At 69.1% G+C, this 56,529-nt stretch carries 57 protein-coding genes and 1 pseudogene (1 of these 58 only partly in view); 30 read left to right on the top strand and 28 right to left on the bottom strand.

Features of this window, described 5'->3' with window-relative positions; genetic code table 11:
- The 3 genes from A5688_RS04360 to A5688_RS04350 form a co-directional block, all read left to right on the top strand.
- On the top strand, positions 1–381 hold the 3' end of the coding sequence (locus tag A5688_RS04360) for a class I SAM-dependent methyltransferase (RefSeq protein WP_067827424.1). The gene continues 591 nt to the left of window position 1, outside the view; only the last 381 of its 972 coding nucleotides appear in the window; its start codon lies off the left edge, out of view; the stop codon is at positions 379–381.
- Positions 339–1,568: a THUMP-like domain-containing protein gene (locus A5688_RS04355; RefSeq protein WP_082955139.1), complete on the top strand. Its 1,230-nt coding sequence runs from the start codon at positions 339–341 to the stop codon at positions 1,566–1,568. Before A5688_RS04360 ends, A5688_RS04355 begins: the two co-directional genes overlap by 43 nt.
- Positions 1,569–1,638: 70 nt before the next feature.
- The gene (locus A5688_RS04350; RefSeq protein WP_067827416.1) at positions 1,639–2,322 is read left to right on the top strand and encodes an esterase; all 684 of its coding nucleotides are present in this window, start codon (positions 1,639–1,641) and stop codon (positions 2,320–2,322) included.
- Between the two features lie 22 nt (positions 2,323–2,344).
- Here A5688_RS04350 and A5688_RS04345 read toward each other — a convergent pair whose 3' ends face one another.
- Both A5688_RS04345 and A5688_RS04340 read right to left on the bottom strand, forming a co-directional pair.
- Complete coding sequence (locus A5688_RS04345) at positions 2,345–2,734, bottom strand: DUF6264 family protein (RefSeq protein WP_067912103.1); 390 nt, start codon at positions 2,732–2,734, stop codon at positions 2,345–2,347.
- Between the two features lie 18 nt (positions 2,735–2,752).
- A complete protein-coding gene (locus A5688_RS04340; RefSeq protein WP_431602671.1) occupies positions 2,753–4,117 on the bottom strand; it encodes a PQQ-binding-like beta-propeller repeat protein in 1,365 nt (454 codons plus the stop codon).
- 84 nt (positions 4,118–4,201) lie between these two features.
- On the opposite strand from A5688_RS04340, the gene A5688_RS04335 reads away from it, so the two are divergent.
- A complete protein-coding gene (locus tag A5688_RS04335; RefSeq protein WP_064952277.1) occupies positions 4,202–4,939 on the top strand; it encodes an acyltransferase in 738 nt (245 codons plus the stop codon).
- Here A5688_RS04335 and A5688_RS04330 read toward each other — a convergent pair.
- From A5688_RS04330 to A5688_RS04315, 4 genes are all read right to left on the bottom strand, one after another.
- Positions 4,936–5,487: a DUF4333 domain-containing protein gene (locus A5688_RS04330; RefSeq protein ID WP_067827410.1), complete on the bottom strand. Its 552-nt coding sequence runs from the start codon at positions 5,485–5,487 to the stop codon at positions 4,936–4,938. The genes A5688_RS04335 and A5688_RS04330 overlap by 4 nt on opposite strands.
- 262 nt (positions 5,488–5,749) lie before the next feature.
- Entirely contained in the window at positions 5,750–7,078 is a 1,329-nt protein-coding gene (locus A5688_RS04325) for a cryptochrome/photolyase family protein (protein ID WP_067827407.1), read from the bottom strand.
- A 3-nt stretch (positions 7,079–7,081) separates the two neighbouring features.
- On the bottom strand, positions 7,082–7,561 hold the full coding sequence (locus A5688_RS04320) for a TspO/MBR family protein (RefSeq protein WP_067912101.1): 480 nt from the start codon (positions 7,559–7,561) through the stop codon (positions 7,082–7,084).
- A complete protein-coding gene (locus tag A5688_RS04315) occupies positions 7,558–9,666 on the bottom strand; it encodes an MMPL family transporter (RefSeq protein WP_207546596.1) in 2,109 nt (702 codons plus the stop codon). Before A5688_RS04315 ends, A5688_RS04320 begins: the two co-directional genes overlap by 4 nt.
- Positions 9,667–9,811: 145 nt before the next feature.
- On the opposite strand from A5688_RS04315, the gene fni reads away from it, so the two are divergent.
- Together fni and A5688_RS04305 are read left to right on the top strand one after the other, a co-directional pair.
- Positions 9,812–10,852, top strand: a complete 1,041-nt coding sequence (fni, locus tag A5688_RS04310) for a type 2 isopentenyl-diphosphate Delta-isomerase (protein WP_067827399.1) — start codon at positions 9,812–9,814, stop codon at positions 10,850–10,852.
- A gap of 11 nt (positions 10,853–10,863) precedes the next feature.
- On the top strand, positions 10,864–12,114 hold the full coding sequence (locus A5688_RS04305; protein WP_067827396.1) for a glycosyltransferase: 1,251 nt from the start codon (positions 10,864–10,866) through the stop codon (positions 12,112–12,114).
- On the opposite strand, the gene A5688_RS04300 is transcribed toward A5688_RS04305, so the two are convergent.
- From A5688_RS04300 to A5688_RS04285, 4 genes are all read right to left on the bottom strand, one after another.
- Positions 12,111–12,683 (bottom strand): MarR family winged helix-turn-helix transcriptional regulator, encoded by a 573-nt coding sequence (locus A5688_RS04300; RefSeq protein WP_067827393.1) that lies wholly within the window; start codon positions 12,681–12,683, stop codon positions 12,111–12,113. The two genes, A5688_RS04305 and A5688_RS04300, sit on opposite strands and share 4 nt — an antisense overlap.
- A gap of 218 nt (positions 12,684–12,901) precedes the next feature.
- Complete coding sequence (locus A5688_RS04295) at positions 12,902–13,237, bottom strand: DUF3140 domain-containing protein (protein ID WP_067827390.1); 336 nt, start codon at positions 13,235–13,237, stop codon at positions 12,902–12,904.
- Between the two features lie 30 nt (positions 13,238–13,267).
- Positions 13,268–13,483 (bottom strand): DUF2945 domain-containing protein, encoded by a 216-nt coding sequence (locus tag A5688_RS04290; RefSeq protein ID WP_067827387.1) that lies wholly within the window; start codon positions 13,481–13,483, stop codon positions 13,268–13,270.
- Positions 13,480–13,917, bottom strand: a complete 438-nt coding sequence (locus A5688_RS04285; protein WP_067827384.1) for a hypothetical protein — start codon at positions 13,915–13,917, stop codon at positions 13,480–13,482. The genes A5688_RS04290 and A5688_RS04285 overlap by 4 nt, the downstream gene beginning before the upstream one ends.
- A 168-nt stretch (positions 13,918–14,085) precedes the next feature.
- Here A5688_RS04285 and A5688_RS04280 point away from each other — a divergent pair, with 168 nt between their 5' ends.
- Positions 14,086–14,310, top strand: coding sequence for a hypothetical protein (locus tag A5688_RS04280; RefSeq protein ID WP_067827381.1), 225 nt, complete (start codon positions 14,086–14,088; stop codon positions 14,308–14,310).
- On the opposite strand, the gene A5688_RS26660 is transcribed toward A5688_RS04280, so the two are convergent.
- The 9 genes from A5688_RS26660 to A5688_RS04235 are packed head-to-tail and all read right to left on the bottom strand — an operon-like array spanning position 14,245 to position 22,159.
- Positions 14,245–14,634 carry a DUF2784 domain-containing protein gene (locus A5688_RS26660; RefSeq protein ID WP_242660319.1) on the bottom strand — a complete coding sequence of 130 codons (390 nt, stop codon included), beginning with the start codon at positions 14,632–14,634 and terminating at the stop codon, positions 14,245–14,247. The two genes, A5688_RS04280 and A5688_RS26660, sit on opposite strands and share 66 nt — an antisense overlap.
- A 37-nt stretch (positions 14,635–14,671) precedes the next feature.
- Entirely contained in the window at positions 14,672–15,682 is a 1,011-nt protein-coding gene (locus A5688_RS04270; RefSeq protein ID WP_067912088.1) for a DUF5914 domain-containing protein, read from the bottom strand.
- On the bottom strand, positions 15,679–17,205 hold the full coding sequence (locus tag A5688_RS04265) for an FAD-dependent oxidoreductase (RefSeq protein WP_067827372.1): 1,527 nt from the start codon (positions 17,203–17,205) through the stop codon (positions 15,679–15,681). The genes A5688_RS04270 and A5688_RS04265 overlap by 4 nt, the downstream gene beginning before the upstream one ends.
- Entirely contained in the window at positions 17,202–17,921 is a 720-nt protein-coding gene (locus tag A5688_RS04260) for a class I SAM-dependent methyltransferase (RefSeq protein WP_067827367.1), read from the bottom strand. The genes A5688_RS04265 and A5688_RS04260 overlap by 4 nt, the downstream gene beginning before the upstream one ends.
- Entirely contained in the window at positions 17,908–18,219 is a 312-nt protein-coding gene (locus tag A5688_RS04255; RefSeq protein ID WP_067827363.1) for a lycopene cyclase domain-containing protein, read from the bottom strand. Before A5688_RS04255 ends, A5688_RS04260 begins: the two co-directional genes overlap by 14 nt.
- A complete protein-coding gene (locus tag A5688_RS04250) occupies positions 18,216–18,539 on the bottom strand; it encodes a lycopene cyclase domain-containing protein (RefSeq protein ID WP_067912084.1) in 324 nt (107 codons plus the stop codon). Before A5688_RS04250 ends, A5688_RS04255 begins: the two co-directional genes overlap by 4 nt.
- A complete protein-coding gene (locus A5688_RS04245) occupies positions 18,536–19,489 on the bottom strand; it encodes a phytoene/squalene synthase family protein (RefSeq protein ID WP_067827357.1) in 954 nt (317 codons plus the stop codon). Before A5688_RS04245 ends, A5688_RS04250 begins: the two co-directional genes overlap by 4 nt.
- Complete coding sequence (crtI, locus tag A5688_RS04240; RefSeq protein ID WP_067912081.1) at positions 19,486–21,006, bottom strand: phytoene desaturase family protein; 1,521 nt, start codon at positions 21,004–21,006, stop codon at positions 19,486–19,488. The genes A5688_RS04245 and crtI overlap by 4 nt, the downstream gene beginning before the upstream one ends.
- 28 nt (positions 21,007–21,034) lie before the next feature.
- On the bottom strand, positions 21,035–22,159 hold the full coding sequence (locus A5688_RS04235) for a polyprenyl synthetase family protein (protein WP_207546595.1): 1,125 nt from the start codon (positions 22,157–22,159) through the stop codon (positions 21,035–21,037).
- Positions 22,160–22,456: 297 nt separating this feature from the next.
- Between A5688_RS04235 and A5688_RS04230 the strand changes: the two genes are divergently transcribed.
- A complete protein-coding gene (locus tag A5688_RS04230; RefSeq protein WP_082951029.1) occupies positions 22,457–22,942 on the top strand; it encodes a MarR family winged helix-turn-helix transcriptional regulator in 486 nt (161 codons plus the stop codon).
- A 24-nt stretch (positions 22,943–22,966) separates the two neighbouring features.
- On the opposite strand, the gene A5688_RS04225 is transcribed toward A5688_RS04230, so the two are convergent.
- The gene (locus A5688_RS04225; protein WP_067912178.1) at positions 22,967–23,398 is read right to left on the bottom strand and encodes an STAS domain-containing protein; all 432 of its coding nucleotides are present in this window, start codon (positions 23,396–23,398) and stop codon (positions 22,967–22,969) included.
- Positions 23,399–23,808: 410 nt separating this feature from the next.
- Here A5688_RS04225 and A5688_RS04220 point away from each other — a divergent pair, with 410 nt between their 5' ends.
- Positions 23,809–24,537 carry a hypothetical protein gene (locus A5688_RS04220; protein WP_067912078.1) on the top strand — a complete coding sequence of 243 codons (729 nt, stop codon included), beginning with the start codon at positions 23,809–23,811 and terminating at the stop codon, positions 24,535–24,537.
- A 74-nt stretch (positions 24,538–24,611) separates the two neighbouring features.
- The gene (locus tag A5688_RS04215) at positions 24,612–25,295 is read left to right on the top strand and encodes a phosphodiesterase (RefSeq protein WP_067912072.1); all 684 of its coding nucleotides are present in this window, start codon (positions 24,612–24,614) and stop codon (positions 25,293–25,295) included.
- Between the two features lie 15 nt (positions 25,296–25,310).
- Here A5688_RS04215 and A5688_RS04210 read toward each other — a convergent pair whose 3' ends face one another.
- Genes A5688_RS04210 through A5688_RS04195 form a run of 4 tightly spaced genes read right to left on the bottom strand, consistent with a single transcriptional unit; the run spans position 25,311 to position 30,356 of the window.
- The gene (locus A5688_RS04210; RefSeq protein WP_067912070.1) at positions 25,311–26,666 is read right to left on the bottom strand and encodes a TIGR01777 family oxidoreductase; all 1,356 of its coding nucleotides are present in this window, start codon (positions 26,664–26,666) and stop codon (positions 25,311–25,313) included.
- A gap of 21 nt (positions 26,667–26,687) precedes the next feature.
- On the bottom strand, positions 26,688–27,932 hold the full coding sequence (locus A5688_RS04205; protein ID WP_067912068.1) for a glycosyltransferase family 4 protein: 1,245 nt from the start codon (positions 27,930–27,932) through the stop codon (positions 26,688–26,690).
- Between the two features lie 22 nt (positions 27,933–27,954).
- Entirely contained in the window at positions 27,955–29,535 is a 1,581-nt protein-coding gene (locus A5688_RS04200) for a 1,4-alpha-glucan branching protein domain-containing protein (RefSeq protein WP_067912065.1), read from the bottom strand.
- The gene (locus A5688_RS04195; protein ID WP_068268059.1) at positions 29,532–30,356 is read right to left on the bottom strand and encodes a class I SAM-dependent methyltransferase; all 825 of its coding nucleotides are present in this window, start codon (positions 30,354–30,356) and stop codon (positions 29,532–29,534) included. Before A5688_RS04195 ends, A5688_RS04200 begins: the two co-directional genes overlap by 4 nt.
- A gap of 227 nt (positions 30,357–30,583) precedes the next feature.
- On the opposite strand from A5688_RS04195, the gene A5688_RS04190 reads away from it, so the two are divergent.
- Both A5688_RS04190 and A5688_RS04185 read left to right on the top strand, forming a co-directional pair.
- Positions 30,584–31,375: an electron transfer flavoprotein subunit beta/FixA family protein gene (locus A5688_RS04190; RefSeq protein WP_067827329.1), complete on the top strand. Its 792-nt coding sequence runs from the start codon at positions 30,584–30,586 to the stop codon at positions 31,373–31,375.
- A gap of 37 nt (positions 31,376–31,412) precedes the next feature.
- Positions 31,413–32,369: an electron transfer flavoprotein subunit alpha/FixB family protein gene (locus tag A5688_RS04185; protein WP_067827325.1), complete on the top strand. Its 957-nt coding sequence runs from the start codon at positions 31,413–31,415 to the stop codon at positions 32,367–32,369.
- Positions 32,370–32,574: 205 nt separating this feature from the next.
- Here the strand turns inward: A5688_RS04185 and A5688_RS04180 are convergent, their stop codons facing one another.
- Positions 32,575–32,955, bottom strand: a complete 381-nt coding sequence (locus A5688_RS04180; RefSeq protein WP_067827323.1) for an SRPBCC family protein — start codon at positions 32,953–32,955, stop codon at positions 32,575–32,577.
- A 137-nt stretch (positions 32,956–33,092) separates the two neighbouring features.
- Between A5688_RS04180 and A5688_RS04175 the strand changes: the two genes are divergently transcribed.
- The 4 genes from A5688_RS04175 (at position 33,093) to mnmA (ending at position 37,200) form a co-directional block, all read left to right on the top strand.
- Positions 33,093–33,956, top strand: coding sequence for a GNAT family N-acetyltransferase (locus tag A5688_RS04175; protein WP_067912061.1), 864 nt, complete (start codon positions 33,093–33,095; stop codon positions 33,954–33,956).
- Entirely contained in the window at positions 33,953–34,855 is a 903-nt protein-coding gene (locus tag A5688_RS04170; RefSeq protein ID WP_067912057.1) for a lysophospholipid acyltransferase family protein, read from the top strand. Before A5688_RS04175 ends, A5688_RS04170 begins: the two co-directional genes overlap by 4 nt.
- Before the next feature lie 89 nt (positions 34,856–34,944).
- Positions 34,945–36,123 (top strand): cysteine desulfurase family protein, encoded by a 1,179-nt coding sequence (locus A5688_RS04165; RefSeq protein WP_067912055.1) that lies wholly within the window; start codon positions 34,945–34,947, stop codon positions 36,121–36,123.
- Complete coding sequence (gene mnmA, locus A5688_RS04160; RefSeq protein ID WP_067827318.1) at positions 36,124–37,200, top strand: tRNA 2-thiouridine(34) synthase MnmA; 1,077 nt, start codon at positions 36,124–36,126, stop codon at positions 37,198–37,200.
- A gap of 7 nt (positions 37,201–37,207) precedes the next feature.
- Here mnmA and A5688_RS04155 read toward each other — a convergent pair whose 3' ends face one another.
- The gene (locus tag A5688_RS04155) at positions 37,208–37,852 is read right to left on the bottom strand and encodes a sensor domain-containing protein (RefSeq protein ID WP_207546594.1); all 645 of its coding nucleotides are present in this window, start codon (positions 37,850–37,852) and stop codon (positions 37,208–37,210) included.
- A 99-nt stretch (positions 37,853–37,951) separates the two neighbouring features.
- Between A5688_RS04155 and A5688_RS04150 the strand changes: the two genes are divergently transcribed.
- The 9 genes and pseudogenes from A5688_RS04150 to A5688_RS04110 all read left to right on the top strand — a co-directional run bounded on the left by A5688_RS04150 (position 37,952) and on the right by A5688_RS04110 (position 48,726).
- Entirely contained in the window at positions 37,952–38,980 is a 1,029-nt protein-coding gene (locus tag A5688_RS04150; RefSeq protein WP_067827315.1) for a methionine synthase, read from the top strand.
- A 64-nt stretch (positions 38,981–39,044) separates the two neighbouring features.
- On the top strand, positions 39,045–39,527 hold the full coding sequence (locus A5688_RS04145; protein WP_067912052.1) for an SRPBCC family protein: 483 nt from the start codon (positions 39,045–39,047) through the stop codon (positions 39,525–39,527).
- Positions 39,524–39,895, top strand: coding sequence for an ArsR/SmtB family transcription factor (locus A5688_RS04140; protein ID WP_067827310.1), 372 nt, complete (start codon positions 39,524–39,526; stop codon positions 39,893–39,895). The genes A5688_RS04145 and A5688_RS04140 overlap by 4 nt, the downstream gene beginning before the upstream one ends.
- Positions 39,896–39,933: 38 nt before the next feature.
- On the top strand, positions 39,934–42,027 hold the full coding sequence (ligA, locus tag A5688_RS04135; RefSeq protein WP_067827305.1) for an NAD-dependent DNA ligase LigA: 2,094 nt from the start codon (positions 39,934–39,936) through the stop codon (positions 42,025–42,027).
- Positions 42,020–43,141 (top strand): cystathionine gamma-lyase, encoded by a 1,122-nt coding sequence (locus tag A5688_RS04130; protein ID WP_067827302.1) that lies wholly within the window; start codon positions 42,020–42,022, stop codon positions 43,139–43,141. The genes ligA and A5688_RS04130 overlap by 8 nt, the downstream gene beginning before the upstream one ends.
- A gap of 73 nt (positions 43,142–43,214) precedes the next feature.
- On the top strand, positions 43,215–43,811 hold the full coding sequence (locus A5688_RS04125) for a TetR/AcrR family transcriptional regulator (RefSeq protein WP_067827299.1): 597 nt from the start codon (positions 43,215–43,217) through the stop codon (positions 43,809–43,811).
- 182 nt (positions 43,812–43,993) lie between these two features.
- Positions 43,994–44,425 carry an MmpS family transport accessory protein gene (locus A5688_RS04120; protein WP_431602670.1) on the top strand — a complete coding sequence of 144 codons (432 nt, stop codon included), beginning with the start codon at positions 43,994–43,996 and terminating at the stop codon, positions 44,423–44,425.
- Positions 44,422–47,375: pseudogene (locus tag A5688_RS04115) on the top strand (RND family transporter). Before A5688_RS04120 ends, A5688_RS04115 begins: the two are co-directional and overlap by 4 nt.
- Positions 47,376–47,475: 100 nt before the next feature.
- The gene (locus tag A5688_RS04110) at positions 47,476–48,726 is read left to right on the top strand and encodes an HNH endonuclease signature motif containing protein (protein WP_067912049.1); all 1,251 of its coding nucleotides are present in this window, start codon (positions 47,476–47,478) and stop codon (positions 48,724–48,726) included.
- Between the two features lie 209 nt (positions 48,727–48,935).
- On the opposite strand, the gene A5688_RS04105 is transcribed toward A5688_RS04110, so the two are convergent.
- Complete coding sequence (locus A5688_RS04105; protein WP_120312469.1) at positions 48,936–49,592, bottom strand: amino acid-binding protein; 657 nt, start codon at positions 49,590–49,592, stop codon at positions 48,936–48,938.
- Between the two features lie 144 nt (positions 49,593–49,736).
- Here A5688_RS04105 and gatC point away from each other — a divergent pair, with 144 nt between their 5' ends.
- From gatC to gatB, 5 genes are all read left to right on the top strand, one after another.
- Positions 49,737–50,036 (top strand): Asp-tRNA(Asn)/Glu-tRNA(Gln) amidotransferase subunit GatC, encoded by a 300-nt coding sequence (gene gatC, locus A5688_RS04100; RefSeq protein WP_067839213.1) that lies wholly within the window; start codon positions 49,737–49,739, stop codon positions 50,034–50,036.
- Positions 50,033–51,535, top strand: a complete 1,503-nt coding sequence (gatA, locus tag A5688_RS04095) for an Asp-tRNA(Asn)/Glu-tRNA(Gln) amidotransferase subunit GatA (RefSeq protein WP_067912043.1) — start codon at positions 50,033–50,035, stop codon at positions 51,533–51,535. Before gatC ends, gatA begins: the two co-directional genes overlap by 4 nt.
- Positions 51,536–51,573: 38 nt before the next feature.
- Complete coding sequence (locus tag A5688_RS04090) at positions 51,574–52,605, top strand: ATP-dependent 6-phosphofructokinase (RefSeq protein WP_067839206.1); 1,032 nt, start codon at positions 51,574–51,576, stop codon at positions 52,603–52,605.
- 134 nt (positions 52,606–52,739) lie between these two features.
- A complete protein-coding gene (locus tag A5688_RS04085) occupies positions 52,740–53,918 on the top strand; it encodes a MinD/ParA family ATP-binding protein (protein ID WP_242663194.1) in 1,179 nt (392 codons plus the stop codon).
- Between the two features lie 27 nt (positions 53,919–53,945).
- Positions 53,946–55,457: an Asp-tRNA(Asn)/Glu-tRNA(Gln) amidotransferase subunit GatB gene (gatB, locus tag A5688_RS04080; protein ID WP_067912038.1), complete on the top strand. Its 1,512-nt coding sequence runs from the start codon at positions 53,946–53,948 to the stop codon at positions 55,455–55,457.
- A gap of 38 nt (positions 55,458–55,495) precedes the next feature.
- Here gatB and A5688_RS04075 read toward each other — a convergent pair.
- On the bottom strand, positions 55,496–56,529 hold a 1,034-nt coding region (locus A5688_RS04075), incomplete at its 5' end, for a PQQ-dependent sugar dehydrogenase (protein ID WP_242663193.1).

The raw sequence follows: 56,529 nt of genomic DNA, 5'->3' as shown, positions 1-56,529 counted from the left end.
GCCACCAACGTCACCAAGCTGCCCGGCCTGGGTGGCTGGCGGCGCCCGCAGGCCGAGCTCGACGAATCCTCCCGGGCCGCGGCGCTGGAGGCGATCGTCGACCTGCACACCTTCACCCCCGGCGACCTGGAGCGGATGGCCGCCAGCGCCGGCGCCACCGAAGTGCGGACCGTCAGCGAAGAGTTCACCGCCGCGATGTTCGGCTGGCCGGTGCGCACCTTCGAGGCGTCGGTACCGCCCGGACGCCTGGGCTGGGGCTGGGCGAAATTCGCCTTCAACGGCTGGAAGACGCTGAGCTGGGTGGACGCCAACGTGTGGCGCCGGGTGGTCCCGAAGGGCTGGTTCTACAACGTGATGGTGACCGGGGTCAAACCCTCCTGAGCGCTGGGCTGCCATTCAGCACGGACGACGTCGCCTATCTGCGGTCGCGCGCGGGTGCCGCGGCGCTGGCGGCGGTCGCCGAACTCGAACTGACGGACGCCACCCGGATCGCTGACGTCGCCGCCGCGCGTGCCCAATTCGGCGACCGGGCGGCGGTGCTGGTGGAGACGGTCCTGCTGCGTCGCCGCGCCGCCGAAAAACTCGGCGAGCTGGGTGCGTCGGATTGGCTGTTCACCGACGAGGCGCTGCAGCAGGCCACCGCGGCGCCGGTGGCCCTGCACCGGGCCGGCCGGCTGGCCGGTCGGGGCGGCGTCGTGCACGACGCGACCTGCTCGATCGGCACCGAGCTCGCCGCGCTGAGCCGCTGCGGGATCGCGGCGGTGGGCAGCGATATCGATCCGGTGCGCCTCGCGATGGCGCGCCACAACGTGGGGGAGGCGGCGTGGATCTGCCGCGCCGACGCGCTGCACCCGGTCACCCGCGACGCCGTGCTCGTCGTCGACCCGGCCCGGCGCGTGCAGGGCCGGCGCCGGTTGCGCATCGAGGACTACCAGCCCGGCCTGGGCGCGTTGCTCGACACCTACCGCGGCCGGGAATTCGTCGTAAAGTGTGCTCCCGGAGTCGATTTCGATGAGGTGCGGCGCCTGGGCTTCGCCGGGGAGATCGAGGTGACGTCGTATCGCGGTTCGGTCCGGGAAGCGTGCCTGTGGTCGGCTGGACTGGCGCGGCCGGGTGTGGGCCGGCGGGCCACCCTCCTGGATCGCGGTGAGCAGCTCACCGACACCGACGCCGACGACTGCCCGGTGCGGCCGGTCGGGCGGTGGATCGTCGACCCGGACGGGGCCGTGGTCCGGGCCGGGCTGGTGCGCCACTATGGCGCGCTGCACGGGCTGTGGCAGCTCGATCCCGACATCGCCTACCTGTCCGGTGATCGGCTGCCGGCGGCCGACCGCGGATTCGAGGTGCTCGACCAGCTGGTCTTCGACGAACGACGGCTGCGCCAGGCGCTGGCGGCGCTGGACTGCGGGTCGCTGGAGGTCCTGGTGCGCGGGGTGCGGGTGGACCCGGACGCGCTGCGTAGACGGATGCGGCTGCGCGGGAGCCGATCGCTGTCGGTGGTCATCGCCCGCATCGGTGCGCGGAGCGCCAGCCGGGCGATGGCGTTCGTTTGCCGGCCCTCCCGATAGCGCCGGGTACGCTGGCGGCGTCACTTCCCCGGGCCAGAAGCCCTGGCTAGTTTGCGAGGACAATTCCACGATGCGTTATTCGATAGCGGCTGCGCTGCTCACGGCGGCGGTCTTGGCGGGCGCGCCGGCCGCGGCCGAGCCTCCGTCGTGCGCCAGTCTGGGCGGCAGCATCGAGGCCGGCCAGATGTGCCATCTGCACGCCACCGGCCCCAACTACATGCTCGACATGACCTTTCCTGCCGACTACCCGGACGGGCAGGCGCTGACCGACTACATCACCCAGAACCGGGACGGCTTCGTCGCCGTCGCGCAGAGTTCCGGGGGACGCGACCAGCCCTACCAACTCGAGGCCACCACCGAACAGCACGGCGCCGGGCAGCCGCCGCACAACACCCGCAGCGTCGTGCTCAAGTTCTTCCAGGACGTCGGGGGAGCGCACCCGTCGATCTGGTACAAGGCGTTCAACTACAACCTCGGGACCAAGCAGCCCATCACCTTCGACAACCTGTTCCCCCCGGGTCCCGCGCCGCTGGACGCGATCTTCCCGATCGTGCAGCGCGACCTGGAACGCCAAACCCCTTTGGGCGCCGCGATTTTGCCGTCGACGGGACATGACCCGACGCACTACCAGAACTTCGCCATCACCGACGATCAGCTGATCTTCTACTTCGCCCCGGGCGAGATGCTGCCGGCCTTCGGCGGGCCGCTGCAGGCGCAGGTGCCGCGCAACGCCATCCCGCCGCTGGCCATCTAGCGCGTCGCCACCCTCTGACGGCTCAGACCGGCCCGGCCTGTATCTCCATCGCCGCGGCGACGATGACCAGCACCACCTGCGCGACGCATCCGATGAGCGGGATGAAGAAGGCCCGGTTCCGCCGCACCAGGAAATACACGGCGACCACGATGTCGACGACCAACAGGACGGCGCCGCCCCAGGTGCCCAGGTTCATGGCCCGGTCGACCCAGGCGGGATCGCCGCACTTCTGGGAACCGCACGGGTCGGTGCTCATCACGAGCAGGCCCAGCAGCACGAAGCTCGCCGTGTAGAGGCCGCCGTGGATGACCAGCAAGACGGACGTCGCCACGACGTCGGCGGTGCTGGCCCGGGGGCTTGCCGCGGTTTTGGTCATCGCGACGCCGCGCGTCGCTGGCTCGTCGATCGGCACCCCAGAAGTATGTCCCGGTCAGGCCGGCGCAAAACCGTAAACCTGGCCGTCGCTGGTGGCGGCCACCACCCGGCGGTCGGTGCCGACCGACACCCCCAGCGGATAGCCGGTAGCCGCCGGCAGCGGATAGCTGTTCAGCGTGCGGCCGCTGCCCGGGTCGAAGATCAGCAGCGACATGCCGGGGGCGCCGTTCGCCGGTGGCCCGCTGACCACCACGTAGCCGACGCCCGTGCCGGCCAGGCTCGACGTCGAGAGCGGCAGCACGTCGTCGCGGCGCCACACCTGATCGGCGTGATCACCGGCATCCTTGAACGCCGCCAGCCGAGTGTCCGGCCCACCGCCCGCCACGATCAGCCCCTGCGGGGTGACCGCGGGCGGCGTCTGCGCCAAGAAGCCCAGCGGCGCCGACCATTTCACTTTCGCGTCGGTGGCGCGCAGCGCCCACAGTCGTTGGTCGCGGCCGTTGACGTAGACGGTCGAGCCGTCGGCCGACAGCACCGGGCTGGCGATGACACCGGCGCCGACGGCGTCGCTGGTCCATTCGCGGCTCAGCAGCGGCGACTGCCCGGGGTGGTACTTCAGCCCCACCAGGCCCGCGGCAGGAGCGCCGGGCTGCCAGACGCCGAGCACCACCATGCCGTTGCCGGTCGACACGGCGGGCGCGCCCGCGATCGGACAACCCTGGCGGGCAGGGGCGCAATCGGCCAGCCCGCGCGCCGCGTCGGTGGGGTCCACGCCGTCGACCAGATCCAGCGGGCTCCCGGCCACCTGGCCGCGATGGGCGTCGAAGACCAGCACCTGTCCCAGGTGCGTGGCCACCAGCAGCTCGCCCGGAGCGATGAACCGCGGCGTGGTCGGCATGCCGATCACCGGCTGACGCCACCGCGTCCACTGGGTCACCGGAAAGGACAGGAACGCTCCGGGCTGGCCGACGTAGAGGTTGTCGAACCCGTCGAGCAGCGGGCCGGCGAAGCCGCCGCCCTGGGCCAACCGCACACACCAGCGCTGCCGCCCGTTGTTGTTGTTCTCCCACTCCATCAGCGAGCATCCCGCCGAGGTCTGGGCGTTGAGGGCCAGATAGCCGCGCGCGCTGAGCGCCGGCCCGGCGGCCAGGCTTCCCTTGACCGACCGGGTCCACTGCAGCGAGAGCTTGGTGGCCCCGCCGGTGGTGGTGTAGCTGCTGTTGGCGGCGTCGGCGTATTGCGCCGGCCAGCCCTGCGCGGCCGAGGCGTCGACCCACGAGTCGGTGTTGCCGCACGCGCCGAGCACGACCGCGAGCACGACCGCGAGCACAGCCGCCAGCACTGCGGATGACCGACGCCGGAGCCCACTGACGAGTTGTCGGGCAAGCACTTGGATTCCCCAGATCCTTTCCGCGGACATCGGCATGGGCGGCAATCGAGTACAGGTGAGGGTAACCCGTGGCGGTTCGCGGGCTCGCGATTGACCGAGTTAGGCTGTCCGGCCATGACGAGCATGTGGGGTGCACCGGTCCATCGCCGCTGGCGTGGATCGAACCTCCGGGACCCGCGCCAGGCCAAGTTCCTCACGCTGGCCTCGCTGAAATGGGTGCTGCGCAACCGCGCGTACACCCCGTGGTACCTGGTGCGCTACTGGCGGCTGCTGAAGTTCAAGCTGGCCAACCCGCACATCATCACCCGGGGCATGGTGTTTCTCGGCAAGGGCGTGGAGATCCACGCGACGCCCGAGCTCGCGCAGCTCGAGATCGGCCGGTGGGTGCACATCGGCGACAAGAACACCATCCGCGCCCATGAGGGCTCGCTGCGGTTCGGCGACAAGGTGGTGCTGGGTCGCGACAACGTCATCAACGCCTACCTCGACATCGAGCTCGGCGATTCGGTGTTGATGGCCGACTGGTGCTACGTCTGCGATTTCGACCACCGCATGGACAACATCGACCTGCCGATCAAGGACCAGGGCATCGTCAAGTCCCCGGTGCGGATCGGTCCGGACACCTGGGTGGGCGTCAAGGTGTCGGTGCTGCGCGGCACGTCCGTCGGGCGGGGTTGCGTGCTGGGGTCTCACGCGGTGGTCCGCGGGGTGATCCCGGACTATTCGATCGCGGTCGGCGCGCCGGCGAAGGTGGTCAAGAACCGCCAGCTCGCCTGGGAGAGCTCGGCCGCGCAGCGCGCCGAATTGGCGGCGGCGCTGGCCGACATCGAACGCAAGAAGGCCGCCCGCTAGCCTGCCGCCTGCGGCTGCTCGTCGACCTTGAAGTGGAAGTTGACGTCGCCGGCGTCGACGTCCGTCACGGTCACCAGCACGCCGTACTTGTCGGTGCCGTCCGTGAGCTGACACCGCAGCGTCGCTCCCGCAACGCCTTTCAGGTTGTCGGGGCAGGTGACCGCGTCCGGCTTCCTGCCGACCTGCTGGCCGACCTGGGTGCTGATCGCGCTGGCGACCTGGTTCTTGTCGACGGTCTCCACCATGTCGAACTTGACGTCCTTGCCGTCGACGCTGGTCACCGTGACGTTGACGTTGAAGGGCCGGTCTTTGACCTTCATGTCGCAGTTGATCTGCGCCCCGACCTTCGCGGGCAGATCGGTCGGGCAGTTCACCGACTCGGGCTTGTTGCCGGCCGCGTCGGTCATTTTGGCGGTGATTTGGCCGGCGACGTCGCTCTTGCTCACCGAGTGCGACGACCCGACGGAACACGAACAGGCGCCGACGGCCGCGCCGAGTCCGGCTGCGGCGCCCGCGATCAGCAGCGCACGGATGATGGAGTTGGGCATGGTGCCTCCCGAATGGCTTGCCGACGACGAATTGGCTGATATTGGCACGCCGATCGGCTTGGGGAGGACGATTCAGCAAACGCCTGCCGGCGGGAATGGCCGTTGCTGCGGTTCTCGCCCACCAAGGGCCACTCGCGTCACATCAGTAACGTTGCTGCACCATAAGTCGCTTTTCGAATCCGCTAGCGCGGGCGCTAGCGGGCCGGCAAACGCCGCACGTCGGTTCGCCGGGCCGCCGCCGGCGTCGCGGTGGCGAAGCGAATCAGAGGCTCTGATAGCGCCGCAGCGCTTCGGTGCGCTCGGCGGCGTGGTCGACGATCGGCGCGGGGTAGCCATCCGGCCGCTCGCCCTTGCGCAGGTGCACGTCGTCGGCCGAGCGCAGTTCGGGCACCCAGCGCCGGATGTAGTCGCCCGACGGGTCGAATTTCTCGCCCTGCGTGATCGGGTTGAACACCCGGAAATAGGGCGCGGCATCGGTACCGCAGCCCGCACACCACTGCCAGCCATGCTGATTGTTCGCCATGTCGCCGTCCACCAGCTGGTCCAGGAACCATCCGGCCCCCCATTGCCACGGCAGGTGAAGGTCTTTGACCAGAAACGAGGCAACGATCATCCGCACCCGGTTGTGCATGAATCCGGTTTCGCGCAGCTGACGCATCCCGGCGTCGACGAAGGGAAACCCGGTCTCGCCGGCCTTCCACGCCTCGAAGCGGCGTTCGGCTTCGGCACCGGTATCGGTCTGGATGCCGTCGAAATCGCCGTTCCAGTTGCGCCAGGTGCTGGCCGGCCAGTGGTGCAGCACGTCGGCGTAGAAGTCGCGAAAAGCCAACTCCCGCAAGAAGGCTTGCGCACCCCCGCTGCGCAGGTCCAGGTCCGCGACCAGGGTGCGGGGATGGATGGCGCCGAACTTCAGGTGCGCCGACATGCGGCTGGTCCCTTGCAGGTCGGGCCGGTTGCGGTCCTTGCCGTAGCTCGGTAATCCGTTGTCGACGAACGACTTCCATTGTTTGCGCGCCGCCGCTTCGCCGGCGGCCACCTCGAGCTCGGGCCCGGGATCGGGGATCTCGCACTGCTTGATCCGCAGTTGGGCCGGGTCCAGCCAGCGTGCGGACTTGGCGTTCGACTTCGCCGGCCCGCGCCAGCCGGTCTTCTGCCACTGGCGCAGAAACGGGGTGAACACCTTGTAGGGCGAACCATCCGGCTTGGTGACCCGGCCGGGCGAGACCAGATACGGCGACCCCGTCGCCACCAGCGGCACCGAATCCAGTGCCGCGCGCACCCGCTCGTCGCGGCGCTTTCCGAAGGGCGCGAAGTCTTCCGAGATATGCACCGACGACGCGGCGATTTCCTTGGCGATCAGGGGAAGCTGCGTGTGCGGTTGCCCGCGGGTGACCAGCAGCCGGCCGTCAAGGTCGTCGCGCAGCCGCCGCAGCGAGTCACCCAGGTACTGCAGCCGGCGTTGTCCCGACGACTTCTCCAGGCGCGGATCGAGCACGAAGCAGGCGAGCACCTCATCGTTCTCGGCCGCGGCGATGAGCGCCGGATTGTCACGCAACCGCAGATCGCGGCGAAACCACAACAGTGCCGGCATGATCTATCGGTTCAGTCGCCAGATGTGGGTGGACAAGATGGTCGCGAAGCCACACCACACCGGATAGGGCAGCAGGGCCAGGCCGCCGCGCGGGGTGGCCTCGGCCGTGCGCCTGACCAGATCGGCGCTGCTGACGGCGAGGGCCGCGGCACCGATCGCGGACGCGCCGAGTTTGTGGTACCGGAAGAACAGCCAGCTCCATCCGGCGTTCAGCAGCAGGTTCGCCGTCAGCGCCACGGCGTAGTTGCGCGCCTTGTCCCGCTGCCCGGTCTCGCGAAACCGGTCGATGGCCACGGCCGACGTGGCCGCGATGTCACCGTAGAGCGTGGTCCACACCGTGGGGAAGGCGGCGCGGGGCGGCTGGTAGGAGGGCTTGCGAAGCCGCGAGTACCACCTGGACATGGCGCCGCCGCTGGCAATGCTTCCGGCGCCTGCGGCGGCGGTGACGGCAAGGCTGGTCGCGGCCAGGATCGACCTGTTCACGTCGTGCTCCGTTCTGGTTGTTGTTTCCGATCTACTTGTCGATCAACGGCTTCGGGGTGGACGGGGTTGGTGGGCCACCAGATCCGATCGCCGATGAGGGCGAACAGTGCAGGGATGACCAGGGTGCGCACCACGAAGGTGTCGAGCAGGATTCCCAGCCCGACGATGATCCCCAGTTGGGTCAGGACGATCAACGGCAACACCCCGAGCACGCAGAACACCGCGGCCAAAACGATTCCGGCGCTGGTGATTACGCCGCCGGTGGCCGACACCGCGCGCACCATCCCCGCGCGGGCGCCGTGCCGCGCGGCTTCCTCGCGGGCGCGGGTGACCAGAAATATGGTGTAGTCCACGCCGAGGGCCGCCAAGAACAGGAAGGCGAACAACGGGGTGGTGTTGTCCAGCGCCGGGAAGCCGAAGACATGCAGGCTCGCCCAGCCGCCGAGGCCCAGCGCGGCGAGCGCGCCCAGAATCGTTGCGGCCAGCAGTGTCGGCGGCGCCAGCGCCGAGCGCAACAACACGTAGAGGACGATCAGAATGACGGCCAGGATCGCCGGGATCAGCAAGACCCGGTCATGCGTCGCCGCGTCACGAATGTCCAGGGCCTGTGCGTCGGCCCCGCCCACGAGCGCGGCGGGGTCGGCGGCGCGGGTCGAATCCCGAAGCGCGGCAATGACGCTGAACGCCCGCTTGGACGACGGCGGCGCGTCGATCACCACCGACCACTGCGTCAGCCCGGACTCGGACCGGCCGGACTCGGTCACCGAGACGACACCGGGGGTGGCCTTGATCGCCTGCTGCACGGGCGACGCGTGATCGTTGGAACCAACGACCAGCGTCGGATTGGCCAGGCCAGCCGGAAAGTGTTGGGCCACAACGTTGTAGCCGGACACCGAGTCGGCGCGCACCCGGAACTGCTCGGTTTGTGACAAACCGATCCGGGTTCCCAGCAGGCCGGTGCCCAGGGCCGCCAGCACCGCGACCGCGACCGCCGCAACCAGCGCGGGACGCCGGTTCACCCATTCCGCGACGCGGCGCCACGCTCCGGAGTCCAGGGTCTCGTCGTCCCCGGCGTGCGGGATGAACGGCCAGAACAGTCGCCTGCCGCACACGGCCAGCAGCGGGGGCAAGATCACCAGCACCGAAATCGCGGCGACCACAAGTCCGCACGCCGCCAGCGCGCCGAGACTGCGGGTGCTCGGGGTGAACGCGAACAGCAGGGTGAGCAGCGCCAGGACCACGGTGGCGTTGCTGGCGACGATGGCCGGCCCGGCCCTGCGCACTGCCCGACGTAGCGCGGCGCGGTGCGCGGAATGGTGGCGGAGCTCCTGGCGGTACCGGGAGATCAGCAGCAGGGCGTAATTGGTGCCGGCGCCGAAGACCAGCACGCTGGTGATTCCGGAGGTGGCGCCGTCGAAGCTCAGCCCGGTCAGCGATGCCACCGCCGTGCCGACCGCGGCGGCCACTCGATCGGCGAACCCGACCACGAGCAGCGGAACCAGCCACAGCACGGGCGAGCGATACGTGGCGATCAGCAGCAGGGCCACCACCGCCGTCGTCACCGCGAGCAGGGTGATGTTCGCGTTCGTGAACGCGCTGGCGATGTCCGCACCGAACGCCGGGCCACCCGTCACATGCACCTGCAGAGCCGCGGGCAGGCCGTCGGCCGCGGCGGTGCGCAGCGTGGCCACGGCGTGGCCCAGGGCCAGCCCCGACAACCCGGCGCTGATGGGCACCACGCCCAGCGCGGCCTTGCTCTCCTGCGACACCACCAGCGGCGCCGCCGCCGAACCGGCTCCGGGCTGCGCGGCGTCCCGCACCCGGTCGCGAGCGGCCTGGGCGGAAGCGATGTCGGGCGGGCTCAGCACGGCGCCATCGGCGCGGCTGAACACCACGATCAGCGGGGCCTTGTCACCCCCGGGAAACTGCCTGGCCAGCCGCTCGACCTGCGCGGATTGCGAGTCCACTGGGACGGATTGCGGGGACTGGCCCGCGGCCGCGTTGCCGCCGATCAGGGCCATCAGGCCGATCCCCAGCACGGCGGTGACCAGCGCGATCAGCCAAGAACGGCGGCCGGTCACAGCGGCGGCCAAGCGATCCCACACAACAATAACCCTTTCAGTTTGTTAAACATTAATCAACTGAAATGACGCATTGCCAAACTGGCGCGCCGGCGGTACGCACGAGGGGGCACTATGGACAGTATGAACGCTGGGCGGGTGCGGTGTCGGACGGGAGAGGGCACCGGCGATGACCGCTGACCGGGGGGAGATGAAAACCCGCAAACGGCGGCACATCGACGTTTGCCTGAACGAGCCGGTCGGTTATGACGGCGTCACCACCGGGCTGGAGCGCTATGAATTGCCGTACAACGCGCTGACTCAGACGAATCTGGGCGATATCGATTTGTCCACCAGCTTTTTCGGTGCCGGTTTGCGGTCTCCGATACTCATCGGTGCGATGACCGGGGGCGCCGAGTTGTCCGGAACCATCAACCGGAATCTGGCCGCGGCCGCCCAACAGCTGGGTCTGGGCATGATGCTGGGCTCACAGCGGATCATGTTGGACAGTGCGCTGGGGGAGCGCGCCGCGGGCAGCTTCGCGGTGCGCGATGTCGCCCCGGATGTCTTGCTGTTCGGCAACATCGGCCTGGCGCAATTGACGAAGAACGCCGTGCCGGATCTGGCCAGGGCCCTGGACCGGGTGGGCGCGGATGCGCTTGCCGTGCATACCAATCCGCTCCAGGAGGCGATGCAGCACAACGGCGACACCGATTTCTCCGGATCGCTGAGCCGGTTGCGCGAGGCCGCCGACACGATCGATTATCCGGTGCTGCTCAAAGAGGTCGGCCACGGGATCGGTGGCGCGGCGGCCGCGGAGCTTGCCGGCGCGGCAGGCGAATTGCCAGTGGCGGGAATCGATGTCGCGGGTGCCGGGGGAACATCGTGGTCGCGAGTCGAGCAGTTCGTCCGGTACGGCGAACTGCGCTATCCGCACCTGGCCGATTGGGGCATTCCCACCGCCCGCGCGATCGTGGAGGTTCGTGAGGTGCTGCCGACGATCCCGTTGGTGGCCTCCGGTGGCATCCGCACCGGTATGGACGCGGCCAAGGCGCTCGCACTGGGTGCCGATGTGGTGGCGGTGGCGCGGCCGCTGCTGCCCGCGGCGATCGAATCGACTGCCGCCGTTGTTGATTGGCTGCAGCCGTTTATCGACGAGCTTCGGGTCTGCCTGCACGGCTGCGGTGCCGCGAACCTGGCCGGCCTGCGCGGTATCGGCCTCACCGCGTAGGTTCGGGCGACGTGGCTGTCATCCTGGCGTACGGCTCGCCGGCCCTGGGGCATCTGCTGCCGACTGGGGCGTTGCTCGCCGAGCTGGCCCGGCGCGGCCATGACGTTCATCTGCGCACCATGTCGGCCGGTGTCTCGACGATGCGATCGGTCGGTGTGCACGCCGAGCCGGTCGCCCCGGAGATCGAATCCATTTCCGGAAACGATTGGCAGGCGCGAAACGCGCTGGAAGTGTTGAAATTATCGATCGACGTGCTCTGCCGGCGTGCGGTGCTGGAAGTCGACGACTTCCGGCGTGCGGTGGTCGCGGTGCGGCCGGACACGGTCATCGTCGACGCGAACTGCTGGGGTGCCTTGTCGGTCGCGGACGCCGGTGACATCCCGTGGCTGCTCTTTTCGCCGTTCACGCCGTATCTGCGGTCCCGGGGAGTGCCGCCGTTCGGTCCCGGAATGCGTCCGCTGCCGGGCGTGGCCGGTGAGATCCGCGACGCCACGGTGCGACCGATCGTCAGGCACCTGTTCGACCGGCCAATGTTGCCCCGGGTCAACGCCATTCGTGCCGAGCTCGGCGTGCCATCGGTGGCGTCGGTGGACGGCCTCATGCGGCGCGCGCCCCTGGTGCTGGCCGCCGGCGGAGAGCCCTTCGAGTATCCGCATCCCGATTGGGCCGGTGTGGTGTACCACATCGGCGCCTGCGTATTCGAGCCCGCACCGACGGTGACACCGGAGTGGATCGAGGCCATCGATCGCCCGACGGTGCTGGTGAACACCTCCTCGCTCCGGCAGGCCGACGAGTCCCTGGGGCGAACCGCCCTGCGGGCGCTGGCCGACGAGGACGTTCACGTCGTGGCGACGTTCCCGGCCGGCATACCCGCCGGTCTGCCACGACCGGCGAACGCGACCGTCTGCCGATTCGTGCCGCATGCGGCCATCCTCGACAAGGCCAACTGCGCCATCACCCACGGGGGAATGGGCACGACGCTGAAGGCGCTCGATCGCGGCGTGCCGGTCTGTGTGGTGCCTTTCGCGCGCGACCAGGCCGAGGTGGCGCGGCGGGTGGAGGTCGCCCGGTGCGGTACCCGACTGGCCGCCAAGAGGCTCACCCCGGCCCGGTTGCGGGCCAAGGTGCGCGAGGCGATGACGATGGTCGAGGGTGCGCACCGGGTGGCCGCCGGATTCGCCGCAACGGGAGGTGTGGCCCGCGGCGCCGACCTGATCGAGCAGCGGCTACTGGGCTGCGCGGCCGAGCGGCCGGTGCACTAAACGCCGCGTTTTGCCGGACTGCGACGGCCTTTTGCCGTCGCGCGCTTCGGTTCGGTGGCGGGGGGTGTCTTGGGACTCGGTGTGGCGAGTCGGGATTCGAAGCCGGCCATCGCCTCGATCATCGCGGTGAACACCCGATGCGCCGCCGCCAGGTCGCGATCGGGAAGGTGGGCGAGCGCGGTATGCAGCTCAGCGCCAAGGGGAGTGAAAAACGACCGGGCAAGCGCCATCCCCGGTTTCTCGTAGCGGAGCAGGGTCTTACGCCGGTCCTGGGGATCGGGTTCGCGCCGGACGTGGCCGGCGTCGATCATGCGATCGACGAGATAGGTGATCGCCGCCGGTGACACGTCCATGCGCCGTCGCAGCTGCGCCGCGGTCAACGGTTCTCCGGCCGTTTCGGCGACCATGATGTGCAGCAACGCGTGGAAGTCCGTGCCACTGACGGCGTTTTGGCGGGCGAAGTGGCGGCCGATGCGGTCGGACTGCGCCGTGATCGCACGCATGTCGGCCGACATCATTTTCTCGAGTTCGGCTCGGTCTGATCGGTTGTCGGTGGCGCGCTTGGTCACTTTCCCGCATCCTTCGTGGAAGATACGCTGGCCAGCGTATCGGCGACCGCCATCCGCGGCCGGCGAAACGCTCGGGCGTTTCTCCTGTGTAGCCCGTTGCAGGCCAACGCTGAGAGCAAACACGCCCCGCAGCGTTGCCGGTGCAATCGGTGGCCATCAGCCTACGGCACCTGCGACGTAGGACCTCGCCGCGGCTCAGCCGCGCCGAGCGGGCAATATCAGGACTTTGCGGGATCGTGGCCCCAGTTCATCAACGAGTAGCGCCACGGGCTCTCGTCGATCTCGCCGCGCGGACGTTGTGCCAGGTGGCGCCTGGCGTAGCCGACGACCTTTCGCATGTGCGCGTGGTCGGCCTCGGTGAGGTCGGCACGTTTGGCCTTGAGTATTGCGACGATGTGCCGGCCACTGGCGTGGCCCGTGGATTCGTCACCGTCGCGCTTTTGGCCCACGGTCTTCGATTCGTCGGTGTCGAGCCACTTCTCCAGCTCGCGCGCGGTCATGTTGACGGTGTCCTGAAAGCGGTCCCAGGTGGTGGTGTTGTCGTCGTCGGTCATGGTGAGTCCTCGTAGTGCTGTTGGCGCGTGTCATTTCGCGTGACGCAGCGCACCTGGCTTGTGCACCGCGTCGGCGCCCGTCTTGTCGCTGCGCACCTTGTACTGCGGCTCGTCCTCGGATGCCCGCACCGTGCGCCCGGCGGCTTCGGTGGAGGAGGTGATCTTGCCCTCGACGGTGCCCCGCACCGTGGTGCCGTGGCTTTGCCACTCGACCTTGTCGCCCTTCTTGAATTCGTTGTCGCTCATCGCGATTCACCTTTCGCCGGTTTGTCACTGGGTGATGCTGTGTGGGCGGGGTGGCCCGCGGTGCGCCGGCGCTGCTTCATGGCGGTTTCGTGGACGTGGCGGCGACCGCCGGTGAGCCGGTCTCGCACCAGCTGTTCGATTTCTCTGAAACATCGGTAATAGCCGTCGTCGTAATCCTCGACGACCTGGAAGCTCCACCTGCCGGGCAGGACGTTGCGCCCGATCAGCTCTCGGCTGATGTGTTGCGCCAGGTCGGCATGGCCGGTTTCGTGCAGTCGGGTCACCGCCTCGTCGAGCTGCAGGTCGGCGCGACCGGTGAGCTGGTGGAAGGAATATAGGTTTCCGCGGGCGCGCTCGATGGTCTCCAGCGCCTCAGTCACTCGTCCTACCGCCTGCGCAACGCTTTCGGCGTCGGTACCGGCCCCGTCGTTCATCGCTGTCTCCCCCCGTTGGCGTATGGCATTCCCGCGGCAGGCGGACCCGAATCGTCGGTCTTGAGGATTCAGTGATTCATCAATTGAATGGTTAAGCAGCTGGGTGAGCGAGGCCCATGGCCTTGCGTGCCGGTTTGAACGGGCGCGCCCCGGGTATCTGATGTGGCGATGACCTTGATCGAGACGACGCGGCGCGCGCGGCGCGCGGAGCGCAAAGTGCTGCGCCTGCAACGGCGTTTGTGGCTTGCGCAGTTGGCGATGTGGCCCACCGTGATCGTGCTGGCGGTCCTGCTGCTGGCCGGTGTGCTGTGGGCGGTGCGGCGGCGGTCAACCGGCGGTCGGCACGCCGCGACTCCCGCGGCCAACGGCGCGGCGGGCGAATACGCCCCATGAGACAACGGCGGCGGTGAAGGCCACCGTCTGTGCGGCCCCGACGCGGCCGGTGGGCACGAATCGTCCCGTGACGTAGCGGTCGATGAACCCCGACGTCGGTAGCGGATCCATGTTCGCGTGCCGGCGCGCCCAGGACTCCAGTGACGTCAGTGGGCAGCCCAGTTCGAACACCACGACCGCGACGCCCCAGGCAACCGCCGGTACGTGCACCACGATGGTCCTCGGCCAGCGCAACGCGAGGAAACCTCCGCTCGGCACGTACAGCAGGTACGCCAGGTGAGCGCCGACGGTCGCTGCGACGGCAGCCGCGTAGGGCTTCTGCACGGTTGAATTCTTCCACGCGTACCCCCGGTGCCGGGGTTTACCCGCGTGCCGCGCGGACCTGGTACCGGCGCTCGGCATACGCGAGGTCGTCGCGCCAGAGCTTGGTGGCCGCATAGCGCATGAACGGGGTGATCAGTGCCTCGGCCCGCGAGGCGCGCTGGAAACCGGGCCGGTCCGAGTGCGCGATGGTGGCCTCCAGGACGGCGGTGCGCGGCCGGCCGTCGGGGCCCGGACCCATTGGCGTCGCGTGGGTTTCGACGACGCTGCCCGTACCCTCCCCGTCCACGATGCGCATGACGATGGTGCGTGCCTCCGGGCAGCTGAACTCCGCGACGACGGGTACCCCCAGGGGTCCCATCCGGAACGTCACCGCCACCAGGAACCGGTCGACCTGTTCGGTGGGCGTGGTGAGCACGTCGAGCCGGGTGAAGGAGTAGGGGTGAAACCACGCGCCGTGCCACGGATCGAGCCGGTTGGCGATGATGTCGCTCGGTTCGCACACGCCCACCATGCGGGCGACGGCGCTCAGGGTGTCGCCGGTCGGCCGTTGCGGAATCACCGGCCGGTCCAGGGGTTCCTCCGTGCCCACCGCGTCGAGCCGCACCCATGCCAGGACGCCGTCGTCGTGACTGGGCAGTGGGCTCCAGCCGAATTCGCGAGCGTGTCCGACCAGGGTCAGTCCGTGCCAGCGGCAGATCAGCGCACCCCGGTGCACGGTGCCGGTGGCGAGGTCGGCCCCCAGATGGGGACAACTGCGCGGCCCCACGCACAGCCGGCCCTGTTCGTCGCGCCAGGCGACGAGGTCGACGCCGGCGACCCGCGTGCCGAAGGGCCGCCCGCCGGACACCTGACGGCTGGCGGCGAACGCGTACCAGTTCCCGGTGGGTCTGCCTTGGGAGCGTTGCAGCGCCGCCTCGATGATGGCGGGCTGCGCGTCGCGATACGTCGGGCGCTGATCGGCCCACGACATGCGCGGGATCACCTGCAGCGGCCACCCTTTGGTCCGGGCGGCGGACCAGCGCTGTTGAAGCTGTTCGCGGATCTTCATGGTCGGGTGGGTCTTTCGCGGGCGGCGAGCCATCGCAACAGTGGCGACCGGCCCTGGGTGGGTACCGTGGCCAACGGGTGTCCGGCTAAACCCCATCGTTGCAAAAGTTGGTTCGCGGCGCACCAGCCGGTGGTGGCGGCGCGCTCCATGAGCGCCACCGGCAGGTCGATCCGGATGGCGTCACCGGCCAGCAGCAGGCCCGGCGTGGGGGTGATGACCGTCGGGCGGTGGGTGTAGGTTCCGGGCGAAAACAGCGGGCAGTCGCTGCGATGCAACAGCTTCTCGTGAACGATCTGCGCCGCAGCGGTTTCCGGATACACCCTGTGCAGTTGTCGCAGCGCGGCGGCGCGGGACGGCGCGGAATCCAATGCATACGAATGCAATTCGACGACGGAGCCGTGATGTTCGGCCGCCCAGTCGCGCGCTTCGCTTTCGTAGCGCTCCAGCACGCTGATGTTGTCGAGCGGTTCGTGTCCGGCCGTGCCCAGAAACGCCGGCCGGTGCGCCGCGACCGGGCGGTCGAGCCACAACCGATGCACGGCGAAGGGCGGCGCGGTGCGCAGCCGCGCTATGCGGGCGCGCCAGTCGTCGGTGCCCAGGGCGTCCGACGCCGCGACGATTCGCTGTAAACCCGCGATGTCGGTGGCCAACACGACGGCGTCGACGTCGGAGTGGTCATCGGCATCGGTGTGTACCCGGAAGGACTCGGGAGATTCCGTGTCGATGCTCAGGACCTTGGTGGCGAGCCGGAACCGCACGCCGCGCCCCTCGAGGTAGCCGCGCAACGGCTGCCACAGGGCGCTGTCGTAGTTCGCGCACGGCACGTCGAAGATCAGGCCTTCGGACGACCCCAGGAAGTAGATGTGGAACATGGTCGCCAGCTCGGCCGCGGAGAGCTTGGCGGGGTCGGCGAAGAAGCTGCGGGAAAACACCTCGAACGCCAGATGCCGTGCGGCCTCGGGGAATCGGATCTCCTCGAGAAACGTTGCGGCGTCGGTGTTGTCGAGTCGCTGATACGTGCCGGGCACCGATACCGCCGCCAGTGGCGCGGCCGCGCGGGCGTCGATGCGGGTGAAGTCACGCAGCCGGAACGTCGGACTGCGCGCGGCGAAGACGACGGCGTTCCACGGCGGGGTGCGCGGCAGCCCGCGAAAGCTGTCGCGCCGGCCCGCCCCGTCGATGAGCGGGTAATCCTCGACGGGCGTGAGCATCCGCAATTGCGGGTCGATTCGCGTCAGCAGCGCGCGCAGGTTGTAGTACTGCCGGAAGAATGCGTGGAAACCGCGGTTCATCGCGAGCTCGACGCCGCCGTCCGGCTCCGTCCAGCCCCCCACCCGGCCGCCGAGGTAGTGCTCGCGTTCGAAGACCTCGACGGCCACGCCGCGCTCGGCGAGCCCGGTGGCGGCCGCCAGCCCGGCGATGCCGCCGCCGATCACGGCCACCCGCGGGCGGGACGGCAGCGCACCGGCGTCCGGCGATCCCGTTGGCGCGGCGAATGTTCGGCGACGCCGGTCGGCGGTCATAGCGGCGCATCCGCCAGGAAGGTGTGCACGATGTTGGCTTCCCAGCCGGGCATCGTCTCGCTGTGCACCGCGGTGAAGCCGGCGTCGGCCAGGCGATCCCGAAACCGCGCGGCACCGTCGAAGGCCAGCACGCTGCGCCACAGGTAGCGGTACAGCCCGGCGTCCCGGGTGCGCCACCATCCGGTGGGAATGATGATGCCCCAACACACGGCGTGCCAGATGCGGGTGGCCGCGGGGGAGTCGCGCACCGAATATTCGTGCACCGCCAGGGTGGCACCGGGGCGCAACAGCTCGCGGAATCTGCGCAATTGGTCGTCGCGGTCGGCGACGTTTCGAATCAGGTAGGCGGCCAGGATGCCGTCGAACGGTCCGGTGATCCCGTGCTCGGCCAGCTGTTCGATGGGGGAGTGGACGAAGCGCACCGAGGCGGGCCAGTCCTTGGCGAGCGCCGCGTCGAGCATTCCCCGCGACGCGTCGACGGCGACGATGTCGGCCTCGGGCGCGGCCGCGAGCAGCGCGGCCGTCGAGGCGCCCGTTCCGCATCCGGCATCGAGCAACCGTAACCCCTTGCCGCGTCCGGGAATCCGCATCCGTCGCGCCGACAGGGCCAGCTGCGCATGGTAGCCGGGGCTGGCGCCGACCAGGCGGTCGTAGGCCGCCGCACCCGCGTCGAACGCGGCCGCCAACTCACCGGGGCCCGCATCACCGACGCGCACGTTGCCGTTCCCACAGCAGCAGCACCGCGGTGACCAACGCGAAGCCGAACAGAAAGTCTTCTACCGGAATGTCGAACGGGAACCGCACGCCGCTCAAGTGCCGATCGTCGTAGATGACGATGGGGGAGCTGAGCTTGGTCAGCCAGCCGTCCACCGGGATCTGGAATCCCAGCACGATCAGCATCGACAGCCAGTACGCCGGCCGCCGGAAGAGCCCCGTGCGCAGCATCGCCAATTCCAGTGCGCAGACCAGCAATACCGCCAGCGCCGCCGGCAGGGTGTAGCCGAGGCCGGTCACCGGCGGTGCACCTTTTCCAGGATGGTGCTCACGGCGTTGAAGGTCAGCAACGCGCACACCGGAATGACGAGGAAGAACAGCACCTCTTCGATCGGCACCCGGAACGGGATACTCAGGCCGCACAGGTAGGCGCGGTCGTAGGTCCACACGTGCGCGGCGACCGCGATCTCATCCCACACCAGGAACACCGCGGCCACCGGCACGACCGCTTTGATGACCCGTCGCCACTGCCGGTAGACGCCGGGGCCGAAGATCTCCAGCGGCGCGGTGACCACCAGGCATGCGGCCAGCACCGCCAGGTATTGCCACCGATCGCTCATGCGGCCCCCGGGTGACGATCGTCGGACGCGCTGTTCCGCGCCTGCCACGACCGTATCAGTCCCACACCGGCCACCCGAAGCCGTCGAGCCTTGCCGACGGTGGCCCGGCGGTCGAACACCGCGAAGTCGCTTTTCTCGATGCAGTCCAAGATCTCCGAGTACAGCGACGCCGCGGTTTCGACGCACGGTCGTGACCGGGGGGCGAGGGTGGCGATCCCGTCCGCGGCGAATCGGTATGTCTGCCGGGTGATTTCGTGCTGTGCGACCAGGGCCCGGCGCACCCGCGGATCGGTGCGGCGATGCGTGTGACACCACGTCAACAGTTCTCTGTCGACCCCGTCGGCGGCCAGTTCGTCGGCCGGCAGGTAGACCCGGCCGCGCTGCAGATCCTCGTCGATGTCACGCAAAAAGTTGGTGAGCTGGAACGCCCTGCCCAGTGCCGCCGCGTACGGGGCGGCCTCTTCCACGGACGTCACCGTGCCCAGTATCGGAAGAACCTGCAGCCCAATGGCTTCCGCGGACCCCCGCATGTAGCGGTTGAGGGCGTTTCGGTCGGGATAGTCGGTGACCGTGAGGTCCATCCGCATCGACGCCAGAAAGTCCTCGAACAGTTCGGCGCTGATCCGATAGCGCCGCACGGTGTCGGTCACCGCGGCGACCAGCGGATCCTGCGGGTGGGCGCCGCCGGAAAAGAATCGCTCCGACAGCTGCTGCAGCCGTTGGGCGCGGATGTCGGTGCCGACCCGCGGATCGAGATCGTCGAGGATGTCGTCGGCGTAGCGGGCGAAGCCGTAGAGCGCGTGCACGGGTGGCCGCTGGTCGGGCGCGAGCAGCCGGGTGGCCAGAAAGAAGGTGCGGCCGTGCGCGGCGTTGAGTTCGCGGCACTGGCGATATCCGTCGCGCAGCCGCGGATCGTCGATCCCGGCCGCGGTCAACTCGCCTCGCATCATGGCAAACCGGCTTTCATGTCGAAGTGCGCCGCCGACCGCTTGCCGACGCCGGTGACGCGGTCGGCGGCGAGCCGCCCGGAGATCAGCGTGGTTGGAACGCCGACGCCGGGCACCGTGGAGGACCCGGCGAGCACCGCGTTGTCGATGCCACGCACCATGTTGCCCGGACGAAACGGTCCCGTTTGCGCGAAGGTGTGGGCGAGCGCGAATGGGCTGCCCGCCGCCATGCCCTGGCGCGCCCAATCGGCGGGGGTGACGACATCCAAAACCGTTGCGCCGTCCGGCAAACCGGGCAGCAACCGGTCGCCCACGCGCGTGATCATGTCCTCGACGTAGGCGTCGCCGGTGCTGGCCCAATCGACGGTGCCCCGATCCAGGTTCGGCGCCGGGGCGAGCAGGTAGAGCAGATCGCGTCCCTCCGGAGCCAGGGCCGGGTCGCTGGCGGTCGGCCGGGTGACCAGTAACGACGGGTCCCGCATGAGCCTTCCGTCGTCGACGATGTCGGTGAAGGTCTGGTCCCATGCCTTGCCGAACAGGATCGTGTGGTGGGCCGTCTCGGATCCGACGGCGGGACAGCCCACGTGCGCCACGACGGCCGAGGGCGAGGGCCGCAGTCGCACGGCGCGACGGGGTGCGCGGCCCAGCAGCGCGTAGGTCTGCGGCAGTTCGGTGGTCAGCACCACCGCGTCGCAGGCGATGCGCCCGGATTGCTCGGTGACCACGGCGCTGACCCGGCTTCCGGTGCGTTCGAGCGCGGTAACGGTTGCGCCGTAACAGAATCGGACTCCGGCGTCGGCGGCGGCCGCGGCCAGGGCGTCAGGCAGCGCGCGTACACCGCCGCGCGGAAACACCACACCCGAGATGGTGTCCATGTAGGCGATCACCGCGTACACGGCCAACGCGTCGCGCGGCGCCACCCCCGCGTACAGCGATTGGAACGTGAAGATCCGCTGCAGCCGTGGGTCGCTGATGAACCGCTTGACCATCCGGTCCCACTTGCGGAAGCCGCCGATCGCCGTCAGCTGCGCCAACTGCGGGGTGAGCAGCGACAGCGGCGAATCGAAGTTCGCGGCGATGAAGCCGTCGAATTCGGTGCGGTACAGCCGGGTCAGCCACTCCCGGAGCCGCCGATAGCCCGCTGCCTGCCCGAAGCCAGCGAACTCAGCGACGGCGTCGGCCATCCGATCCGCGTCACTGTGCACGTCCAGTGCACTGCCGTCGGCGAATACGGCGCGATAGGCCGGATCGACCGTGAGCAATTCCATCCGGTCGCCGAATCGTTCGCCCACGGCCGCGAACGCCTCGTCGATGATGTCCGGCATGGTGAGCACCGTCGGCCCGGTGTCGATCCGATAGCCGGCGATATCGAGCCGGCCGGCCCGCCCACCCGGCCACGGCTCGCGCTCCACCACCGTGACCGCGCGGCCCCGTCCGGCCAGGTGCAACGCCGCGGAAAGGCCGGCCAGCCCGGCGCCGACCACCACCACGTGATCTCCGCGCCCTTGGATGGTCCGCATGCTCAACAGTCTCCCCGGTTGGTCTCACTCATACGGCGCGATCCGTGCAGAATGCCGCCATTTCGCCCAGCGCGGTGCGGACGGGCTCGTCGATCGGCAAGTCGCTGAGATGGCCGCGCGCGGAAGTGACGCGGTCGCCGATCATCTCCTCGATCAGCCGCACCGCTCCCGTCTCGACGATCAGCGCTTTCCACCTGTCGATCGCGTTGTCGTCGAGGGTTTCACGATTCGCGAGCTCGTGGAGTTCACGCCGGGTCGGCGCATCGGCGAGATGGTTGGCGGCCACCACGACGCTGGTCGCCTTGCGCTCGAGCAGATCGCCCGCACAGGGCTTGCCGGTGATGGCCGGCGAGCCGAACACCCCGAGCACGTCGTCGCGTAGCTGAAATGCCTCGCCCACCGCGGCCCCGTAGCGGCCCAGTTGGGACAGCGTGCGGTCGTCGCACTCGCCCATCGCCGCACCGATTTCCAGCGGCCGGCGCACGGTGTAGTTGCCCGACTTGCGCCGCGCCACGTCGAGCACGACTTCCAGCCCGGGCATCTGCCGCGCGTCGTTGGTCAGGTCGGCGAATTGGCCGACGGCGAGTTCGGTGCGCATGGCGTCATAGCGAGGCCAGACGCGTTGCAGGCGACGGGGCTCGACGCCGCTGTCGCGCAGCATCTGTTCGGCCCAGATCAGGCAGAGGTCACCCAGCAGAATGGCGGCCGATTCGCCGAATCGCCGCGACGAGCCGGACAATCCGCGCTCGCGATGCCATTGGCCGAACTGCCGGTGCGCCGACGGTCGACCGCGCCGTTCGTCGGAACCATCCATCACGTCGTCCTGCAGCAGCGCGAAGGCGTGCAACAACTCGAAACTGGCCGCGGCCCGCAGCGCCGCGTCGTCGGGCGGAGCGCCGCACAGCCAGCCCAGGTACACGAACGTCGATCGCAGGCACTTACCGCCCGAGACGAACTCCACCAGAATGTCGCCGGCGGTGTCGACGCGTGCATCGTCGAGTTCGCCGACGCGGCGGGCGGCGACGAAATCGGCGAGATCGCCCAAGACCATCCGCCGCACGTTCGATCGCCATGCCTCGAAGTCGTCGGCGCTGAGCCAGCCGATCGCCACGGGCGGCGACGTCGTGGCAGGTGAAAACGACAAAGCTCCCATAGTGCCCAAGCGCTCCCTCCGAGACGGCTTGGCATGCCCGGGTCTGGCGTCCCCAAACACCCGCGTCATACCCGCCGACGGGGCGGGTAAAACGACAGCGCGGGTCGTCAGACGCGCCCAAGCGGCGCCCGCTACGACATACCACCTTGTTCAATAACTTAAACATTAATTTAATGAACTTTGCCCCGCTACGCCAGCCCAGCCGAACGATGCGTCGCGGGCACCCGGCCGAGCATGCACCCGGTTAAATATTAAGTAACTGAAATGTCAGCCCGATCGGCATATGCTCACAGCGTTATGGACGCTGATGCGCGCGATGAGCTGGAGTCGCTGATCTCGGCCGATCTGAGGGAGCTGTCGACCGAGTCCGATCAGATCGGCCAGTTGTTCGCGCTGATACACAGCCTGCGACCCAATGATTTTCGTGCCCTTCTCTACATCATGGTGGCAGAAGCGGGTGGGCGGCCGATGACCTCGAGCGACCTCAGCCAACGGATGGGGCTCTCCGGCTCGGCGATCACCTACCTGGTGGACCGGCTGATCGACGCCGGCCATATCCGTCGCGACACCCACCCCGCGGACCGCCGAAAGGTCGTGTTGCGCAACGATGAATCAGGTTTGTCCACCGCCCGGTCGTTCTTCGGTCCGCTGAACGCCCACACCCGCGTGGCGCTCGCCGGCCTACCCGATGCGGACTTGACCGCCGCGCACCGGGTTTTCGCCGCGCTGATCGACGCGTTGCACTGCTTTCAGGACGAATTGGGCGAAGAGGCCAAAGCCTAACCGCCGCAACGACGTAGGCGAACCTTACGAGGCAAAGCTGTGCGCGGCCGGTGCCCGAGCCGGTCGTGGCCGGGCTAGGTCGGACAGGAACTGTCGTCGGGCCGCCAGGATGTCCTCGAGGTTCTGGAAGGCCTCGGGCACCGAATTGGCGACCGGCAATCCGTTGTGATGCACGATGCGTAACAGGGGACGAATCGCGGCGCCGGCGACCACGCTGGAGTGCACGCGCGACCTGCGAAGCTCGTCATTGAGCACCAGCAGCGCCCGAAAACCCTCCACGCTGACAAATCGCAGATGACTGAGGTCAAGGACGAGTGGGGTCTTGAGCCGGGCGAACTTCCGGATCGCCTGGGTGAGGTCGTCCGCGTTGGAGGCGTCGATCTCGCCGTCGACGCGCAGCACCGTGCCGAGGTTGCGCGCATAGACGCAAAGGTGTGCCCGGCCGAAGTGAGCCAGGTATCGAGGGTCATGTTGGTCCGCCGAGTTTGCGGAGCGAATAGCAGCCATGAGAGCGCCTATCGAATGTCGGTGGCAAGGGAGTGAACGGTGTTTGCGCACCGCTCCCGCTAGAGACGCAGCTGTGAACTCAACCTGTCAGCAGCTTACCGCCGCGGCGAGAGTTCGGATATCGATCTTTGGAAACCGCGCCGGGCCGCGCCGGGAAACGATCCGAGGCGGACCAGCGCTTTCCGGCACGGTTCACGGACGTGCGGCCGCGGAACCTTCGTCTCCCGGCCTTTGGCTACCGAGGCTTGTTCGCTTGCCGGCCGGACCGAACGTGGTTTGTCCCCGCCGGGGGTGGGTATACGCGTGTTCAACAACAACCGCGGTATACCCCCTGAGGACGTGAGGGGTGATGCGTCCCAATGGAAGAGCTCGGACGCCGGCGGTGCCGGCTGGCGATCGCATCCGCATTCACAACGCTGCTCTTTGCCGCACCGGGTCAGGCGATGGCAGACCCTGCAAGCACGGTGTCCCCCGGAATGGAGATCCGCCAAGGCAATACGGCCTGCATGGTGGGACTCGTCGAGCCGCGGTTGCGGATCGCCCTGACCAGTGGCCAGTGCGATGGCGGACAGTCGGTGGTGACCGACCGTGACGGCAAGCAGATCGGCAACGTGGTTCTCGGCCGCCGCCAGGTCGACGCGGACTCCACCGCGGACACCTCGATGCTGCCGGTGGAATACGAAGTCATCGCGATCGCGCCGGGCGTGACGGCCACCGATGTGTTGCCGACGGGGCGCCATCTGGGATCCGCACCGGCAACCCGCGCGCAAGCCGGGATGCCCGTGTGCCAGCTGCGCAGCGCGACCGGCCAACGATGCGGCTCGGTCAGCTCGGTCGGCAACGGCCGCTTCGCCATCACCGACATGACCCCGGACCGCCGGGACTTCGGCGGTCCGGTCTACACCCTGACCGACGACAACAATGCCGTGATCGTCGGATTGGTCGAGGGCACCTGGAAATCGTCGCCCCAGATCGAGTCGTGGCAGGCGGTCATGGCGCAGGTCTACATCGACAGCCACACCTACAACCCGCAACAACAGGTGCCCGCCCCGCGGATGATCAGCCGGCGCGCGTTTGTATCGCCGTAATCGTCAGGCCGCCATCGCGGAAGTGGTGGCGCACCCAACGGTTTCCGTCGGCACAGAATGGGAATTCGCCGCCGGTGAACGTTTTCGAACTTGCGGCGCTGCCGTTCCAGTGGGGCTCCGCCATCCGGGGTAAACGGTTCTTCCATCCGAGCGGGGTGCTGGCCGAGGGTTTCATCGAACGGGTGGCCCCCGCGGGCAAGGGCTTGCCGATCGCGTCGTCGGAGATCGTTGCGCGGGTGTCCAAGGCCACCGGCACGCCGGGGGCGTTGCCCGACTTCATCGGGTTGGCGTTCCGGGTGCCCGCACCGCCGCCGGCCGACAAGCCGTGGGACGTCCTGCTCGTCTCGTCGGGGTCGGGGGTGTTGTCACGCGCGGTGGCGCTGCGCCCGGCCACCTCGTGGAACGGTCAGACGCTGACCACGCTGATGCCGCTGCACTATCAGAACAACAATTGGTGGCTGCGGGCCCGCACCTCACGCGAGATCGGCGGCACCGGCCTGTCCCTGGACAGCGTCCGGGCCAAGCTCGAACGCAGCCACATCCAGGTGACGCTCGACCAGGCTTGCGGCAGAGGCGATTTCACACCCTTGGCCCGCATCACGCTGACCACCGCCATCGACCCCGAACGCGACGAGGACGTGTCGTTCGACCCCGTCGTCAACACCGCGCCCGGCCTGAGCCTGCACCCGAGGTGGCTCGCTGACCTGCGCGCCCGGGCCTATCAGCACAGCCGCGAGGGCAGGGACGCCGAGGACTGAAGCCCCGACGGGTCGTCAGCGGGCGCGGCCCAACAGGTGACGCAGCGCCTGATCGAGGTCGGGCTGGCGGAACCGGTGTCCGGCGGCGGCGAGCTTGGCGGGAGCCACGCGCTGGCTCGCACACGCCAGTTCGCGGGCACCCTGTCCGCCCAGCAATAGCCGCGGCCCCAGCGACGGGACCGGCAACATCGCCGGCCGGTGCAGCACCCCCGCCAGCGTGGCGGTGTACTCGCTGTTGCGAACCGGTTGCGGCGCAACGGCATTCACCGGTCCTGACAGCGTGGCATCCCACAGCGCGCGGTGATAGACGTCCACCAGGTCGTCGATCCCGATCCAGGACAGCCATTGTCGACCGTCGCCCAGCCGGCCGCCCAGCCCGGCGCTGAACAGCGGGCGCATCAGCTTCAACGTGCCCCCGGCGGGCGATTGCACGATGCCGGTGCGCACCTGCACCACCCGCACCCCCGCCTGCTGGGCGGGCGCCGTCGCCTGCTCCCAGTCGGCCACCACGTCGGCCAGAAATCCGTCGCCGCGATCGCTGTCCTCGGTGAGCGTCTCGTCGCCACGGTCATAGCCGTAGTAGCCGATCGCCGACGCCGAAATCAGGACGGCTGGCTTCGTGTCGCCGCGGCCCAGCAGCTCGGACAGCCGCCGAGTGGGCTCGATCCTGCTGTCCCGGATGGCCTGCCGGTGTTTGTCGGTGAACCGGCCAGCGATCGAGGCGCCCGCCAGGTGGATCACCGCGTCGATCCCGTCGAATAGCCGCGGGTCGGGGTCGTCGGGGTTCCACCGGCGCTCGTCGTCGCCGCGCGCGTCGTGCCGGACCAGCGCGACGACCCGATGGCCGCCGGTGCGCAGGAAGGCGGTCAATGCCGAGCCGACCAGCCCCGAGGATCCGGTGACGGCGATCGTCATCGGCCGCAGACCGTTCTCGGCGGCCAGCCGGTGAGCGGCCAGGTCGTCGGCCAGCTGCCGGTGCCGGTAGACGAACATGGGCCGCAGCAGCGACCCGGGCACCGGGGTGTCGACCCGGTCGATCACCCTGGTGCGGTTGTCGCCGAGGTCTTCGAATTCGTGGGTGTGGCGCCAGCGCACGGCAATTCGCGCCGGCAGGGTGGCCAGGTCGTCGCCGCCGATGGTGTCGACGAAGCGCCGCGGCGGGTCATAGCCGTCGGGCTGATGGACGGCGACCCAGCGCAGGCCGCCCGGGAGTGCCAGGACGGCGCGCCCGTCCTTGAGCGAATCCGCTTCGCTGACCAGCCGCATGGGTGACCACGGCGGCGAGAGGCGATTGAAGGCGCCCGGCCTGGCGTACCAGTCGAAAACGTCGGTGATGGGAGCGTCCACGACGCTCGAATAGTCCAGCCCCATCCCTGAAACGTTAGGAACGCGCTAGCGGTTCGGCAAGGCGTGCTCGACGATGGGCAGCCGGGCCTGCGGCTGCCGCACTCCGCGTTTTGCCGACAGGTACACCTGCGCGGTCTTGTCGGCCACGGTGTGCCAATCGAAATCCGCCGTGAGTCGTTCGCGTGCGGCGTGGGCGCGCCGCTGCGCGGCCTGCGGGTCGTCGAGCACCGTGCGCACCGCCGCGGCCAGGCGGGCCACGTCGCGGGGCGGACACGACACACCGGTCTGACCGTTGATCACCGCCTCACCCAGGCCGCCGATGTTCGACGTCACCAGGGGAGTGCCGGCCGCGGCCGCCTCCAGGGCCACGATCCCGAACGGCTCGTAGTGACTGGGCAGCACCGCGGCGTCGGCGCGATGCAGGACCGCCAGCAGCTCCGCGTGTTGGAGGTGCCCGACGAACCGGATCGCCTTGAGCACCCGGTGTTTACGCGCTTGTTCGATGAGCCAGTCCTGCTGGGTGCCCTCGCCGGCGATGGTCAGTGTGGTGCCGGGGTGGGTGCGCCTGATGCGCGGCAGCGCGGCGATGGCGTCGTGCACACCCTTCTCATACTCCAGCCGGCCCAGGTAGAGCAGCTCGGCCGGCCCGGTGCGGGGCCGGCGCGCGGCGTACGGCCACCGCGCCGTCTCGATGCCGTTGCAGATCACCGTGATCTCTGCCAGCCCGGGACCGAACAGCTCGGTGATCTCGTCGGCCATCGACGCCGAACACGTGATCAGCGAGTCGGATTCACGCACCAACCACGATTCGACCGCATGCACCTGACGGCTGATCGCACCGCTGACCCAGCCGGAATGCCGACCGGCTTCGGTGGCGTGGATCGTGGAAACCATTGGCGCGTCGTAGAATTGGGCAAGAGCGATCGCCGGGTGGGCCACCAGCCAGTCGTGGGCGTGCACGACGTCGGGTCGCCAGGCCCGGTTGGTGCCCGGCGTCGTCAGCGGCATCCCGGCCCGAATCATGGAGTGGCCCATCGCCAGTGTCCACGCCATCATGTCGGTACCGAAGGTGAATTCGTGTGGATCCTGGGCGGCCGCGATCACCCGGACGCCCTCGCTGATGTGGTCGGACGACGGATGGCTGCGCGGATCGGTCCCGGTGGGCCGGCGGGACAGCACGACGACGTCGTGACCCGCGGCGGCCAGTGCGGTCGACAGGTGATGCACGTGCCGGCCGAGCCCGCCTATCACCACCGGCGGGTATTCCCACGACACCATCAGGATTTTCACGCCAGAACCAATCTCGCCAGCCTCATCGGGGCAGCCTGCGGGCATCGAGGGCGCCGAACAGGCCGTCGGCGCGGTTCCATCCCGCGGCCAGCCGCTGCGCGGTGTCGCGCCGGCCGGACGCGAGCGCGTCGGCGATTTCGCGGGTGGCGTGCGCGTGCAGGTGGGCGCGGTAGCGGGCATAGTCGGCGGCCGAATCCTTGCTCACCATGAACGGCCAGTCGCTGGAGACGGTCAGCAGCGTTTCGCGCAGGATCTGATCGGCGACGTGGTCGCGGGGGATGGGCCCGTCCAGCGACGCCGTTTGGGACAGCGCCTTGTCGACGGTGCCCAGTGCCATGTCGACGACTTCGCCGTTCAGCGCGACCAGGTCGGCGACCTGGTCGCCGGCCCACACCTGCCAGTCCTTCCCCGAACCCCACGAGCTGGGCGGCAGGGCCACCGGGTTCCCGACGAAGCCGTCGGCGACGGCGTCGCGCAGCGTGCCCACCCGAACCCCCGCGTCGGGCAGGGCGCGCAGCACCCGCTCCAGCCACGTCGGGCCCTCGTACCACCAGTGGCCGAACAGCTCGGTGTCGAAGGCGGCGACCACATGGGCGGGCCGCCCGATGCGCTCGGACTCCGAGATCAGGCGGTTGCGGACCACGTCGACGAAGTCGGCGACGTGTACGTCGACCGCGTGGTCGGCGCGCTCGGGATCGTAGGGCGCCTTGTCCTGCGAGGACACGTTGCGGCCGGTAACCCGGGCCGGCTTGAGGCCGGTGAGGTGGTCGTAGGTGTGGAAGTCGCGGTACGCGGCATGCCCGGGATAGCCGGACTTCGGTGACCACACCCGGTAGCTGACCTGCAGATCGCGCCCGAACGCCACCACGTCGATGTCGCCGACCGGCCGGCCCAGCGCGGTGTCGCCGTGCAGCGACGGGCCGTCGACCATGAAATGGGTGACGCCCGCGGCGGAGTAGTCGTGCTCCATGCCGGGCGCGTAGGCGCATTCGGGCGCCCAGATCCCGCCCGGGAGGTGTGCCAGGCGCGCCCGGGCGTCGGCCAGACCCTCGCGCAGCGCGAACTCGCGCAGCCGCGGGGCCAGCAGCGGTTGGAAGGGGTGGGCGAGCGGGCCGCCGAGCAGTTCCACCGTGCCGGCGTCGAGCAGGCCCCGCAGCAGCGGGCTGCCGCCGTGCCGCCACAGCGTGGCGAAGTCCTGCAGGGCCCGTTCCGCGTCGGCGGATTCACGGATCCCCAACGCGCGCAACGCTTCCGGCGTGCACGACGGGTAGCCGGCCGACTTCGACCGGGGAGCGGACCGCACGCTGGTGGCTTCCAGGCCACGCAGCCGCCAGTTCGCCAGCCAGTGATGCATGCCGTCCAGGCAGTACGGGTCGTCGAGCTGCGCGTTCACCACTGGCGTGACGCCCAGCGTGATCAGGCTCCGGCGGTCTTCGCCGGCCAAGGTGTGCAGCACGCGCATCAGCGGCAGGTAGGCCGCCGCCCAGGATTGATACAGCCATTCCTCGCCGACCGGCCAGCGGCCGTGGTGGGCCAGCCAGGGCAGGTGGGTGTGCAAAACCAGGGTGAAGAGGCCGGGAACCCGGTTCTGCGCGGTGCTCACGGCGCTACCGCGATCGCGATCAGGTCGAGACTGTCGTCGATGTGGTGGCCGGTGCCCGCACCCGCACCCGCCTCGACCAGGTCGAAGTCCGCGGTGGTGACCGCGGCGACGTCGGCCGCCAGCTCCGGCGGCCACGGCGCGTCGGCCATTGCGCGCTGGATCTGCGCGTCGATGATCGAGCCGCCGTGCCTGGCGTCCATCGCGCGCAGCCGCGGCCCGTGGAACAGGCCGCTGATCGACACGTCGGCGAACCCGCCGTCGACCAGCAGCTGGGTCAGCTCGGCGGCATTGAGTTCCCGGGTGTGGAACGGGTTGATCGGGGTGTCGCGGCCCGGCGAGAACGTGATCCGGTTGGGCGTTGACATCATCAGCAGCCCCGACGGGCGCAGCACCCGGGCGCATTCGACGACGAACTGTGTTTGGTCCCACAGATGTTCGATCACCTGGAAGTTGACCACAATATCCACCGACGCGTCGGGCAGCGGCAGCCGTGCGAGGTTCGCCTGCATGACGTCCACCCGGGGGTAGCGGCTGCGGACATGGGCCACCGCGGCCTCGTCGTAGTCCACGGCGATGACGCGGCGGGCGACGCCGGCGAACAGGTCGGCGCCGTAGCCCTCGCCGCAGCCGGCCTCGAGGACGTCGGCATCCACGCATCGCTCGGCAAGCCGCTGGTAGACGACCTCGTGGCGGCGGAACCAGTAGTTCTCGATGTCCAAACCGGGGATGGTGCGCTCACCCGTCAGCATCATCACCGCGTCACCCGCCGGCGCGGTGTCGCCGGGGGTGTGCTGCGGGACGTCAGGGACGAGTGCGCTCATTGCATAGGCAGGCTAACGCGAAGTGTCGGATTCGCGAACCGGGGAAGCGAGCCCCCGCTCGTGAGGCGGCGGACGGGCTGCAAGAACGTGCACTACGACCAGCTATGGTGTGAATGCATACCGCACAAAGTTACCGGGTAGTAACACGGCTGTGCGTTGCGAAAACGCGTACCGAGGTTTCGCAGCCGATTGCTGCGAGCCCCCTTCGAGGAGGACGAACCACACTCATGACGAACATCGTGGTCCTGATCAAGCAGGTCCCAGACACCTGGTCGGAGCGCAAGCTCACTGACGGCGATTACACGTTGGACCGTGAGGCCGCCGACGCGGTGCTGGACGAGATCAACGAGCGCGCCGTCGAAGAGGCCTTGCAGATCCGCGAGCGCGAGGGCGGCGAGGGCTCGGTGACCGTGCTGACCGCGGGCCCCGAGCGCGCGACCGAGGCCATCCGCAAGGCGCTGTCGATGGGCGCCGACAAGGCCGTCCACCTCAAGGACGACGGCATGCACGGTTCCGACGTGGTCCAGACCGGGTGGGCCCTGGCGCGTGCGCTGGGCACCATCGAGGGCACCGAGCTGGTCATCGCCGGCAACGAGGCCACCGACGGCACCGGCGGCGCGGTTCCGGCCGTCATCGCCGAATACCTGGGCCTGCCGCAGCTCACGCACGTCCGCAAGCTCTCCATCGAGGGCGACAAGGTCACCGGCGAGCGGGAGACCGACGAGGGCGTGTTCACCCTCGAGGCCACCCTGCCCGCGGTGGTCAGCGTCACCGAGAAGATCAACGAGCCGCGCTTCCCCTCCTTCAAGGGCATCATGGCCGCCAAGAAGAAAGAGGTCACGGTGCTGACCCTCGCCGAGATCGGCGTCGAGAGCGACGAGGTCGGGCTGGAAAACGCCGGCTCGACAGTGCTGTCGTCGACGCCCAAGCCGCCGAAGACCGCAGGTGAGAAGGTCACCGACGAGGGCGAGGGCGGTAACGACGTCGCCAAGTACCTGGTTGCCCAGAAGATCATCTGACCCGAATTCCCCGAAGACGAGAAGAGCGAAATAACCCATGGCTGAAGTACTGGTGCTCGTCGAGCACACCGAAGGTGCGCTGAAGAAGGTCACCTCCGAACTGATCACCGCCGCCCGCGCGCTGGGCGAGCCCGCCGCCGTCGTGGTAGGCCCTCCCGGGACCGCCGCGCCCCTGGTCGACGGGCTCAAGGAGGCCGGCGCCGCCAAGATCTACGTCGCCGAGTCCGACGACGTAGACAAATACCTGATCACCCCGGTGGTCGACGTGCTGGCCTCGCTCGCCGAGTCCAACCCGCCCGCCGCGGTGATCCTGTCCGCCAACGCCGACGGCAAGGAGATCGCCGGCCGGCTGGCGGCCCGCATCGGTTCGGGCCTGCTGGTCGACGTGGTCGACGTCAAGGAAGGCAACAAGGCGACCTACTCCATCTTCGGTGGCGCGTTCACCGTGGAGGCGCAGGCCAACGGCGACACCCCGGTGATCACGGTGCGCGCCGGCGCGATCGACGCCGAGCCGCAGGCCGGCGCCGGCGAAGAGGTCAAGGTCGACGTCCCGGCCCCCGCCGAGAACGCCACCAAGATCACCAAGCGCGAGCCCGCGGTCGCCGGCGACCGTCCGGAACTGACCGAGGCCACCATCGTGGTCTCCGGTGGTCGCGGTGTCGGCAGCGCGGAGAACTTCAGCGTCGTCGAGGAGCTGGCCGACTCGCTGGGCGCGGCCGTCGGTGCGTCGCGCGCCGCCGTCGACTCCGGCTACTACCCGGGCCAGTTCCAGGTGGGCCAGACCGGTAAGACGGTCTCGCCGCAGCTCTACATCGCGCTGGGCATCTCCGGTGCCATCCAGCACCGCGCGGGCATGCAGACGTCCAAGACGATCATCGCGGTCAACAAGGACGAAGAGGCGCCCATCTTCGAGATCGCCGACTACGGCGTAGTGGGCGACCTGTTCAAGGTGGCTCCGCAGCTGACCGAGGCGATCAAGACACGCAAGGGCTGAGTTTCTCGGCCGCAAAAGCCCCCGGCACCGCGGTGCCGGGGGCTTTTGCGTAGCCAGGGGCGGTTCCGGCTTCCGGCCCGCCACGGCCGCTCGTGGCACACCGGCACCGTGTCTGCACCATGAACCGAGTTCACAATCCGCTAGCGCCCGTGCTAGCGGATTGTGAAGTTGCACACGGGTTCTCGGGCCCGGCCGCCGGCGCGCGCTAGGGGCCGGTCAACATCGCGTCGATGCGGCGCACGGCGACGGAACACACCGTCAGGTAGGGCGCGGACCACCACGGCACCGCGATGCTCACCCGCGCGCCGCCGCCCACCGGGTCCACCCGATGCCGGGTCGCCGGCACACCGGCCACCTCCCACGCCCAGTGGCGGCCGGGCTCGAACTCGGTGACCTCGAACGGCACCGCGACCAGCAGGGAGGTCTGCACGGTGCCGGTCGCGTGCAACCCCAGCTCGGTGTGCGGCCGGTCCAGCCGGGCCGCACGAATCGTCGGGCCCCACTTCGGCCACGCGTCCAGGTCGACCAGCAATTCCCACACCGCCGCCGGCGGTGCCGCGATCGTGCGATCGGCGGTCAGCATCATCCCCGCTGCGTACCCGCGGATGGTGTCCCCGGCACCCGACGGAGCTCACTTTTTCGCGACAGTTCGTCATCTCACGTGCACCGACACGTCACAGCGTCGATGCCGACTAGCTCATCGACTACGCCACGTTGGGGTTCATGAGCATTGCTTCTGTCCTCATACCCAGCGACAAGCCGAGCGGTGTGGCGGCCGGTTCCTCGGCCGCACCGCGCTACTCCCTGTTGTTGTCCACCGACGCCGGCATGATCGAGGCGGCGCAGCGACTCCGATACGACGTGTTCACCAGCACTCCCGGCTTCGCGCTGCCGGCGGCTGACGACGAGCGACGGGATGCCGACAGGTTCGACGAGTTCTGCGACCACCTGCTGGTGCGCGACGACGACACCGGTGAGCTGGTCGGTTGCTACCGCATGCTGGCGCCGGCGGGGGCCATCGCCGCGGGCGGGCTCTACACCGCCACCGAGTTCGACATCCGCGCGCTCGACCCGCTGCGGCCGTCCCTGGTGGAGATGGGACGCGCCGTGGTGCGCGACGGGCATCGCAACGGCGGCGTCGTGCTGTTGATGTGGGCGGGAATCCTGGCCTACCTGGACCGCTACGGCTACGACTACGTGACCGGGTGCGTGTCGGTGCCCATCGGCGGCGAATCCGACGCTGCGGTGCCGGGTAGCCAGCTGCGCGGCGTCCGCGACTTCATCCTGAGCCGGCACGCCGCGCCCCCGGAATACCGGGTCTACCCGCACCGGCCGGTGGTGGTCGACGGGACGGGGATCGACGACATCGCGCCACCCGCGCGGCCCTCGGTTCCCGCGCTGATGCGCGGTTACCTGCGGCTGGGCGCCCAGGTCTGCGGCGAACCCGCGCACGACCCGGATTTCGGTGTCGGTGACTTCTGCGTCCTGCTGGACAAGGCGCACGCCGACACCCGATATCTCAAACGCCTCCGATCGGTGTCCGCCGCCGCCGAGCTGGCCGACGGAACGGCGGGCGGCGAGCGATGAACACCCCCGCGGGCACCGGGCACTCCTGGCTGCCGCGCGCATCGTGTGACGCCGGCTGTGTGAGTGCGGGCGACGCCGCGTCGTCGCGGCCGCTGCGACGGGCGCTGCGGGTCACGCTTCGCCTCACGCTGGCGCTGCTGCTGGCGCCGGGGCTGCCGCTGCTGGCGGTGCCACTGCCGGGCCGCACCCGTGTGCAGCGCATCTACTGCCGCTTGGTGCTGCGCTGCCTGGGTGTTCGAATCACCGTGACGGGCAACCCGATTCGCAACCTGCGCGGCGTGCTGGTGGTGAGCCCGCACATGTCCTGGCTCGACGTCTTCGCCATCGGCTCGGTGCTGCCCGGGTCGTTCGTCGCGCGCGCCGACATGTTCACCGGCCCGGCGACGGGGATCGTGGCCCGAATTTTGAAGATCATCCCGATCGAGCGGTCCAGTCTGCGCCGGCTGCCCGGCGTGGTGGACGCCGTCGCCCGCCGGCTGCGCGCCGGTCAGACGGTGGTGGCCTTCCCGGAGGGCACCACCTGGTGCGGCCTGTCCGACGACGATGCCGGCCGGGCAGCGGCCGTAAAAGCAACCGGGCGGTCGCACCGAGGGCGCGGCGCGTTCTATCCGGCGATGTTCCAGGCCGCGATCGACGCCGGGCGTCCGGTGCAGCCGCTGCGGCTGACCTACCACCACGTCGACGGCAGCCCCTCGACGGTGCCCGCCTTCGTCGGCGACGAGACCCTGCTGAGCTCGATCCGCCGCCTGCTCGTCGTGCGCCGCACGCAGGCGCGGGTGCACGTCGAGTCTCTGCAGCTCCCGGGGACCGACCGGCGCGTCCTGGCCGGCCGGTGCCAGTCCGCGGTGGGTGCCGCAACCGTCCGGCGCGCTGGTCACGGGCACGTGCTGGTGGCCTGAGCAAACGGGCTGAGCCAGATTGGCCAACTCCTCCTCAGGTCGTTCCGGCCTGCATCGTCGCTGAGCCGGCCGGTATCGTGGGTCGCGTCATGGTCTACCTGGATCACGCCGCCACCACCCCGATGCACCCCGCCGCCGTCGAGGCGATGACGGCTGTGCTCGGCACGGTCGGCAACGCGTCCTCGCTGCACACCAGCGGCCGGACGGCGCGGCGCCGCATCGAGGAATCCCGCGAGCTGATCGCCGACAGGCTCGGCGCGCGCCCCTCGGAGGTCATCTTCACCGCCGGCGGCACCGAAAGCGACAACCTGGCCGTCAAGGGCATCTACTGGGCCCGCCGCGACGCCGAGCCGCGGCACCGGCGCATCGTCACCAGCGAGGTGGAACACCACGCGGTGCTGGACTCGGTGAACTGGCTCGTCGAACACGAGGGCGCCGAGGTCACCTGGCTGCCGACCGCCGCCGACGGGTCGGTGTCGGCCGCGGCGCTGCGCGAGGTGCTACAGCGCCACGACGACGTTGCGCTGGTCTCGGTGATGTGGGCCAACAACGAGGTCGGCACGGTCATGCCGGCCGCCGAACTCGCCGCCGTCGCGGCCGAATTCGGCGTGCCGATGCACAGCGACGCGGTTCAGGCGGTGGGGCAGTTGCCCGTCGACTTCGCCGCCAGCGGGCTGTCGGCGATGAGCGTGACCGCACACAAGTTCGGCGGCCCGCCGGCCGTCGGTGCGCTGCTGCTGCGCCGCGACGTCGCGTGCATGCCGTTGGCGCACGGCGGCGGGCAGGAGCGTGACATCCGTTCGGGCACGGCCGATGTCGCCGGCGCGGTCGGAATGGCGATGGCGGCCCGGATCTCGGTCGACGGGCTCGAGGTCAACAGCGCCCGGCTGCGGGCGTTGCGGGACCGGCTGGTCGACGGCGTACTGGGCGGCATCGAGGACGTCAGCCTCAACGGGGCGCGCGATCCGCTGCGCCTTCCCGGCAACGCGCACTTCACGTTCCGCGGCTGCGAGGGCGACGCGCTGTTGATGCTCTTGGACGCCAACGGAATCGAGTGCTCGACCGGATCGGCGTGCACCGCCGGTGTCGCGCAGCCCTCACACGTGCTGATCGCGATGGGCGCCAACCCGACCAGCGCCCGCGGGTCTTTGCGACTCTCGTTGGGCCACACCAGTGTTGATGCGGACGTCGACGCGGTGCTGCGGGTCCTGCCCGGGGCGGTGGACCGCGCCCGTCGGGCCGCCATGGCCGCCGCGGGGGCGTCCTAAGTGAAAGTGCTTGCCGCCATGAGCGGTGGCGTCGACTCGTCGGTCGCCGCCGCCCGGATGGTCGACGCCGGACACGACGTGGTCGGCGTGCACCTGGCGCTGTCCAGCGCGCCCGGCACGCTGCGCACCGGCTCGCGCGGATGCTGCTCGAAGGAAGACGCCTCCGACGCGCGCCGCGTCGCGGATGTGCTCGGAATCCCGTTCTATGTCTGGGATTTCGCGGAGAGGTTCAAGTCGGACGTTATCGACGAATTCGTGTCGTCGTACGCGCGCGGCGAAACACCCAACCCGTGCGTGGTGTGCAATCAGAAGATCAAGTTCTCGGCCCTGTCGGCGAAAGCCATTGCGCTCGGGTTCGATACGGTGGCCACCGGCCACTACGCCCGGCTGGCGAACGGGCGGTTGCGGCGCGCCGTCGACACGGACAAGGACCAGTCCTACGTGCTGGCCGTCCTGAGCGCCGAGCAGTTGCGCCACGCGGCCTTCCCGATCGGGGACACCCCCAAGCCGCAGATCCGGGCCGAGGCCGCCCGGCGGGGTCTGACCGTCGCCGACAAGCCGGACAGTCACGACATCTGCTTCATCCCCTCGGGCAACACCCGCGCGTTTTTGGGCGAGCGCATCGGGGTGCGCCGGGGCGCCGTGGTCAACGCGGACGGCACGGTGCTCGCCGAGCATGACGGCGTACACGGTTTCACCATCGGCCAGCGCAAGGGGCTGGGTATCGCCGGGCCGGGACCCGACGGCCGCCCGCGGTACGTGACCGCGATCGACGCGGAGACCGCGACCGTGCAGGTGGGGGAGGCGGCCGACCTTGAAATCCGCGAAATGATCGGTCGGACACCGATTTTCACCTCGGGCGTGGCGCCGTCGGGCCCGGTGGAGTGCGGGGTTCAGGTGCGCGCGCACGGTGAAACGGCCGACGCGGTCGCCGAACTGGTCGACGACGAGCTGGTCGTGCGACTGCGCGCCCCGATGCGCGGCGTGGCGCGCGGCCAGACGCTGGTGCTGTACCGGCCCGACCCCGACGGTGACGAGGTGCTCGGCAGCGCCACCATCGCGGCGACCGCGCGCTGAATCGGGGCTACCGCGGCACGTTCGCGGAAATATTCGTCATCACGATGTCGGACACCGACTGCGCGAAACCGCAGAAGGTGACCTCCAGCATGGCCACCGACAGAATCTTGTAGTCGCGGCCGCATCCGCCGGGCCGCAGGTGCAGCGAGGTGGCGTCGGCGTTCCAGTCGCCGACATACAGTTGGCCGCTCGAGCCGTTCGCGCAGGCGCCGACGGTGCCCACCAGGGTCCCGAAGGCACGCCGGGCGGAGTCGGCGTCGCGGTAGGCCGCGGCGCCCTCGGAGATCAGCGCGCCGTCGGGCGGGTCCTGAAACGTCGTCTTGTGAAACGCCTCCAGGTCGCGCCCGAACGTCGCGGTCTCGGCGTAGATGAACCGGCACTCGCGCGGCGCGGTCTGCGCCAGCGCGTCGATGTCCACCGGGCTGGTGCCGTCCATCGAGGGAATGATGGTCAGATGCTCGCCGGCCCCGGTGATCGCGCGCATCCGCGACTGGTCGAGCAGGATCGCGTCGACGTCGACGCCCTGCACCACCCTGCGGTTGGCGCCGAATCCCGCCGTGGCCGCGCCGTCGACCACCCGGGTGCACGCCGCCACCAGCATCACCGCACCGAACAACAGCGGCAGCCACGCCGATTTCGCCTTCTGCGACACCTTTTCGCACCCCTTCGGCGTTGAACCTACCCGCGCGGCCCGCCGGCCCACAGACCCCTGCCGGCCTTCGGGTGGCGCGACGTCGAATACGGTTGTCCGGTGAGTGTTTTCAGCCATCCCTTTGCCAACGCCAGCGGCGTCGGCTCGTGGCCCGGCATCGCCGCGCGCCAAGCCGCCGAAGTTGTCGTGGGTGAACTGGCGGGCGCGCTGGCCCACATCGTCGAGCTGCCCGCGCGCGGAGTGGGTGCCGACATGCTCGGCCGCGCCGGCGCGCTGCTGATCGACGTGGCCATCGACACGGCGCCGCGCGGCTACCGGCTTGCCGCCCGGCCCGGCGCTGTCACCCGCCGCGCCGTCAGTCTGCTCGACGAGGACATGGACGCCCTGGAAGAGGCCTGGGAGACCGCCGGCCTGCGCAACGACGGCCGGGTGGTCAAGGTACAAGCGCCGGGCCCGATCACGCTGGCCGCCGAGGTCGAGCTGCCCAACGGCCACCGGGCGATCACCGATCCCGGGGCGTTGCGAGATCTGGCGGCGTCACTGGCCGAGGGCGTGTCCGCGCACCGCGCGGGCCTGGCCCGCCGGCTCGAGGCGGAGGTGGTGGTTCAGTTCGACGAGCCGTCGCTGCCGAAGGCGCTGGGCGGGGGGCTGAGCGGGGTGACCTCGCTGAGTCCGGTGGCGCCCATCGACGAGGAGGTGGCCGCCGGGCTGCTCGACGCCTGCGCCCAGACGGTGGGCGGGGAGGTGCTGCTGCACTGTTGCGCCCCTGATGTGCCATGGGACCTGTTGCAGCGCAGCTCATTTCGTGCCGTTTCCGTGGACGTCGGCAGCCTGACCGCGCCGGATCTGGACGGCATTGCCGGGTTCGTGGAGCCGGGGCGCACCGTCATGTTGGGGGTGGTGGCCGGCGACGCCCCGCCGCGTCGGCCGTCGGCGGAAGAGGTGGCTTCGGCGGTGGTCGCCGTGACCGATCGCCTCGGCTTCGCCCGCTCGGCGCTGCGTGACCGCATCGGCGTCACCCCCGCCTGCGGTCTGGCCCGCGCGACGCCGGAATGGGCCCGCACCGCGATCGGGCTCGCGCGCGAGGCGGCCGAGATGTTCGCCGAGGATCCGGACGCCATCGAATAGGCAACCAAATGGTTGCTTTTCTACTCGCCCTGTGCTGAACTGACAGGCAACCAGGAGGTTGCATATGAAGATCGAGAAGCACGTGGTGCTGCACGCGCCGCTGGACCGGGTGTGGCGGGCCATCAGCGACGCCGACGAGTTCGGCCGCTGGTTCGGGGTGCGCTTCGACGGACCGTTCGTCGCCGGCACCTCGGTGACCGCCGCGATCAGCCCGACCGTCGTCGACAGCGAGGTCGCCAAGCGTCAGGAGACGCACGCGGGGGTGCAGAGCACCTGGCAGATCGTCGCCATCGAGCCACAGCGCCGGTTCGCCTACCGCTGGCATCCGTTCGCCGTCGACCCGGATGTCGACTACGACCGGGAGCCGACCACGCTCGTCGAGTTCACCCTGTCCGAGCAGCCCGACGGCGTGCTGCTGACCATCACCGAATCCGGATTCGAGGCGATTCCGGAGGCGCGCCGCGGCCCGTCCTTCGAGGCCAACGGCGAGGGCTGGGCGATCCAGACCACGCTGGTGCGCAGGTACGTCGAAGACGTCCGGGTATGAACGGACGTGCCGTCGTCGACGCGCCGCTGTTCGACGCGTTGGGCGATCCCAACCGATTGCGCATCATCGTGCGGCTCTGCGATCAGGGCCCGAGCTCGACGTCGCAGGTCACCAGCGTCATCCCGATCACCCGGCAGGCGGCCAGCAAACACCTGCAGCTGCTGGAGTCCGTCGGGCTGGTGACCAGCAGCCGGCGGGGCCGCGAGCGCGTCTGGACGGTGCAGACCCAACCACTGGCGTCGGCCAGCGACTACCTGAGCCAGCTGTCCCGCCGGTGGGATGCCGCGGTGGATCGGCTGCGTGCCTTTGTAGAGGACCGAGTCGAGGACAAAGTCGAGGACACAGTGGACGACTCGGTGGAGGACTGATCGCGTTTCGCGTCGGTGTCCTCGGATAGCCTGCCAAGGTGAGCTCAGCAGAGGCTGATCCGGTATCGCCCGAGGTGCGCCGGCAGTGGCAGGACCTGGCCGAAACGGTCCGCGAACACCAGTTCCGCTACTACATCAAGGACGCGCCGATCGTCTCGGACGCGGAGTTCGACACGATGTTCAACGAACTCCTGGCGCTCGAGGAGCGGCACCCGGAGCTCCGCGTGCCCGATTCCCCGACGCAGTTGGTCGGCGGGGCCGGTTTCGCCACCGAGTTCGCCGAGGCGCAACACCTGGAACGGATGCTGAGCCTCGACGACGTCTTCGATCGCGACGAGCTGGTGGCCTGGAGCAACCGCGTCGAGAACGAGGTCGGCAAGGAACCGTATTACCTGTGCGAACTCAAGATCGACGGGGTGGCCCTGTCGCTGGTGTACCGCGACGGCCGGCTGGAACGCGCGGCGACCCGGGGTGACGGCCGGGTCGGCGAGGACGTGACGCTCAACGCGCGCACCATCGACGACGTTCCCGAGCGGCTGTCCGACGACGCGGACTTCCCGGTTCCCGCCCTGCTCGAGGTGCGTGGTGAGGTGTTCTTCCTGCTCGCCGATTTCGAGGCGCTCAACGCCAGCCTGGTCGAGGACGGCAAGGCGCCGTTCGCCAACCCACGCAACAGCGCGGCCGGGTCGCTGCGCCAGAAGAATCCGGCCGTCACCGCCCGGCGCAGGCTGCGCATGATCTGCCACGGCATCGGGCGCACCGAAGGATTCGCACCCAAGACCCAGCACGACGCCTATGCCGCGCTGAACGCCTGGGGGCTGCCGGTGGCAGCACAAACCGCACGGGTGCGCGGCCTGGCCGCCGTGGAGGAGCGGATCGGCTACTGGGGCGAACACCGCTACGACATCGACCACGAAATCGACGGCGTGGTAGTCAAAGTCGACGATGTCGCCTTGCAGCGCCGGCTCGGGACCACCTCCCGCGCGCCGCGGTGGGCCGTCGCCTACAAGTACCCGCCGCAGGAGGCACAGACCAAGCTGCTCGACATCCGCGTCAACGTCGGGCGTACCGGGCGCGTCACACCGTTCGCGTTCATGACACCGGTGAAGGTGGCCGGGTCGACGGTCGGGCTGGCCACGCTGCACAACGCCGCCGAGGTGAAACGCAAGGGCGTGCTGATCGGTGACACCGTGATGATCCGCAAGGCCGGCGACGTGATCCCGGAGGTGCTCGGTCCCGTCGTCGACCTGCGCGACGGCTCCGAGCGCGAATTCGTCATGCCCACAACATGTCCCGAATGCGGAACTCCGCTGGCACCGGCCAAGGAAGGCGACGCCGACATCCGCTGCCCCAACGCCCGGTCCTGCCCGGCACAGCTGCGGGAGCGCGTTTTCCACGTCGCCGGTCGCGGGGCGCTCGACATCGAGGGGCTGGGCTACGAAGCGGCGACCGCGCTGCTGAAGGCCGGGGTGATCGCCGACGAGGGCGACCTGTTCGCGCTCACCGAAGACGACCTGTTGCGCACCGAGTTGTTCCGGACGAAGGCGGGTTCCCTGTCCGCCAACGGCAGACGGCTGCTCGACAACCTGGACAAGGCCAAGAAGGTGGCGCTGTGGCGGGTTTTGGTGGCGTTGTCGATCCGGCACGTCGGGCCGACGGCCGCGCGCGCCCTGGCGACCGAATTCGGTGACCTGGACACGATCATGTCGGCGTCCACCGAGCAATTGGCGGCGGTGGAGGGTGTCGGGCCGACGATCGCCGCGGCGCTCACCGAATGGTTCACCGTCGACTGGCACCGCGCGATCGTCGACAAGTGGCGCGCCGCCGGCGTGCGGATGGCCGACGAGCGCGACACCAGCGTGCGGCGCACGCTGGAGGGATTGACGGTGGTGGTCACCGGGTCGCTCGCCGGCTTTTCCCGCGACGACGCGAAGGAGGCGATCCTGACGCGCGGGGGAAAAGCCGCCGGTTCGGTGTCGAAGAAGACCGACTACGTCGTGGCCGGCGATTCGCCGGGTTCCAAGTACGACAAGGCGATCGAGCTGGGGGTGCCCGTCCTCGACGAGGACGGCTTCCGGCAACTGCTGGCCGAGGGTCCACCCGAAACCCCGGCCGACCAAGCCGATGAGTAACCGGTACGGCGATTCCACCCGCAGCCTCAAAGCCGTTGATTCCGAGATAGTTTCGGGTCAGCCGGTGGCACCGCAGGCGGTGCTTGCCGCCACCTACCACCTGTCCAGCGACGAACGCGGTGCCTCGAGCGGCCCCGACAACTACGGCCGCAGCTCCAATCCGACTTGGCGCCAACTGGAGTCGGCGCTGGCCGAGCTGGAGGGAGCCACCGCCGCGCTGGTGTTCGGCTCGGGCATGGCGGCCATCAGCGCGGTGCTGCGCACGCTGGCGACGCCCGGATCGACGGTGGTGATCCCGGCCGACGGCTACTACCAAGTGCGCCGCTACGCCCGCGAAGACCTGGTGCCGGCCGGTGTGACGGTCATCGAGGCGTCGAGCGCGCAGATCTACGACGCCGCCGCGGGAGCCGGCGTGGTGCTGGCCGAGACGCCCACCAACCCGGCGCTGGACGTGATCGACCTGCACCGGTTGGCCACCATCTGCCGCGGCCACGACGCGCGCCTGGTTGTCGACAACACCGCCGCCACACCGCTGGGGCAGCAGCCGCTGTCGTTGGGCGCCGACGCGGTGGTGGCCAGCGCGACCAAGGCCCTGTCCGGCCACGGCGACCTGCTGGCCGGCTACGTCGCCACCAACCAGCCCGAGCTGCTCGCCGCGGTGGAGCGACACAGGCTGCTCGCCGGTGCGATCCTGGGCGGGTTTGAGGCGTGGCTTCTGTTGCGCAGCATGGGAACTGCCGGGTTGCGATTCGAAAGGCAATGCCAGAACGCCCGGGCGCTGGCGACCATGCTGGCCCGCCACCCGGCGGTGCGGGCGGTGCGCTACCCCGGGTTGGCCGAAGACCCGGCCCATCCGGTGGCCATGGCGCAGATGCGTCGATTCGGGGCGCTGGTCTCGGTCGAGTTGGCCGACGCCGCCGCCGTGCACGCGCTGGTGGAGCGCAGCGAACTGCTCATCGCGTCCACCAGTTTCGGGGGCCTGCACACGTCGGTCGACCGCCGGGCGCGCTGGGGAGATCCGGTCGCCGACGGATTCGCGCGCATCTCGCTGGGCATCGAAGACACCGACGACCTGCTCGCCGACGTCGAACGCGCGCTGATGCATCCCCGCTGACGAATTCACATTCGTCGGGCCCGACTGCGCCGAAATTGGTCCGCACCGCCCGGGCGGCTCTATCGTGGGCACTATGACCCAGACGGCCGAGGAGTGCGAGCAGGCATCGCCCTGGTCGCCGCGCGAGGCCGAAATCCTGGGAGTGACCCTGCGGCTGCTGCAGGAACACGGCTATGACCAGCTGACGGTGGACGCGGTGGCCAACGCCGCCCGCGCCAGCAAGGCCACCGTCTACCGGCGCTGGCCGTCCAAGGCCGAACTGGTGCTGGCCGCCTTCATCGAAGGCGTGCGCCAGGTGGCCGTAGCGCCGAACACGGGCACCTTGCGCGGCGACCTGCTGAGCCTGGGGGAGACCATCACCCAGGAGTGCGGGCAGCACGCCGGCACCATCCGCGCGGTGATGGTCGAGGTGTCGCGCCACCCCGCGCTCAAGGACGCCATGCAGCATCAATTCCTGGACCAGCGCAAGGCCACGATCCAGCACGTGCTGCACCAGGCGGCCGACCGCGGCGAGATCTCCGAAGATGTCATCACCGACGAACTCTGGGACCTGTTACCCGGCTACCTGATTTTCCGGTCGATCTTGCCCGGCCGGCCGCCCACCCGTCGCACCGTGGAGGCCTTTGTCGACGGGTTTCTCATCCCCGGCCTGACCAGGTCCGCCGGGTAACGACGCGGTATTTCCGAATTCGCCCGGCGGGGCGAAATGTACGTTCGCGTCTCTTGTACAGTACGGTCCCGTACCGTACTGTCATAGCTGTCGATCACGCTCACGATGTTGGCCGCCGCGCTTGGCGTGAGCGTGGTGCTGTCGCCCGATCTTCGAAAGGCTAACGGGTGAAAGGCTTTTCGATTGCGTCCCTGGTGAAGCGGGGATGGATGGTGCTTGTCGCCGTGGTGGTCGTCGCGCTTGCGGGGTTCGGAATCTATCGCCTGCACGGAATCTTCGGGTCGCACACCACCACCTCGGCAAACGGCGGCCTGGCAGGCGAGATCGTCCCGTTCAACCCCAAGCAGGTGGTGCTCGAGGTCTTCGGCGCACCGGGCGCCGTGGCCACCATCAACTACCTCGACGTCAACGCCCAGCCGCAGCAAGTCAAGGACGCGCCCCTGCCGTGGTCGTTCACCATCACCACGACCGAACCCGCGGTCATCGGCAACGTCGTCGCGCAGGGCAACGGCGACACCCTGGGCTGCCGTATCACCGTCAACGGCGAAGTGAAAGACCAACGCACCGTTAACAAAGTCGACGCCTACACCTACTGTCTGGATAAATCTGGATGAGCACCGATCACCAGTCGCGGCGGTTCGTGCCGCGCACCATCCGCCGGCTCGCGTTGCCCATCCTGCTGTTCTGGGTGGGACTTGCCGCCATCACCAACATTGCGGTGCCCCAGCTGGAAGAGGTGGGGAAGACCCACAACGTGGCGCTGAACTCACCGGATGCGGCGTCGCTCAAGGCGATCAAGCGCATCGGCGAAAAGTTCCACGAATTCGACACGGACAGCTCGGCGATGATTGTGCTGGAAAGCGACAAGCCGCTGGGCGCCGACGCCCACCGCTTCTACGACGAGATGGTCCGCAAGCTCGAGCGCGACCGCAAGCACGTCGAGCACCTCCAGGATTTCTGGGGCGATACGTTGACCGCGGCGGGATCGCAGAGCAGCGACGGCAAGGCCGCCTACGTGCAGCTGTTCCTCGCGGGTAATCAGGGCTCGGCGCTGGCCAACGAGGGCGTCGGCGCCGTCCGCGACATCGTCGAGCACATGAAGCCGCCACCGGGCGTCAGGGCGTACGTCACCGGGGCGGCGCCGCTGATCTCCGATCAATTCGACGTCGGCAGCAAGGGCACCGCCAAGGTCACCGGGATCACCGTCGGGGTGATCGCGCTGATGTTGTTCTTCGTCTACCGCTCGGTGCTCACCACGCTGCTCGTGCTCGCGACGGTGCTCATCGAAATGTCCGCCGCCCGAGGGCTTGTCGCATTTCTGGGCAACGCAGGCGTGATCGGGCTGTCGACGTACGCGACGAACCTGCTGACGCTGTTGGTGATCGCCGCCGGAACGGACTACGCGATTTTCTTCGTCGGCCGCTATCAGGAAGCACGCGGCAGCGGCGAAGATCGTGAAAAGGCCTTCTACACCATGTATCACGGGACGACGCACATCGTGCTGGGTTCCGGCCTCACCGTGGCCGGCGCGGTGGCCTGCCTGAGTTTCACCCGGCTGCCCTACTTCCAAAGCTTGGGCATTCCGGCCGCGTTGGGCATTCTGGTCGCGCTGTTCGCCGCGCTCACGCTCGGGCCCGCGATCCTGACCCTGGGCGCCAAGGCTGGCATCTTCGACCCCAAGCGGGCGATACGCACCCGCGGCTGGCGGCGGATCGGCACCGCCATCGTCCGCTGGCCCGGCGCCGTGCTCGCGGCGTCGTGCGCGCTGGCCCTGGTGGGGCTGATCGCCCTGCCCGGATACAAAACCAGCTATGACACCCGGCCCTACATGCCCGCCAGCGCGCCGGCCAACATCGGTTACACGGCCGCCGAGAAACACTTCTCGCGCCCCGGCTGGAGCCCGAGTTGTTGATGGTCGAAACCGATCACGACATGCGTAACCCGGAAAGCATGCTCGTCCTGGACAAGGTGGCCAAGGCGGTGTTTCACGTCCCCGGGGTGGCGCAGGTGCAGACCATCACCAGACCGTTGGGAACCCCGCTCGTCCACAGCTCACTCGCGTTCGTGGTCAGCAATTCCAGCGCGGCGCAGCAGGAAAACCTGAGCTACCAACGAGATCGCGCCGACGATGCCCTCAAGCAGGCCAACGAACTGACGAAGACGATCAACATCTTGAAGCAGCAGTACGTGCTGCAGCAGCAGCTCGCCGGCACCACCCACGACGAGACTCAGAGCTTTCATGACACGTTCGGCACCATCCAGGACCTTCGCGACAAGATCGCGAACTTCGACGATTTCTTCCGGCCGGTGCGCAGTTATTTCTATTGGGAGAAGCACTGTTTCGACATTCCCGTCTGCTTCGCGTTCCGGTCGCTGTTCGACGCGCTCGACGGCATTGACCAGCTCACCGAGAAATTCGAAAACCTCACGGCCTCCCTGGACAAGCTCGACGCGCTGCAGCCGAAACTGACGGCGCTCATCCCGCCGCAGATCCAAAGCCAGCAGACCAATCGCGACCTGACTCTGGCCAATTACGCCACGCTGTCCGGGATTTACGCGCAGACCGCGGCCGCGATCGACAACGCGACGGCGCTGGGGCGGGCCTTCGACGCGGCCAAGAACGACGACACGTTCTATCTGCCGCCCGAGGTGTTCAACAATCCCGACTTCAAACGCGGGCTCAGGCTGTTCCTCTCGCCCGACGGCAAGGCCGCCCGCATGATCGTCACGCATGAGGGCGATCCCGCGACGCCCGAAGGGATTTCGCACATCGACCCGATCGCGAAGGCCGCGCACGAGGCCCTGAAGGGCACGCCCATGGCCGGGGCGGGCATCTATCTCGGCGGGACCGCCGCGACATACAAGGACATCCAGGACGGCGCCAAGTACGACCTGATGATCGTGGCGTTCGCCGCGCTGAGTCTCATCCTGCTGATCATGATGATCATCACGCGCAGCCTGATCGCCGCGCTGGTCATCGTGGGAACGGTGGCCCTCTCCTTGGGCGCCTCATTCGGGCTGTCAGTTCTGGTGTGGCAGTATATCTTCGGCATTCAGCTCTATTGGGTGGTGCTCGCGCTGGCCGTGATCCTGCTGCTGGCGGTCGGATCCGACTACAACCTGCTGTTGATCTCCCGGTTCAAGGAAGAGATCCATGCCGGCCTCAACACCGGCATCATCCGGGCGATGGCCGGCTCGGGTTCGGTCGTCACCTCGGCCGGCATCGTTTTCGCGGTCACCATGTGCGCGTTCGTGTTCAGCGGCTTCCAGGTCCTCGGTCAGATCGGGACCACGATCGGCCTCGGCTTGTTGTTCGACACGCTGATCGTGCGCTCGTTCATGACGCCTTCCGTCGCAAGACTTCTCGGGCGCTGGTTCTGGTGGCCCCAACGGGTGCGCCCGCGCCCGGCCAGCACCATGCTGCGGCCCTACGGTCCGCGCCCGGCGGTTCGTCAGCTGTTGCTGTGGGACGACGACGACCCGGTGGCGATGTCCGAATCGGGGTCCGAATCGGGGTCCGGATCGAGGTCCGAATCGACCGCGGTGTCGCCGGCAACTCGCTGATCTGGTTTCCCCGGGCCGCGTCGACCGTACTCGCGACCTGACATTCGGGTTGGGGATCGGGCGGCCCGGAGTTGTCGGTGGTGGCTGCGATGATGGCGTCATGTCTTCGACCGCATCCGCCGGCGCTGTGGTGGTGAGTCCCAGCGAGCGTCTTGAGGTGTTGTTTGAGGAGTTGGCGGAGTTGAGCGGTCAGCGCAACGCGATTGATGGGCGCATGGTGGAGATCGTTGCTGAGATCGATCGCGACCAGTTGTGTGGGGTGACCGGTGCGCGGTCGGTGCCGGCGTTGGTGGCCTGGAAGACCGGCTGCTCGCCGGCGAACGCGCACACGATCGCCACCATCGCGAGCCGGCTCGAGGAGTTCCCGCGCTGCGCCCAAGGCATGCGAGAGGGCTGGCTGTCGGCCGATCAGGTCGGGGTCATCGCGGCGCGGGCCGGTGCGGGATCCGATGAGCACTACGCGCAGCTGGCGCGCTGCGCCACCGTCACTCAGTTGCGCACCGCGGTCAAGCTCGAGCCGCGACCCGAACCCGAACCTGGGCCCGAGCCCGACCGCTCGATCACCACGACCACCAACGAGCAGGGCAGCTGCTACCGGATCGCGCTTCCCCGCCATGACGCCGCGATGTTCGACGCCGCCTTGGCTTCTCACCGCGATGCGCTGATCGCCGAGTGGCGCCGCGATCACGGCGAGGGGCAGGGCGCTTCAGATCAGCGGCCCCCGTTGCCTGGCACCGCCGAGGCGTTCATGCGCCTGGTCGAGGCCGGATGGGACGCCGAGGCGGCCCGCCGCCCACATGGGCAGCACACCACCGTGGTGGTGCATGTCGACGTCGAGCAGCCCGCTGCGGCACTGCATCTGGGTCCGCTGCTCACCGACGCCGAACGCCGATACCTCACGTGTGATGCCACTGCCGAAGTCTGGTTCGAGCGTCACGGCGAGGTCATCGGTGCCGGGAGGGCGACGCGGGTGATCAACCGGCGGCTTCGCCGCGCGCTGGAGCATCGCGACCGCACGTGCGTGGTTCCGGGCTGTGGTGCCACCCGTGGTCTGCACGCCCATCACATTTGGCACTGGGAGGACGGCGGCCCCACGGAGTTGGCCAACCTGGTGCTCCTATGCCCTTATCATCACCGGTTGCACCATCGGGGCGTCATCACCATCACCGGGCCCGCAGGCGCTCTCAGGGTCACCGACGAGGCCGGCCGGTTACTGAGCCCGGGATCGCTGGCACGCCCACCGACCCAACCCCCTCCCGCGGTGGCGCCCTGCCCGGGACCTACCGGCGAGCGCGCCGACTGGTGGTGGTACCAACCCTTCCAGCCCCAACCACCACCGGCAAACAACTAGCCTGGTTGCCGGAATCGGTTGCTACCGGCAATGCATCGAAGCTCAACACGTTGAAGAATCAAGGGATTCATTCACGCCACCGGCTGTGCACCGGTCACCAGTCCCGATGGTGGCGACCCGCGTCGCCCGGCTGCGCCGCGCTCGCGATCGCCACTGGTTCCGATGGTGGCGACCCGCGTCGCCCGGCTGCGCCGCGCTCGCGATCGCCACTAACGCAGCATGGTGGCGACGATCCCGGCGAGGTAGCCCAGCCGGGCGACCTCAGACGGCCGGAATTCCGGGCCGGGACGGCCGAGCACCACCGCGGTGTGCGGGTCGCCCAGCGGGGCCGCGACCATCGTCACGTCCATATCGCGCCACGCCTGAGGCACCCACTCGGCGTTGCTGTCCAGCGTCGCGGCCCGCTCCAGCGGCAGCCACGGGGCTGAGTCCGCCTTGGTCTCCGGGGCGCCCGGGCTACCGGCCAGGCGCTGGAGCTCGCCGGCCGAACTGCGCAGCACGGTGCACCAGCTGACGCGCAGCACCTTGGGCGCCTCGTTCGAGAGAACCTGCAGTCGTGCCGCCTTGGTGTCGGCCGCGGCGACGTGGTCGAGCAGCTCCAGCTCGCGATGCGCTTCCAGCAGGCCGGTGTGCGGACGCACACTGTCCACCCGGACACCGGACAGGGACTCGGCGGCGGTGATCAGCGTGTCAGGCATCGCGCCCGGCGGCAGTTCGATCACCAGGTCGTCGGTCGCGTAACCCGCGCTGCGCTCCACGACATCGAGCGACAAGATGTCGGCGCCCACCGAACCGAGCGCCACCGCCAGCGACCCCAGGCTGCCTGGCCGGTCGACGAGCTCGATGCGCAACAGATAGGAGGGCACGGCCAACACTGTTGCACAGCGATGTGTCGACGGCATTTCGGCTCGACCCGGCTGCGAGCGTCATCGCGGCGACGGTCGCAGCCGGCCGCGCGATCGGCAACGGGCGTGCAGGCGGCGGCAAGCCCGCGGCTAGGCTTTCGGATCGTGTCCCAGATCTCCCGCGACGAGGTAGCGCATCTGGCCCGGCTGTCTCGCCTGGCGCTGACCGACAGCGAGCTCGACAGCTTCGCCGGCCAACTCGGCGCCATCCTGACCCACGTCAGCCAGGTGCAGGCGGTCGATGTCACCGGCGTCGAAGCGACCGACAACCCGCTCAAAGACGTCAACGTCACCCGCCCGGACGAGCCGACACCCTGCCTGACCCAGGCTGAGGCACTGGCCGAAGCGCCCGCGGCCATCGACGGCCGCTTCGGGGTCCCGCAGATCCTGGGGGACAGCGAGTGAACGAGATCATCCGGTCCGACGCCGCCACACTGGCCGCCCGGATCGCGGCCAAAGAGGTGTCGTCGGTCGAGGTCACCCAGGCGTGCCTGGACCAGATCGCGGCGACCGACGACCGCTACCACGCCTTCCTGCACGTGGCGGCCGACGAGGCGCTTGCGGCGGCAGCCGCCGTTGACAAGCAGGTCGACGAGGCCGTCGCGGCGGGGGAGCGGCTGCCGTCCCCGCTGGCCGGGGTGCCGCTGGCGCTCAAGGACGTCTTCACCACCGTCGACATGCCCACCACCTGCGGGTCCAAGATCCTCGAGGGCTGGCGTTCTCCGTACGACGCCACCGTCACCTCGCGGCTGCGCGCGGCGGGAATCCCGATCCTGGGCAAGACCAACATGGACGAGTTCGCGATGGGCAGCTCGACCGAGAACTCCGCCTACGGCCCCACCCGCAACCCGTGGGACGTAGACCGGGTCCCCGGCGGCTCCGGCGGCGGCAGCGCCGCGGCGCTGGCCGCGTTCCAGGCGCCGCTGGCCATCGGATCCGACACCGGCGGCTCCATCCGGCAGCCCGCCGCGTTGACCGCGACGGTCGGGGTCAAGCCGACCTACGGGACGGTGTCCCGCTACGGCCTGGTGGCGTGCGCGTCGTCGCTGGATCAGGGCGGCCCGTGCGCCCGCACGGTGCTCGACACCGCGCTGCTGCATCAGGTGATCGCCGGGCACGACACCCGCGACTCCACGTCGGTCGAGGCGGCGATTCCCGACGTCGTCGGCGCCGCCAGGGCCGGCGCGGGCGGTGACCTCAAGGGGGTGCGCGTCGGGGTGGTCAAGCAGCTGCGCGGCGAGGGCTACCAGCCCGGCGTGCTGAGAGCTTTCGAGGCCGCCGTCGAGCAACTGACCGCCCTGGGTGCCGACGTGAGCGAGGTCGACTGCCCGCACTTCGAGTACGCGCTGGCCGCCTACTACCTGATCCTGCCGTCGGAGGTGTCGAGCAACCTGGCCCGCTTCGACGCGATGCGCTACGGGCTGCGGGTCGGCGACGACGGCAACCACAGCGCCGAGGAAGTGATGGCCATGACCCGGGCCGCCGGCTTCGGGCCGGAGGTCAAGCGGCGCATCATGATCGGCACCTACGCCCTGTCGGCCGGGTACTACGACGCCTACTACAACCAGGCCCAGAAGGTGCGCACCCTGATCGCACGCGACCTGGACGAGGCCTATCGCTCGGTGGACGTGGTGGTGTCGCCTGCGACCCCGACGACGGCGTTCCGGCTGGGCGAAAAGGTGGACGATCCGCTGGCGATGTATCTGTTCGACCTGTGCACGCTGCCGCTCAATCTGGCCGGCCACTGCGGCATGTCGGTGCCGGCCGGTCTGTCGCCGGACGACGACCTGCCGGTCGGCCTGCAGATCATGGCGCCCGCACTGGCCGACGACCGGCTCTACCGGGTTGGCGCCGCCTACGAGGCGGCCCGCGGACCGCTGCCGTCGGCGCCCGTCGCGCGCTAATCGCGCCATAACCCCGCAGCCCCAGGCAAGATGAAGGCATGCGGATCGGAGTGCTCACCGGAGGCGGCGACTGCCCCGGGCTCAACGCGGTCATCAGGGCAGTGGTGCGGACGTGCGACTCCCGGTACGGCTCGTCGGTGGTCGGATTCCAGGACGGTTGGCGCGGGTTGCTGGAGAACCGGCGCATCCAGCTGCACAACGACGACCGCAACGACCGCCTGCTGGCCAAGGGCGGAACCATGCTGGGCACCGCCCGCGTGCACCCCGACAAGCTGCGGGCCGGGCTGAACCAGATCAAGCAGACCCTCGACGACAACGGAATCGACGTCCTGATCCCCATCGGCGGGGAGGGCACGCTGACGGCCGCGCACTGGCTCTCGGAGGAAAACGTTCCCGTGGTTGGTGTGCCGAAGACCATCGACAACGACATCGATTGCACCGACGTGACTTTCGGCCACGACACCGCGTTGACCGTCGCCACCGACGCCATCGACCGGTTGCACAGCACCGCCGAATCGCACCAGCGGGTGATGCTGGTCGAGGTGATGGGTCGGCACGCCGGCTGGATCGCGCTGAACGCGGGCCTGGCTTCGGGCGCGCACATGACACTGATCCCCGAGCAGCCGTTCGACGTCGAAGAGGTCTGTCGGCTGGTCAAAAGGCGCTTCCAGCGCGGAGATTCGCACTTCATCTGCGTTGTCGCCGAAGGCGCCAAGCCCATCCCCGGCTCGATTTCGTTGCGGGAAGGCGGGATTGACGAATTCGGCCACGAAAAGTTCACCGGCGTGGCCGCCCAGCTCGGTGCCGAAGTGGAGAAGCGGATCAACAAAGACGTCCGGGTGACCGTGCTGGGTCACGTGCAGCGCGGCGGCACCCCGACGGCCTACGACCGGGTGCTGGCCACCCGGTTCGGGGTGAATGCGGCCGATGCCGCGCATGCCGGGGAATACGGCCAGATGGTGTCGCTGCGCGGGCAGGACATCGGCCGGGTGTCGCTGGCCGACGCGGTGCGTCAGCTCAAGCTGGTGCCCGAAACCCGCTACGACGACGCCGCCGCCTTCTTCGGTTAGGCCGCGCGCCAGGCAAACAACCGGTGGATCCGAGTGAACAACGGCTTGAATTCGCCCGCTAATGATCCAGGTGGTTCGCTATTGGGTGCATTTTGGTGGTTTCCGGACCGGTCCTCAGCGGTTATACCGGGAGTATGAGCAACCGCGGTGCGATTCGCGGAGTCGTTCAACAATCCGCTGTGGCGGCGGGACCACCGGGCCCGCCGAACCCGAAGCCGGGCCCGCGCGAGTGGCGCGCCGACGGCGACCCCGCGGCCGCCACCGTGCCGCAGTCCCGCGGCCCGAATCAGCAGGGCGCCGGCCCCCCGCAACCGCCACCGGCCGCGCAGCCACCTCCCCGGCGTATCCCGCCACGGCCTCGCCCCGAGCCGATGCTGGGCGCGACCGCGCTGGACCGGTTCGACACCCACGACACCGACGCCGCGGCGTTCGACTGGCGGCAGCTGGTTCATCGCCTCACCGGGATCGAGCTCGGCCCGGGCAAGAACACGACCTACGAGAACGAGCTGCGGCAGCGCATCCGCGCGAGCGTGGGTGGCGCCTTTCCCATCTCCGTCCTCAACCTCAAGGGTGGGGTCGGCAAGACGGCGGTGGTGGAGGCGCTGGGCTCGACGTTCGCCGCCGTGCGCGACGACCGGGTGCTCGCCCTCGATATCGACGCCGGTGACTTGGCGGAGCGCCACGGCCGGCGCAACCCGCACAGCCTGGCCGACCTGCTGCACGGCAACCCGGCGGCGCAATACGAGGACATCCGCGCGCTGACGTATATGAACGGCTTCGGGCTGGAAGTGCTCGGGCTGCCGGACACCGACTGGCGCCTGGAGCGCCAGGACATGCTGCGGGCCTTTTCGATGCTGCGAAACCAGTATTCGCTGGTGCTCGTCGACTGTGTCAAAACGCTCAATTCCGCTGTGATGGACGCTGTTCTGCCGGAATCGCGGGCGCTGGTGGTGGTCACCAGCCCCGCCGTCGATGCGGTACGCAAAACCCGGACGACGCTGGAGTGGTTGTGCCACAACGGGTATCAATCGTTGATGCAGTGGACCGTGCTGGCCATCAACCATGTCGAGCCGGCCAAGGTGGACGCTGTGGCCGTCACCGAACTCGACCGGCTGTCCGCCCGCGTCGGCGCCACCGTGGTGCTGCCGTTCGATCGGCACGTGCACGAGGGACGAAAGATCGCGCTGGACCGCATGAGCAAGGAGAGCCGCCGCAGTTATCTGGAGATGGCGGCCGTGCTGGCCGACATGTTCCCGGGCAGGGGAGGGCAGCGCGACCGGTTCCCGGTGGCACGATCACCGCGCTCCGGCTGACACAGGCACACCATTAGGATCGAGCGCATGAGTGTTGCTGCCGGCGCCGAGTTGATGGAATACGACGACGTCATCGCCCGTTTCGACCCGGTACTCGGCCTCGAGGTGCACGTGGAACTGTCCACCGTCACCAAGATGTTCTGTGGCTGCAGCACCGCATTCGGCGCCGAGCCCAACACCCAGGTGTGCCCGGTGTGCCTCGGCCTGCCCGGCTCGCTGCCCGTGCTCAACCAGACCGCGGTCGAGTCGGCCATTCGGATCGGGCTGGCGCTGAACTGCGAGATCGTGTCCTGGTGCCGCTTCGCCCGGAAGAACTACTTCTATCCGGACATGCCGAAGAACTACCAGATTTCGCAGTACGACGAGCCCATCGCGATCGACGGTTACCTCGAGGCGCCGCTGGAGGACGGCACCACCTGGCGGGTCGAAATCGAGCGCGCGCACATGGAGGAAGACACCGGCAAGCTCACCCACATCGGCAGCGAGACGGGCCGCATCCACGGCGCGACCACGTCGCTGATCGACTACAACCGTGCCGGTGTGCCACTGATCGAGATCGTTACCAAACCCATCGTCGGCGCCGGGGATCGGGCACCGCAAATCGCCCGCGCCTATGTGACGGCGTTACGAGACCTGTTGCGCGCCTTGGACGTATCGGACGTGCGGATGGATCAGGGTTCGATGCGGTGTGACGCGAACGTGTCGCTGAAGCCGATCGGGACCGCCGAGTTCGGGACGCGGACCGAAACCAAGAACGTCAACTCGCTGAAAAGCGTTGAGGTGGCGGTGCGCTACGAAATGCAGCGCCAGGCCGCCGTCCTGGCGTCGGGCGGACGGATCACGCAGGAGACCCGGCACTTTCACGAATCGGGCTACACCAGCCCGGGGCGCACCAAAGAGACCGCCGAGGACTACCGCTATTTCCCCGAGCCGGACCTCGAGCCCGTCGCGCCGAGCCGCGAACTCGTCGAGAAGCTGCGCCAGACCATTCCCGAGCTGCCGTGGTTGAGCCGCAAGCGCATTCAGGAAGAATGGGGCATCTCCGACGAGGTGATGCGCGACCTGGTCAACGCCGGGGCGATCGAATTGGTCACCGCGACCATCGAACACGGCGCCTCCAGCGAGCAGGCCCGCGCGTGGTGGGGAAACTTCTTGATGCAGAAGGCCAACGAGGCCAACGTGGCGCTGGATGAGCTGGCCATCACCCCCGCGCAGGTCGCCGCGGTGGTGGCGCTGGTCGACGAGGGCAAGCTGTCCACCAAGCTGGCCCGCCAGGTCGTCGAGGGTGTGCTGGCCGGCGAGGGCGAGCCCGAAGCGGTGATGACCGCCCGCGGTCTGGCGCTGGTGCGCGACGACTCGGTGACGCAGGCCGCCGTCGACGAGGCGCTGGCCGCCAATCCCGATGTGGCGGAGAAGATCCGCGGCGGCAAGGTGGCCGCGGCCGGTGCGATCGTCGGCGCGGTGATGAAGGCCACCCGCGGCCAGGCCGACGCCGCGCGGGTGCGCGAACTGGTGTTGGCCGCCTGCGGCCAGGGCTAGCCGGGGGCCGATCATCGGCCACTAGGGCGCGAGGGCCGTCAGCTCTTGTCGTCGCTATTGCGCGGGAATCCGCCGCCCTGCGGGAAGAGTGGGAACACCACGTCGTCCAGCTTCTCGGCGTCCCCGGCCGTCTTGTTGACGGTCGCGCCCCAGACGTTTCCATCCGGCGACATGCGCAGCGCCCAGGCGTGCGCATGGGTGTCCTTACGTACCACGTCGGGTTCACCGGTGACCGCGCCCGTGGCCGGCGCCAGCCGGACCGCGACCGTCTGCTTGGTGTTGATCAGGTTGACCAGCACGGTCCCGTCCATCGCCGCGCATCCGGCCACGCCGGGCTTGTCCGGCCAGGTCCACACCGTGGAGACGTCCGACGTCTTGGTGATGCGCTGCAACCGATCCGCCGTCGGGGTGCGGTCGGCGACATACAGCGAGCCGTCGACCGGGTCGGTGCACAGCCCACCGCCGGCGCCCACGCCGGACAGCGCCGTCGTCGGCGGTGCCTGGCCCACGGTGGTCGGCTGCTCGATCCGCAGCACCTTGCCCGCCAGCGATTTGGGATCGGCGGCCAGCGCCGGATTGCCCGCGTCGCCGGTCATCACCACCAGCGTGGTGGGGCTGGTGAAGATCAACGCCCCGGTGTTTCCGGTGGCGCCCTTGGGGATCCCGGTCAGGATGTCCTTGGGGATGTCGCCGTCGGCCACGCGGATGACCCGGTTGTCGGTCGGCGTACTGATGTAGGCGTACATCAGGCGGTCCTGGGTATAGGTGGGTGACATCACGATGTCCATCAGGCCGCCGTCCCCGGACGGGTCGACCGGGATCACCGTCTTCACCTTCGGCTCGGCGCTGACCGAGATCTCCTTGACCGCGCCGGTGGTGCGCTCGGCGACCAGCGCGGTTTTGCTGTCGGGGCCCATGATCAGGCCGCTGGTGCTTTCCAGGCAGCCCTGCATCACCCCGGGGGCGGGGCACACCTTGGGGAATGGCGTGGGCGGCAGCGGTGGGCTGTGCACCGACCCGGTCGACGGCTCGCTGTATGTCGCCGACCGCACCCCGACGGCGGATCGGTTGC

The organism is Mycobacterium mantenii (assembly GCF_001667865.1).
GTDB lineage: Bacteria > Actinomycetota > Actinomycetes > Mycobacteriales > Mycobacteriaceae > Mycobacterium > Mycobacterium mantenii_A.
This window is presented reverse-complemented; position numbering and strand designations above follow the sequence as displayed.

Bases quoted from the DNA above. Each gene is read 5' to 3' on its own strand.
- A5688_RS04350 (WP_067827416.1), top strand. From the start codon at position 1,639: ATGCGTTATTCGATAGCGGCTGCGCTGCTCACGGCGGCGGTCTTGGCG.
- A5688_RS04340 (WP_431602671.1), bottom strand. From the start codon at position 4,117: ATGTCCGCGGAAAGGATCTGGGGAATCCAAGTGCTTGCCCGACAACTC.
- A5688_RS04335 (WP_064952277.1), top strand. From the start codon at position 4,202: ATGACGAGCATGTGGGGTGCACCGGTCCATCGCCGCTGGCGTGGATCG.
- A5688_RS04330 (WP_067827410.1), bottom strand. From the start codon at position 5,487: ATGCCCAACTCCATCATCCGTGCGCTGCTGATCGCGGGCGCCGCAGCC.
- A5688_RS04325 (WP_067827407.1), bottom strand. From the start codon at position 7,078: ATGCCGGCACTGTTGTGGTTTCGCCGCGATCTGCGGTTGCGTGACAAT.
- fni (WP_067827399.1), top strand. From the start codon at position 9,812: ATGACCGCTGACCGGGGGGAGATGAAAACCCGCAAACGGCGGCACATC.
- A5688_RS04295 (WP_067827390.1), bottom strand. From the start codon at position 13,237: ATGACCGACGACGACAACACCACCACCTGGGACCGCTTTCAGGACACC.
- A5688_RS04290 (WP_067827387.1), bottom strand. From the start codon at position 13,483: ATGAGCGACAACGAATTCAAGAAGGGCGACAAGGTCGAGTGGCAAAGC.
- A5688_RS04285 (WP_067827384.1), bottom strand. From the start codon at position 13,917: ATGAACGACGGGGCCGGTACCGACGCCGAAAGCGTTGCGCAGGCGGTA.
- A5688_RS04280 (WP_067827381.1), top strand. From the start codon at position 14,086: ATGACCTTGATCGAGACGACGCGGCGCGCGCGGCGCGCGGAGCGCAAA.
- A5688_RS04270 (WP_067912088.1), bottom strand. From the start codon at position 15,682: ATGAAGATCCGCGAACAGCTTCAACAGCGCTGGTCCGCCGCCCGGACC.
- A5688_RS04265 (WP_067827372.1), bottom strand. From the start codon at position 17,205: ATGACCGCCGACCGGCGTCGCCGAACATTCGCCGCGCCAACGGGATCG.
- A5688_RS04250 (WP_067912084.1), bottom strand. From the start codon at position 18,539: ATGAGCGATCGGTGGCAATACCTGGCGGTGCTGGCCGCATGCCTGGTG.
- A5688_RS04245 (WP_067827357.1), bottom strand. From the start codon at position 19,489: ATGATGCGAGGCGAGTTGACCGCGGCCGGGATCGACGATCCGCGGCTG.
- crtI (WP_067912081.1), bottom strand. From the start codon at position 21,006: ATGCGGACCATCCAAGGGCGCGGAGATCACGTGGTGGTGGTCGGCGCC.
- A5688_RS04235 (WP_207546595.1), bottom strand. From the start codon at position 22,159: ATGGGAGCTTTGTCGTTTTCACCTGCCACGACGTCGCCGCCCGTGGCG.
- A5688_RS04230 (WP_082951029.1), top strand. From the start codon at position 22,457: ATGGACGCTGATGCGCGCGATGAGCTGGAGTCGCTGATCTCGGCCGAT.
- A5688_RS04220 (WP_067912078.1), top strand. From the start codon at position 23,809: ATGGAAGAGCTCGGACGCCGGCGGTGCCGGCTGGCGATCGCATCCGCA.
- A5688_RS04210 (WP_067912070.1), bottom strand. From the start codon at position 26,666: ATGGGGCTGGACTATTCGAGCGTCGTGGACGCTCCCATCACCGACGTT.
- A5688_RS04195 (WP_068268059.1), bottom strand. From the start codon at position 30,356: ATGAGCGCACTCGTCCCTGACGTCCCGCAGCACACCCCCGGCGACACC.
- A5688_RS04190 (WP_067827329.1), top strand. From the start codon at position 30,584: ATGACGAACATCGTGGTCCTGATCAAGCAGGTCCCAGACACCTGGTCG.
- A5688_RS04185 (WP_067827325.1), top strand. From the start codon at position 31,413: ATGGCTGAAGTACTGGTGCTCGTCGAGCACACCGAAGGTGCGCTGAAG.
- A5688_RS04180 (WP_067827323.1), bottom strand. From the start codon at position 32,955: ATGATGCTGACCGCCGATCGCACGATCGCGGCACCGCCGGCGGCGGTG.
- A5688_RS04175 (WP_067912061.1), top strand. From the start codon at position 33,093: ATGAGCATTGCTTCTGTCCTCATACCCAGCGACAAGCCGAGCGGTGTG.
- A5688_RS04170 (WP_067912057.1), top strand. From the start codon at position 33,953: ATGAACACCCCCGCGGGCACCGGGCACTCCTGGCTGCCGCGCGCATCG.
- A5688_RS04165 (WP_067912055.1), top strand. From the start codon at position 34,945: ATGGTCTACCTGGATCACGCCGCCACCACCCCGATGCACCCCGCCGCC.
- A5688_RS04145 (WP_067912052.1), top strand. From the start codon at position 39,045: ATGAAGATCGAGAAGCACGTGGTGCTGCACGCGCCGCTGGACCGGGTG.
- A5688_RS04140 (WP_067827310.1), top strand. From the start codon at position 39,524: ATGAACGGACGTGCCGTCGTCGACGCGCCGCTGTTCGACGCGTTGGGC.
- A5688_RS04130 (WP_067827302.1), top strand. From the start codon at position 42,020: ATGAGTAACCGGTACGGCGATTCCACCCGCAGCCTCAAAGCCGTTGAT.
- A5688_RS04125 (WP_067827299.1), top strand. From the start codon at position 43,215: ATGACCCAGACGGCCGAGGAGTGCGAGCAGGCATCGCCCTGGTCGCCG.
- A5688_RS04110 (WP_067912049.1), top strand. From the start codon at position 47,476: ATGTCTTCGACCGCATCCGCCGGCGCTGTGGTGGTGAGTCCCAGCGAG.
- A5688_RS04090 (WP_067839206.1), top strand. From the start codon at position 51,574: ATGCGGATCGGAGTGCTCACCGGAGGCGGCGACTGCCCCGGGCTCAAC.
- A5688_RS04085 (WP_242663194.1), top strand. From the start codon at position 52,740: ATGAGCAACCGCGGTGCGATTCGCGGAGTCGTTCAACAATCCGCTGTG.
- gatB (WP_067912038.1), top strand. From the start codon at position 53,946: ATGAGTGTTGCTGCCGGCGCCGAGTTGATGGAATACGACGACGTCATC.